Genomic DNA, 57671 nt, shown 5'->3' with positions numbered 1-57671 from the left:
TTAATCGTAAGTCGTACAGTCGAGGGTATTTCACGTCAACCAGAATTACGTGGTGCTCTACAAACAACAATGTTCATCGGTGTAGCCCTAGTAGAAGCGGTACCGATCATTGCCGTAGTTATTGCATTCATGGTTATGTAATAAACCCTTATTACATGACAGCGACATAATGGCGAAGTGACATTAGAAGCTTCGCCATTCCTTTATGTTAGATTGAAACAAGATGTCTAAAAGGAAACCGAACTTTCGCTTAATTGGCGGTTGTAGTCGATTTTCCTTTTAAGCCTTAAATGAATGATTAGGCGAAAGGAGTGAAGGCTGTGCTAGACCCACGTTTGTTTATTTTAAACGCTGAAATGGGATTTAATGCTGGTAGTATGATTATCCAGTTAATCATGTTCATCATTCTTTTAGCATTGATCACGAAGTTTGCTTGGCGCCCACTTATGAACGTCATGCAAGAACGTGAAGAACATGTTGCGAATGAAATTGATACAGCAGAAAAGAACAGACAAGAAGCTGAGCGTCTCATGCAAGAAGCGCAAGACGAATTGCAAGGCACTCGTCAAAACGCGCAAAAGATCATTGAAGATGCGAAAGAAACAGCGAAGTCTGAACAAAATACGATGATTGCTGAAGCGAAAGAAGAAGCACAACGTATTAAAGACAATGCACGCCAAGAAATCGAACAAGAGAAAGAGCGTGCTGTCCAAGCACTTCAAGAACAAGTTGGGACTTTATCTGTTCAAATTGCAAGCAAGGTAATTGAGAAAGAATTAACGGTGGATGAACAAGAAAAGCTGATTAACGAATACTTAGAAGAAGTAGGGAAGAGCAAATGAGTCAATCAGCAGTAGCGAACCGTTATGCCATTGCATTGTTTGAACTCGGAACAGAACAGTCTAACTTACCTCAACTAGAAGAAGAATTAACAGCAGTGCGTCAGGTGTTTGACCAAGACGACACATTATTAGCTTTTTTTGATAATCCACGCGTATCAAAAGACGACCAAAAACAGTTTGTGCGAGACGTCTTTAAAGATACGACACAAACTGTGACAAACTTATTATTCGTGTTAATCGACAACGGTCGCATTAACGATTTAGATAACATTGTGACGTCTTTTGTGGACATGAAAAATGAAGCAAGAGGCATTGCAGAGGCTGTTGTTTATTCTGTTCATGCACTTTCAGATGAAGATAAAGAGCGAATCCGAGACACATTTGCGAAAAAGTTAAACAAAAACACCCTTCGCATTGAAAACATTGTCGATGAAAGCATTATTGGTGGATTAAAAGTACGCGTCGGAAACCAAATTTACGACGGTACAGTCGCTCGTAAACTTCAACGCATTGAACAGAGCGTTGTGTCTGCAAACAAGTAAAGATAGGGGTGAAATGGATGAGCATCAAAGCTGAAGAAATCAGTGCGCTGATTAAGCAGCAAATCGAAAACTATGATTCAGATATAGAAGTCAATGATGTCGGTACAGTTATCGAAATTGGTGACGGTATCGCACGTGTACACGGTCTTGACAACGTTATGTCTGGTGAGCTCGTTGAATTCTCAAACGGTGTCATGGGTATGGCCCAAAACCTAGAAGAAGACAACGTCGGTATCGTCATCCTCGGTCCATTCACAGAAATTCGTGAAGGTGATGAGGTTCGTCGTACAGGCCGTATTATGCAAGTTCCAGTAGGTGAAGATTTAATCGGACGCGTCGTCAACGCATTAGGTCAACCAGTAGACGGTAATGGCCCAATCGAAACGACAAAAACGCGCCCGATCGAAGCAAAAGCACCTGGCGTTATGGACCGTCAATCCGTTGAAGAACCACTTCAAACAGGTATTAAAGTTATCGACTCCATGGTACCGATCGGTCGTGGTCAGCGTGAATTAGTAATCGGTGACCGTCAAACAGGTAAAACATCTGTTGCGGTTGACACGATCCTTAACCAAAAAGAAGAAGACGTTATTTGTATTTACGTCGCAATCGGTCAAAAAGACTCAACGGTTAGCGGTGTTGTTGAAACGTTCCGCCAACACGGAGCACTTGACTATACAATCGTTGTGAATGCCGGTGCATCTGAACCAGCACCATTATTATACCTAGCACCATATGCAGGTGTATCAATGGGTGAAGAGTTCATGTATAACGGTAAACACGTCTTAATCGTTTATGATGACTTAACGAAGCAAGCAGCGGCTTACCGTGAGCTTTCACTTCTATTACGTCGCCCACCAGGACGTGAAGCATTCCCAGGTGACGTATTCTTCCTACACTCTCGTTTACTAGAGCGTGCAGCGAAGTTAAGTGACGAAAAAGGTGGCGGTTCGATTACAGCCCTACCATTCGTTGAAACACAAGCAGGTGACATCGGGGCATACATCCCGACAAACGTTATCTCCATTACAGACGGACAAATTTTCTTACAGTCTGACTTATTCCACTCCGGTGTACGTCCAGCGATCAACCCTGGTCTATCCGTATCCCGTGTCGGTGGTTCAGCACAGATCAAAGCAATGAAGAAAGTTGCCGGAACATTGCGTTTAGATTTAGCGTCATTCCGTGAGCTAGAATCATTCGCACAATTCGGTTCTGACTTAGATAAAGCAACACAAGCTAAGCTAGACCGTGGTCAACGTACAGTCGAAATCCTAAAACAAGGCCTAAACAAGCCGCAACGTGTTGAATACCAAGTGGCGATTATTTATGCACTTGTTAATGGTTTCTTAGACGACATCCCGGTTGAAGATGTTGTTCGTTTCGAAGAAGAACTACATGCTTACCTAAAACAACACGGTGATGAAGTACTTAGCCATATCCGTGAAACAGGTCAATTACCTGACAAAGAAGCGTTTGATAAAGTCATTAGCGACTTCAAAAACACATTTGTCGTATCGCAATAATAAGGAGCTAGTCTCTAAATAAAGGTGGTGAGACGTTGTGGCATCGTTACGCGAAATAAAAACACGCATAGGCTCGACCAAAAAGACGAAGCAGATCACGCAAGCGATGGAAATGGTATCAACTTCAAAGCTGAAAAAAGCTGAAGAAAACGCCAAAAATTTCGTTCCGTACATGGAAAAAATTCAAGATGTCGTTTCAAGTATTGCATCAGGCAATATTGAAGTTGATCATCCAATGTTAACTTCCCGTCCGATTAAAAAGACAGGTTACATTGTCATCGCATCAGATCGTGGTTTAGCTGGACCTTATAATACGAACGTATTGCGTAAGATGAATGAAGCGATCCAAAGTCGCCATCAATCAAAAGACGAATACACGATTATTCCAATTGGTAAAGTTGCGCGTGATTTTTGCCGAAAACTTGATCTACCAATCGCACATGAAATCACTGGTTTACCAGACCAACCAACGTTCGCCGAGATTAAAGAAATCGCGAACTATGCAGTCAACCTTTTCGCAGAAGAAGAGATCGATGAATTAAACTTAATTTACAATCACTTCATTAGTGCGATTAGTCAAGAAGTAACCGAAACGAAAGTGTTGCCGTTGACTGATATTGAAGCTGGTGAAACACAGACGAGCATGTACGAGTACGAACCCGATCAAGAGCAAATTTTAGAAGTGTTATTGCCACAATATGCTGAAAGCCTTGTGTATGGCGCCTTATTAGATGGTAAGGCAAGTGAGCACGCGTCTCGTATGACGGCAATGCGTAACGCAACGGATAATGCGGAAGACATTATTGATGAATTAACGTTATCGTATAACCGTGCACGTCAAGCAGCCATCACACAAGAGATCTCAGAAATTGTTAGTGGTGCAGCAGCACAAGAATAGATCGTTTTTGTATATGAGCAGTTAGGAGGGAAAAGGATGAGTAACGGACGTATAACACAGGTATTAGGTCCGGTCGTCGACGTTAAGTTCGATAACGGCGAATTACCTGAAATTTATAACGCCCTAGTCGTCAAAGGTGAAGGCGACAGAAATCTAACGTTAGAAGTTGCTCTACACCTTGGTGATGATGCAGTTCGTACCATCGCGATGGACTCAACAGATGGTTTAGTCCGTGGTATGACTGTTGAAAACACAGGCGCACCGATTAGTGTACCTGTAGGTGAAGCGACACTAGGCCGTGTGTTCAACGTAACAGGTGAACACATTGACTTAGAAGAGCCAGTTTCAAAAGATAACCGTCACGATTCGATCCACCGTCAAGCACCGAAGTTTGACGAGTTAGCGACCGAAACAGAAATCCTTGAAACAGGTATTAAAGTTGTTGACTTGCTTGCTCCTTATATTAAAGGTGGTAAAGTTGGTCTGTTCGGTGGTGCCGGTGTAGGTAAAACCGTTCTAATCCAGGAGCTTATTAACAACATCGCTCAAGAGCACAGCGGTATTTCCGTATTCGCCGGTGTTGGTGAGCGTACACGTGAAGGTAACGACCTTTACTACGAAATGAGCGATTCTGGCGTTATTAAACAGACTGCAATGGTGTTCGGTCAAATGAACGAACCACCAGGTGCACGTATGCGTGTTGCTTTAACTGGTTTAACTATGGCTGAATATTTCCGTGATGAACAAGGACAAGACGTTCTTTTATTCATCGACAACATTTTCCGTTTCACACAGGCTGGTACGGAAGTGTCTGCCTTACTCGGACGTATGCCATCAGCCGTTGGTTATCAGCCAACACTTTCAACAGAAATGGGTCAGTTGCAAGAACGTATCACATCAACGAAGACTGGTTCGATCACGTCGATCCAAGCCGTTTACGTTCCTGCCGACGACTATACAGACCCAGCGCCAGCAACGACATTCGCACACTTAGACGCGACAACAAACTTGGAGCGTAAGTTGACAGAGCAAGGTATCTACCCAGCGGTGGACCCATTATCGTCAACATCTCGTGCGCTTGACCCGAATATTGTTGGTGAAGAGCATTATAATGTAGCGCGTGAAGTGCAAAAGACACTACAGCGTTATAAAGAACTTCAAGACATTATCGCTATCCTTGGTATGGATGAGCTTTCTGATGAAGATAAACAAGTCGTCGCTCGTGCACGTCGTATTCAGTTCTTCTTATCACAGAACTTCCACGTTGCGGAGCAGTTTACAGGACAACCAGGTTCTTATGTATCGGTTGAAGAAACAGTTAAAGGTTTCCAAGAAATTTTAGCTGGTAAATATGACGACTTACCAGAAGATGCGTTCCGTTTAGTTGGACGTATTGAAGACGTTGTCGAAAAAGCAAACAACATGGAACAATAATGGGACTTTAAGCGGCAATTAAAGTTGCCGCTTAATTCGAGCCCAAGGAGGGGTAAGATTGAAAACACTAACTGTGAGTGTTGTCACTCCTGACGGCCCTGTACTAGAAGAATCATATGATATGGTAAGTGTAAGAGCAGAAAGTGGCGAGCTTGGTATTCTACCAGGACACATTCCATTAGTTGCTCCTCTCACCATTAGTGCAGTTCGACTTAAAAAAGAAGGCAATACTGACCTTGTAGCAGTAAGTGGTGGCTTTTTAGAAGTGCGTCCTGATAAAGTGACGATCTTAGCACAAGCGGCTGAACGGCCTTCAGAAGTTGATACAGAACGCGCTGAAGAAGCGAAACAACGCGCTGAAGAACGTTTGAATCAAACCAAATCTGAAGACATCGACTTCAAACGTGCCCGTCTCGCATTAGATCGTGCCATCAACCGTTTAGACGTCGCAAAATAGTTAAGATCTGGCCCGAACGGTCAGGTCTTTTTCTATTCTCACTTAACTTATTAAATAATTGCAGTGATTTATTAGATAACTGCTCTAACTTATTAGATAATTGCAGTGATTTATTAGATAACTGCGCTTACTTATGAGATAACTGCACTTACTTATGAAATAACTTCGACAAGTTATTTCATAAGTAAGGTAAGTTATTTCAAAAATTGATGTGATTATGAGATAAGTAAGAGGATGTCTTGAAAATAGAGGGAAGAGTATCATGATATAACGTGCGGATCTGCGGATTCTTGTCGTCATTTCCCGGGAAATGCATCAAACTGTCATAAAATACATGCGTGTGATCACGAAAGAGGTGTTATAATGTTAATGCAACAAGGTGTCGATGCATTAATCGGCATTACATCGCATATTATTTTTATTATTTTAGCTTGGAAAGGCCTCGATGCCATTAATATTCAAGCACTATTTAAGAAAAATAAAGAAATCGAAAGCAAATTATTATGGATTTTACTATCAATCGCTTTAGGCGTCACCGTTAGCAATTTCTTTTTAGACTTTGTCAATTGGTCACAAAAATTATCCTATTTATTATAAATACCCGACTGATCGTTTAAAAATGAAACGCATGGACCATCCTTATATTAAAAGGGGATGTTATTCATGCGATTAAAACTATTAATCTTAATCAGTGTATGTCTATTAAGTTCATTTGAACACGTTTCACCGGCAGCATCAGGTATTCATACCGACATTACAGAACTATCAAACTATGTATCTACGATGAATTCCGATGACATTACTTTTGACCTAAAAATGAAAGTAACCCTTCAAACAAATGAACTAATTTCTTATAAAGAAGCATTGGATAAACAAATCAAGGGTAATGACCTACATAAACGAGATAGCATCGACGAATCGTTATCAATGGTGCAATTAAATGAAGACCGCGGTCAACTTATATATCAGATTCGAATAACATCATGGAACGATTCTATGACAAAACACATCAAATTATTGCTTAATTCACGAGATTTGGCACCTTTTTTCGAAAATGGGACAGTATTCACTTGTTTTCAAGCAAAATTTGATGGTAAAATCGATAGTAATTTGTTTTTAGAAAATCTAATACAAGATTTCCAAATTGAGTTAAATAGCCACCTAGAAGATGATCTATTAACGGTCGTAAGTGGCTACACTGACAAACTAACTCAAGCTATACCACATCAAACGAATAAAATGAATATTCAATTAGCTATCCGCGATGAGGACGACCGAGGAAATACAGTAACAATCGGAACACCTATCCTCATAATTGAATATTAAATACTATACGGACTATCGACACGGAGGGAAATAAAGTGGATAAAATCATCGTAAATGGAGGTAATCGACTGACGGGTACTGTTAAAGTCGAAGGTGCCAAAAACGCCGTATTACCTGTAATAACAGCAAGTATCATGGCAAGCAAAGGGCAGACAACATTGCACGATGTTCCGACGCTTGCAGATGTAGATACTATTAGTGAAGTATTACGCTTTATGAATGTTGATGCTGAACGTGACGGACGTCATTTATATATTAATGCAGAATACGATTTAAAAACGGTTACCCCGTTTGAATATGTTAGAAAAATGCGAGCTTCAGTTCTTGTACTCGGACCGCTACTTGCTCGTTATGGTCATGCAAAAGTCGCTATGCCTGGTGGGTGTGCGATCGGATCACGTCCGATTGATCAACATCTGAAAGGTCTTGAAGCGATGGGCGCTAAAGTAGAAGTCGGCAATGGTTATGTCGAAGCATTCACGACTAACCGTCTACAAGGCGCGCGGATCTATTTAGATTTTCCAAGCGTCGGCGCCACCGAAAACTTAATGATGGCAGCTGCGCTTGCTGACGGCACGACGATTATTGAAAACTGTGCACGCGAACCGGAAATAGTCGACTTAGCTAACTTTATTAATAAAATGGGCGGTAAAGTGATCGGTGCAGGGACAGAAACGATTAAGATTGAAGGTGTCGACGAATTAACAGGCGTCACGCATCGAATCATTCCTGACCGTATCGAAGCTGGCACATTTATGGTTGCTGGTGCGATTACGAATGGCGATATCACCGTTGAAGGCGCGATTCCAGCGCATTTGCGTTCATTAATTGCAAAGATGAAAGAAATGGGCGTGCAAATCGAAGAATTCGACGAAAGCGTGCGCGTGATTGGAACAGATTTATTAAAACCAATTGATATTAAAACAATGCCGTACCCAGGTTTTCCGACCGATTTACAAGCACAGCTTATGACGTTGACGATGCGTGCGCATGGTACGAGTGTGATTACAGAGACGGTATTTGAAAATCGTTTCATGCATGTCGAAGAATTTCGCCGCATGAGTGGTAAAGCGAAAATCGAAGGTCGAAGCGCAATCGTTAAAGGACCGACGCAATTACAAGGTGCTGAAGTGTCAGCAACGGACTTACGCGCTGCGGCATCGCTGATTATCGCTGGACTCATTGCGGACGGACATACGACAGTAACAGAACTCAATCACCTTGATCGTGGTTACGTCGAGTTTGTTGAAAAATTACAAGGACTAGGCGCAGATATTGAGCGTATTAACGATACAACCGTTGTTGATCCAATGGTGCAGTCGAACTAATATCATATATGATCGACCGAAAAAGAAGGGCTGATAGCAGTAAGTAGTTCCGATACTGTGGAGAAAATCTAAAATAGCAAATGAAATGTCATACTAAAACACACTACTTTTAGCACCACAAACAACAGGATAAATAGTAAACAAAAACGCTTGGGTAAAAATAACCCAAGCGTTCTCTTTTTTAGATTGTCTTGTTCAACTAAAGCATCCGTTAATTCAATAAATATTATTAAGAATTTTTTACCCTCTTCAATATAAAATCAATAATTAGTCCAACTACAAACCAATAGAATATGTTAATAAAATAAACTGCAAAATATAAATCATGAATAGCATAAAATTTAATGGGTTGATATATTGACTCTGTTAAATGAAGAAGTAGGTTTGGAAGACTAATTAAATAAAGTAATATATTTTTATCGTCATACCCAAACCAATTATATAAACATACTCCTAAGCTGATTATTGATAACCAAAATTTAAACGACTTAATAATTCTGATAAGATTACCCCCTTACGATTAAATCGCTTATACAGATATTACTTCTTGTATTAAACTGCTACGTTAGTTTAAGTACATTCTTTCACAAAATATACATTTATTTCAACATAAATTAACAATTTCCTGTTTGGATTTGAACATTAACATAACAAATAACATACCAATTCGCATGGGGAAAATCACATTGACAACAGCTGTTGACATCATGCTATTCAGGGTGCGATTTTGTATGCTGACTCATGCGTTAAAAACTAATAATCGTTGATATATAGGGAAAAAGAAAAGACCAAATCACTATGCGATTTGGTCTGCTAATTGATATGCTATTTCGTATGTTTCTCCACCGAAACGGAAATACTATGATAGCAGTCCTTCTTTTTTTGTTCTAGTAAACGGATCAAATGAATAGACTTATGATAGAACCCGTCATTCAAGGAGGTTGTATCTATGCAAAAACAAAATATGATTCTAGCCATGATCTTACTTTCAGTGATGATTGTCTTACCGACGATGATCGTTTTACCGTTTCACGACACCCCAACACAAGCAGCCCCACCTACCCAAGACGTGCCGACAACACAAGATGATACCGAAAGCAATGTCGTCGTCAAAGTCAAACGAACACAAACAGATACGATTGACAGACTACCACTAGAAGATTACGTCACCCAAGTCGTCGCGTCAGAAATACCAGCCGAATTCGAACCCGAAGCATTAAAAGCTCAAGCGCTCGCTGCACGCACGTATATTTTGAACACAATCGCTCACACAGAACAAGACGCGGCATTTCACGTAAAAGATACGGTCGATGATCAAGTGTTTCACTCAGAAGAAGAGTTGCGTGATATGTGGGGGGTCAAATACTCCGATTATATGAACAAAATCGAAACAGCTGTCAAAGCGACTGAAGGTGAAGTGATCACCTATGACGGGGAGCCGATCACAGCCGCATTCTTTTCAACGAGTAATGGGTATACCGAAAATGCGGAAGATTATTGGCAAAACGAGATTCCTTATTTAAAAAGTGTCTCAAGCCCGTGGGATCAAGCATCCCCTGCCTTTACCGATCAAGAAATTTTCACGTATGACGACATTTCAAATCTGTTAAATTTGGACAGTTCGTTGTTTAAGGTAGAGGATATAAGTCGAACGGAAAGCGGGCGCGTAGCCTCGATTACGATTAATCATCAATCGTACACAGGCCGTGAGATTCGTGAACAATTAGGTTTAAGATCCAATGACTTTACGATTGAAACGACAGGTGAACATGTCATTTTTACGACCAACGGCTATGGTCACGGTGTTGGTATGAGCCAGTACGGCGCAAACGGTATGGCGAAGGAAGGCTATACGTATAGCGATATCATTAACCATTATTATCAAAATGTTACGATCGAGCCGCTAACACAGGTTGAAACGGTTAGTTAGAAAATTTTTCATTTAACAGGTATATTCATCACCTTTTCCGGTCAGAATGGTTGCTGAGGTGATGAAAATGAAGGAAAGAAACATGTTCCGAGAGTCGAAGTGGAAAAAGCTCACGCGTCAACGTTGGTTTTTCCCGACGTTATATGTGACGCTAGTCGCTGTCGTGTTGGCTGGTGTTCTGTCGTTTCAATTACTTGGCGGCGATGAAGCTGAACCGAATGATTCCTACGATTGGGAAGTTGAGCAAGGGGATCTCGAGAATCAAAGCCAAGACAATGATGAAGCAGCCGAACCCGTTGTTGCTGAAGCAGAAGATCTCGTCATGCCTGTGTTATTAGGTGATGATGCAGACGTGATGACACCGTTTTACGATACAGAAGCTTCAGCCGATGAGCAAGAAGACGCGCTTATTTTTTACAATAATCAGTACTACCAAAGCAAAGGGGTCGACATCACATCACAAGATAACGAACCATTCCCAGTCATTGCATCTTTAAGCGGCACGGTCACATCGGTTGAAGACGACGAACTCCTCGGCCAAACGATCGAAATCGAACACGACGGCGAACGTTCGACATTTTACGCGAGCTTATCCGAAGTCGCCGTCAGTGAAGGCGATGACGTCACACAAGGTGATGAAATCGGTACTTCCGGAACAAACGTCTACTCTGACGAAGACGTCATGAAAGTCCACTTCCGACTCTTAGAAAACGGTGAACCTGTTAATCCGCAATTTGAATAATCATGGAGGAAAGAGCCTTACTTATGATGGTAGGGCTCTTTTTTTTGGGTTAATTCAAGAGTTGCCGAGTTTGAATCAACCTTCTCCAAAAGTGAATCAAACCACATTCAGGTTGAATCAAGCCCTCGCACCCTCGCAAGTTTGCATCAACCCTCAACCAAATCAACACCATCCCCACCATATCTAGCTAGCATAAACGCTAAATTGTCCGAATAAACTGTACCATCAACACCTTAAGCGTCAACATCTCAGGAGGCGAGTGATGTGCATGATTACATCAAAGAGCGAACGATCAAGATCGCTGAGCACCTATTGGAAACCCGTCAAACGGTCCGCGTCATCGCGAAGTCATTTGGCGTATCCAAAAGCACTGTCCATAAAGATTTGACCGAACGATTACCAACTATCAATCCAGCCTTAGCTAAAGAAGTCGAGCATGTTTTGCATTATCATAAGTCGATCCGCCATTTGCGTGGTGGTGAGGCGACCAAGAAAAAATACAGCGCGAAAACGAGTGTTTAGACGAGACTCATTCAACCTGCCTGTGTGAGACAAGGTGGGTTATTTTTTTGTCGTATGATAAAATTGAAATATAAAAATTTTCTGACAAAGTAAGGGGTGGGTTCATGACTATTGCAAAAAATTTTTATCAAGACGATCCGGTTTTAGCTGAGTTACTGCGAGAGTATTTGCCAAATGCGTTTTTTCACTATGCACACGAGGCTTTAACCGATTTCGGCGAGCGTGTGGCGACAGATATTGATGAACGTGCGGTGCATACCGACCGGGCGGGGCAACCCCAATTAATCAAGTACGACAAAATGGGGAATGATGTGAGTTGGATTTGGGTAAATGAAGGGTACCAGAAGACGGTCGATGAAACGTACCGGACAGGCATCGTTGGCTATGTGCATAAACCGATTCCCGAACTCGGTCACACAGGCAATTATACGTACTCGTTTGCGCAAGGGTATTTGTTATCGCAAGCGGAGCCCGGCTTTTACTGTCCTGTTACGTTAACACAAGCAACAGCGTATTTATTGGATCACTATGCGGATGCAGAACTGCGCGATCGTTTCCTGCCCCATGTCATTGCGACAGATGACACGACGCTTTATGAGGGCGCGACGTTTTTAACCGAACGGCAAGGCGGATCAGATGTCGGTGCGAATGTCGTTGAAGCGGTGCGAGAGGGCGATCATTATAAGATTACCGGTGAAAAATATTTTGCGAGTAACGCTGGGATGTGCGGTGTGGCGATGGTGCTTGCTCGAATCGAAGGTGCTGCATCTGGGACAAAGGGGTTAAGTTTGTTTTGTGTGCCATGGGAAGACAATCGTGAAGCGGGGCGTCTGTCGATTCGGCGGTTAAAAGACAAGCTCGGCGTGCGCGCGGTCCCGTCGGCAGAGGTCGAGTTCGACGGGGCGACGGCTTATCTCGTCGGTGACGCATCAGAAGGCTTTAAATATATGATGGAAGCACTCAATCTGTCGCGCGTGTGTAATACGATGGCGTCACTCGGCATTATGCGCCGCGCTTACCGTGAGGCGCGAGACTATGCGTTTTCGCGCGAGGCGTTCGGTGGTCTATTAGTCGATTACCCGATGGTGCAAGAGACGCTTGTGAATTTAGCGGTAAAATGGGAAGTCGAGATGCGCGCATCGTTTGAGATGATTCAGCTGTTTGATCGCGTGATGCCAAAAGGGGCTGAGCCGAGCGAACACGACCAAGCGATGCTGCGTCTTTATATCGCGCTTTTGAAAAAAGAAACTGCTGACCAGTCGATTGCATTCGCGCACGAAGCGATCGAGATGCACGGCGGTAACGGTTTTATCGAGGACTTTGTCACACCGCGATTGCTCCGCGATGCCCAGGTGTTGACGGTTTGGGAAGGAACCGCGAACATTCTCGGCTTAGAAGTGTTAAGGCTTATGAACAAATATCGCGTGCACGAGCAATTTTTAAGTGACATGGCCGCGCGACTCGACGCGTTAGATGACGACGCACGTCTGTTAGCGGATCCCGTTTGGCATTCTCTAGACTGGTTAAAACATAAATTATCGACGATCGAATCAGGCGACGAAAACTTAATGCTCAAATACCCGAAGCACATCGCCCGCGACATGACGCTGATCTATGAAGCGGTCGTCGCACTTGAATCAGTAACCGACGCGCGCTCCCGAGCCGTTGCGGAAATATTTGTGCACAACGCGTTTCAAAGCGACGACGTGACGGATCTACACACCCACCATTTCGAGCTGATTGTTGGAAAAAAGTAGGTGAATCCCAAGCTTATACGGCGAAATAGTGCGATGATACAGCGAAATTTCTTGCGGATACGGCGAAATTTTTCAGACATACGGCGAAATCGCGATCATATACGGCGAAATCACCCACGAATACGGCGAAATCGCCTCCTGCATCACTTTCTTAATGAAGCGCTTGCCCCGGCAAGCGCTTTCCTTCTATCCACCTTGTCGAAACAATGGATAATAAGGAAAAAAGGCATGACATTGCAGGAAAAAAGTGATAAAATTAAGACTAGGATTATGTATACTAGAGCGTAATATGCAGGATGAAAGCAGGGGGAGCGAGGTCACATGTTTGCAAGAGATATCGGAATTGACTTAGGAACAGCGAACGTTTTGATCCACGTGAAAGGAAAAGGCATTGTGTTAGATGAACCGTCCGTTGTGGCGATGGATAAAAACACAGGTAAAGTGCTTGAAGTAGGTGACGAAGCGCGTCGCATGGTGGGACGTACGCCAGGCAATATCGAAGCGATTCGTCCGCTTAAAGACGGCGTCATTGCTGATTTTGATGTAACCGAAGCGATGTTACGTCACTTTATTGAAAAAATTAACGTCCGTGGCATGTTTTCGAAACCGCGCATTTTAGTTTGCTGCCCGACGAATATTACGAAAGTCGAGCAAAAAGCAATTAAAGAAGCGGCGGAAAAATCAGGCGGTAAAAAAGTGTACTTAGAAGAAGAGCCGAAAGTCGCAGCAGTTGGCGCTGGCATGGATATTTTCCAACCGAGCGGTAACATGGTCGTCGATATCGGTGGTGGTACGACGGATATTGCGGTGCTTTCAATGGGTGATATCGTCACATCACAATCGATTAAAATGGCCGGTGACAAATTCGACCAAGAAATTTTGCAATACATTAAGCGTAAATATAAATTACTTATCGGAGATCGTACAGCTGAAGACATTAAAATTAATGTCGCGACCGTGTGCGAAGGCAATCGTAATGAATCGATGGACATTCGTGGACGTGACCTCGTGTCTGGCCTGCCGCGTACCATCACAGTAGAGTCACAAGAAATTGAAGAGGCACTCCGTGAATCGGCTGCGATGATCGTTCAAGCGACGAAAACGGTCCTTGAATCAACACCACCTGAATTGTCGGCAGATATCATCGACCGTGGTATCATCATTACCGGCGGTGGCGGTCTGATCGACGGAATCGATCAATTGCTCGCTGAAGAATTGAAAGTTCCTGTTTTCATCGCAGAAGAACCGATGAATTGTGTCGCACAAGGAACAGGCATCATGCTCGAAAACATCGATAAATTACCGAAAGATAAAATTGTTTAATACTATATAAGAGAGTCTTAGAGGAGGCTACGCCATGCTTAGAGGGTTTAACACAGCCGGAGCTGGTATGATGGCGAATCAACGCTATCAAGATTCACTCAGTAACAATATGTCAAATGCGTTAACACCAGGGTTCAAACAAGATCGCTCGACGTTTCGCGCGTTTCCGGAAATGTTGATTCAAAACGTTGAATCACGTAATATCCCGACCGAAAATGGCTTGCAATTGCCATTTCGAAACAATGTCGGCACGATTAATTCCGGAACGTATTTACAAGAAGATGTGCCGTTGTTTACGCAAGGCGATATACGCGAAACTGATTTATCAACGGATATGGCGATCCAAAATGGGGACCTACCTGATGAAAATGGCTTCCTTTTCTTCGAGGTGCAAAATGAAGAAGGTGACGTTCGCTATACCCGAAATGGTAACTTTACTGTTGATGGCGAAGGATTTTTGACGACGAACCAAGGTCATTACGTGCTTGATGAAGATGGCAACCCGATCGAAACAGGTACGGAAAATTTTGAGGTACAACAAAACGGACAAGTCACTTCGCCTTTTGATAACGCGTTACTCGGCATCGCATATCACGAAAATGCGAATGATTTTGTTAAAGAAGGCGATAACTTGTTTGCGAACGAAGGTGACGTCGCAGTTGAAGACGCCCGTGCTGTTGACGGTGTCGGTTTTCAAATTCAGCAAAATCATTTAGAGGAATCAAATGTGTCACCAGAACAGGTGATGGCTGATATGACTCGTGCCCACCGAATGTTTGATATGAACCAACAAGTTGTGAAGACGTTTGACAAAAGTATGGAATTAGCCGCGAACCAAGTCGGTCGCTTGCAATAATCATGAGTAGAGGAGGCGTTTTGAACTATGCGTAATATGTACAATGCTGCGTCAACGATGGCGGAGTTACAACAGCGTATTAATTTGACATCGAATAATTTGTCGAACCAAAATACTCATGGTTATAAAGCACGACAATCTGAATTTTCATCGCTATTGCATCAACAAGTCGATAATGTTTTAGACTATGACCAAGGTTCACCTCGATTAACGCCTGATGGCATCCGTGTGGGTTCAGGCGCTCGAATGGGTAACATCAACATGAACATGGAAACTGGATCAATCCAAGAGAGTGGCCGTGCGCTTGACGTTGCGATTCAAGACGATAACCGCTTTTTCGTCATTAATGGCCCAGCGGAAAACGGCGAATTAGAAGAACGTTACACACGTGCAGGTAATTTTTATTTGTCGGAACAAGAAAACGGCGATATGATGCTTACGACGAATGAAGGATTCCCAGCAATAGGTGAAGACGGTGCGGTCGTGCTTGACGGTGATTTTGACGACGTGTCGATTAATCAAAACGGTGAAGTCGAAGTGACACGTGGCGGCGAAACAGCCGTTGAAGATACACTCGAGCTTGTCGACATTCCAAACTCACGCATTTTAGAACCCGTCGATGCGAATTCATTTGCGATTAATGCAGACGAGCTAGGCCAGCCGATTGAAGATGTGCTCGCAGACGTCGCACCTGAAGACGCGAATCTTTACACGAAAGCCTTAGAAACGTCGAACGTCGATATGGGCCGCGAGATGACACAAATGTTAGAAGCTCAACGCGCGTACCAGTTTAATGCACGTTCGTTAACGATTGGTGACCAAATGTTGAGTTCCATTAGTAATATGAGATAGGTTAAGAATTGAGGTTAACGTATGGCTTCAGAAGAACAAGATCAACAACAGTCCAAACGAATAAAAGGGACTAAAAAATATAAACCGAATCAATCGAAAGATGCTGACAAACAAAACGATAATTCCAAAGCGGAACCAAACGACGACAAATCCCAACGCAAAGCCGCTAAAGAAGCGAAGAAAGAAGAAAAGAAAAAGCGTAAAGGACGCGTCCGTTATCTACCTGTCTGGTTACGCTTTTTACTCGTCATTGTCTTAAGTGCTGCAGCATTAGTATTAGGTCTTATGGTTGGTTACGGTATCGTCGGTGAAGGCGATGACCCAAGTGGAGCTTTAGACCCTGATATGTGGCAACGCATGTACGATTATATTCGCGGTAAATAATAGGAGGCTATTATGTTAGACATTGAACAAATTCAACGCATTATTCCCCACCGTTACCCGTTTTTATTAGTCGATCGCGTGACCGAATTGTCGGACGGTGAGCGCGCTGTCGGCTACAAAAACGTCACAGCGAATGAGCCATTTTTCCAAGGCCATTTCCCGAATTATAAAGTGATGCCAGGCGTCCTCGTCGTCGAAGCACTCGCCCAAGTCGGCGCCGTCGCAATTTTAAACTTAGAACAAAACCACGGCAAACTCGGCATGTTCACAGGCATCGACAAATGCCGATTTAAACGCCAAGTCAAACCAGGCGACACACTAAAACTCGATGTCGAAATGGTAAAACTAAAAGGCCCTGTCGGTAAAGGCAAAGCCGTTGCGACTGTAGATGGCGAAGTTGCATGTGAAGCAGAAATCATGTTCGCGATAGTCGACCCGGAAGAAAACGAATAAACCATGACCCAAACCCTGCATAATTGTAGGGTTTTTATTTTGTTTGAACGTTGAGGATGATTCCCGCACTTTTGCTGAGGATTCCTGCAATTTTGAGGATGATTCTTGCACTTTCGCGAAGGATTCCCGCACATTCGCGAGGGATTCCCGCAGTTTCGCGGGAGATTCCCGCACATTCGCGAGGGATTCCCGCAGTTTAGAGGATGATTCACGCACTTTCGTGAGGGATTCACGCAGTTTCGTGGGAGATTCCCGCAGTTTCGTGGGAGATTCCCGCACATTCGCGAGGGATTCCTGCACATTCGCGAGGGATTCCCGCAGTTTCGCGGGAGATTCCCGCAGTTTCGTGGGAGATTCCCGCACATTCGCGAGGGATTCCTGCACATTCGCGAAGGATTCCCGCAGTTTCAGCGAATGATTCTTTCATTTTTGCGCAGGCTAGTCGTAAGGAGGTTTGTTTATGAAATGGTTACCCCTGTTATTAACGGTGATGCTGTTAACGGCTTGTGCAACGTCAAACGACGAGCAAGATGATTCAGGCACAGATGCACCCGAGAATGAGTCGGAGATGCAACAAGATGGCGAAAATGACGACGAAAATCGTGACGAAAACAAGCCTGATGATGAAGAAAAACAAGAAGAATCTGACCAAATGCAAGATGAGCTCGATAAAGAAGAAGAATGAAAAAAGTCCGGCGTTTAGCACCGGACTTTTTTCATCTTGCTTAGCCTTTTAAGTCAACGTTGTGACCAAGGCTTGGGTGAGATGGGACTTGGCTTGATTCAACAAGCTTGTTAAACGCATCGCCTTGCTGTTCCATTTGTTGCTTAACCTCATTCGCCATTCCCATACTAAACTGTTGTTTAGCTTGCATCGTGCTCATCGCAATTGACGCTCCTGCTACATCCATAAACTCACCTCACCTTCCTTATCATTTATATCGACAATTTTATTATAACATAAAGGCTTGGCTAAAAATGTTTTCTTTTAGCTTTATTTGTCGAAAATCATCCAAAGACTTCAGACCTAGTATATAATAATGATGTTTGACCATTGTTATCGACATCACTCATCGTATCGACAAAATAATATAGAAGGGAAAACATGAGACATGCAAGATATTAAAAAATTGAATAACTATATCATTAATGGCGACACAATGGTTATTAAACACTATGAGGAATCGGTTTATCGAAGTTGGATTTTAGAACGTGAGACTGCATATTTGTGTATCCAAACACCAGAACAAATCCTTGATGAATCTTGCAAACGAAAAGGTCTAAGTACCTATGCCGGACGTAAAAAGGCGGTCGCAGATTTGCTCGAAAAAAAGACCCGACTCCCCGTTCCGATCGAGATCGATTTAGAGAGCATTTTTCTTCCGACGACGTTGAAAAAACGTGAGCGCTCCGATTGGATAGCTTATAAATATATCAAGGAGATTAAACCGAGTCCAAATGGTGACTTTTTTAACAGAGTGGTATTAACGAATAATCAAGAAGTAGACCTAGAAATAAGCTTCACAACGTTCAACAAACAAATGATGTATGCAGGTTATTTAGTTGGTTACTTTTTTAGAAAAGATGATATTTGTTAATGTAGGACAATGATACAGGGATGAGTGACGAGATGACACAAAACACGCGACGGTGCATGGTGAGCCGCGCGTGTTTTTGCATTTATTGGCGTCTGTTAAAAATGAGCGACTCTATATGATGATTGAGCGCATAGCTTTATAAAAGAGCGACTTTTGCAGGAAAAGAGCGGCATCACCCCAAAAAGAGCGCCTCACGCAGGAAAAGAGCGACCCCATCCAAAAAAAGAGCGCCATCCCCCGTAAAAGAGCGACCTTCCGCAGATTAGAGCGCTTCCCCAATTGTGATGATTTCGCCAAACGTTATAACTTGTAACGCACCTATCCATTTGATACAGTATAGAAGTGACTGACTGGTCATTCTATGTGACAAAAGGATGATGTTGATGCAAGCAAAAAAACAATCTTTAATCGAAGCGAGTATTGAATTATTCGCAGAGCGCGGGTTTCATGCGACGTCGGTGCAACAAATTGTCGACGAAGCGCAGGTCGCGAAGGGCTCATTTTATAATTATTTTACATCCAAAAATGATTTGCTGCGGGCGATCTACGATTATTACTATTCGCAGATTGAACAGGCGATGGTAAATGAAACGAAGCAAGCGTCGACAGCGAGTGAATCATTCGTGTATCAGTTAGATGTCGTGTTCAAGTTTTTATTAAATCATAAAGCACTGATTCAAATGGTGCTAAAAGAACAAGTGCCGATCGACCGTGATATCGAACGGTTTATGACTGAGATGAAACAGCAACATTACCGCTGGCTTGAGTCGAACATCATCTCGATGCAAGGTGACGCTGTCAAACCGTACTTATACGATATCGTCGTCATGGTCGATGGCGTGATTCAAAGTTATATGAATTGGTTACTCATTGATGAAGACGCGATTGATTTGAGCGTGTTACCACATTATATAACGAAACGAATTGATAAATTATGCGACGATGTGATCCAAGAAGCAGAAATGACGCCGATTCGCCGGACACCGAGTGCGCTCTCAGACGATTCGCTTCTGATCACAACGGTCAGACAGACGATTCTTCGGTTAGAACCGGATGAACGGGAACAAGCGCTCGATGTGTTAGGCGCGATCGAAAACGAATTAACAAAATCAAAACCTGAATCGGTCGTGCTCGATTCATTACTCATGAATTTGGAGCAATACGACGCGATTCAAGCAGATATAAAACAATTACGCGAACAACAGAAAAGGCAGAGGTGAAGAGAATGAAAAAATGGATGTTTATGATCGTGGCAGCCTTAATGGTGCTAGCCGCTTGTAATGGTGACAGTAGCGAAGAAGACGACGACAATGTCGAAACGGAAACCCCCATCGAAACAGTGGACGTCGTACAAAAAGATTTTACCGAAACACGCTCGTTTACAGCACGACTGACGCCAAATGAACAGTCGCCTGTTATGGCTGAGATGCCGGGTGAAGTAGAAGACGTATTTTTTGAGCGCGGTGAAACGGTTGAAGAAGGCGACGTGTTAATGGATTATCAAACACAACGCGGTATGCTCGAATTAGAAGCGCCAATTGATGGCATGTTGCAAAATTTTGATTTTGAAGAAGGTGACATGGTAACAGCGGAAGAACCAGCTGGGATGGTCATCAATCAAGATCCGATCGTCTTTAATTTTCAAGTGACGCAAGCTGATCGGAATTTAGTGTCAGAAGGCGATACAGTCAATTACAACGTGTCACAAGCTGAAGCAACAGGTGAAGCGGAGGTGACGTATGTTGCTAGCACAACAGGCGAAACGGGCATGTTTAGTGTTGAAGCGCGTGCTGATCAACCAGACGACACGATTCCAACAGGGTTAACGGGTCAAATCGAAATCGATAACGTCATTGCCGAAGGAGCGCTCGTCGTGCCAACTGAAGCGGTCATTGAGCGTAGCGGCGAAACGTTTGTCTTTGTCGCTCAAGACGGCGAAGCGAAGCAAGTGAATGTGTCGATTGTCGAACAACATTCAGCTGAAACAGCGATTGAAGCTAGTGGGGACAATGAACTCGAAGCGGGTGACGCCGTGATTTCGGTCGGCCAATTAACGTTAGAAGATGGCGCAAGTATCCGCATCGTCGAGGGGGAATAACATATGCGTTTAGTCAATACATCAATTAAACGACCGGTCGGCGTCATTATGATCGTGCTGGCGATTTTGGCGATGGGTTTTATCTCATTCCGTAGTTTGCCAGTCGATTTATATCCAGATATTGATTTGCCAATCGCGGTCGTCGCAACACAGTACGATGATGCCGCACCGCAAGAAGTCGAAGAACTCGTCACGAAGCAAGTTGAAGATTCTGTCGGCACGATTGAAGGGGTCGACTCGATTCAGTCCCAATCGCAACCAGGTTCATCGCTCGTTATGATTATGTTTTCGATGGATACCGATTTGGACCAAGCGATGTTAGATGTGCGCGAGTCGGTTGACCAAGTGAAAGGCTTTTTACCAGACAGTGCGAGTGACCCAAGTGTGCTGCGCTTTGACCCGCAACAATTACCGGTTATGTGGATTGGCTTAACAGGCGCAGACCAATCAACGCTGCAAAATTTAGCCGAAAATGAAGTCGAGCCGTTATTTAGCCGTCAATCAGGTGTCGGTTCTGTCGATATCGAAGGTGGCCAGTCAGAAGAAGTCCAAGTCGTCTTAGATGATGAGCGACTCAGTCAATACGGCTTAACGACACAAGACGTGATGGATAGCGTCCGAGCGGCGAACCAATCAGCCTCGCTCGGCGTGATCGACCGCGGTACGCAAGAATTACAACTGCGGATGCCTGGCAAATATGAATCACTCGATGAAATTCGCGATACCCATATTCAGACGGGAGAAGGCGATTTTCTCCGTCTAGCCGATGTGGCAACTGTCGAACGAACGACTACCGATCAAAACCAACAGACGCTCGTTAACGGTGAGCAAGCTGTTGTCACGAGTATTTTAAAACAAACTGATGCGAATACGGTGTCCGTATCGGATGAAATTATCGCATCGCTCGACGACGTACGCACGAATTTACCAGAAGAAGTAAGCATTGACGTCGTCTTTGATACAGCCGAATTTATTCGAATGTCGATCGATTCGGTGTTTCAAAACATTTTAATCGGGGCAGCTTTTGCCGTGCTCATTCTGTTATTGTTCTTGAAAAGTTTCCGAGCAACACTCGTTATCGGCTTGTCGATCCCGATTGCGGTCATTACCGCGTTCTCACTCATGTATTTCGCCGGGGAAACGGTGAACATCTTGACGATGGGTGGACTCGCGCTCGGTATCGGGATGATGGTCGACTCCTCGATTGTCATACTCGAGCATATTTACACGTACCGAGAACGGGGTTATTCGATTAAAGAAGCGGCACGACTCGGCGCGTCCGAAATCGCACCAGCCGTTATTGCATCGACAACGACGACATTGGTTGTTTTCTTGCCGATCGTGTTCGTTGAAGGCATTGCGTCGGAAATTTTCACACCGCTCGCACTCACAGTTGCCTTCGCGCTGATTGCATCGCTCGCAGCGTCCGTGACGTTAATTCCGATGCTCTCGTCCAAACTATTAACGAAAGCAGTCGATCAAGGCGGCCGCCGTTACTGGTTTGACCGATTCCTAGACCGCGTCATTAACGTTTACCAAAAAGCGCTGCGCGGCGTGTTACGATTTAGAAAAACGACCATTTTAACGACACTTGTCTTAATTGTAGCGAGTGTGTTTATGATTCCGCAGCTCGGGGCAGCGTTTATCCCTGAAGCGGACCAAGGTCAAATCGAAATCTCCGTCGAAACACCGAGCGGAACGAATTTTGACACGACACGCGATGTAACCGACCGCGTCAACACGATTTTAGAAGACGATGAAGACGTCATCGAATCGAACTTCGTTACAGTTGGTGGTGGCGGTGCTGCAGGAGGCGGCATGGCTGCAGGCGGTGGCTCAAGCAACACCGCATCGTACATGGTCCAGCTCGTCCCTGAAGGCGAACGCGACCGCACGACAGATGAAGTGATGCAAGACTGGAACGATCAAACCGAAGATATCGCAGGCGCAGATATTACCGTCAGTGCGATGGGAGCTAGTATTAGCGGCGGTTCACCTGTCCAAATCCAAATTACAGGCGATGACTACGACACGCTACAACAACTAGGCGACCAATTCGTCCAGATTATTTCTGAAGTTGACGGCGTGCATAACCCGACAACGTCAGCCGAAGAAAGCCGTCCAGAAATGCAGATCACACTCGACCGTGACGTCGCCAGCGAATACGGCCTCACGCAACAACAAGTGATGGGCCAATTACAAATGAACATGATGGGGCAAGTCGCGACACAGTTCAGAAACGACGGCGAAGAACTCAACGTCCGCGTCATGACACCAGAAGACAGCCGTGACACGATCGAAGACATTCGCAACATGAACGTGCAAGCTCCAACTGGCGCGATGTTAACATTAAAAGACATCGCCGAGCTCGAACAAGTCGAAGGCCCGACGACATTAACGCGCCAAAACCAAGAGCGCCAAATCAATGTCACAAGCGACGTGCTAGACCGCGACTTAGGTAGCGTCACAACCGATATCGAAGAAGCCCTCTCAGGCCTCGATATGCCAGACGGTTACGACTATTCCATGGGAGGCGAGGCGCAAGACATGCAAAACGCGTTCCAAGACTTAGCGATCGCGCTCGTCTTCTCGATCTTCCTAGTGTACGCGGTCATGGCGGTTCAGTTTGAGAACTTCTTACATCCATTTACGATCATGTTCTCATTACCAGCCACGATCGTCGGTATCGTATTCGGCCTATTCGTCACCGGCTTACCGTTTAGCATCCCCGCCTTTATCGGGGTCATCATGCTCGCCGGTATCGTTGTCAACAACGCCATCGTGCTCGTCGACTACATTAATATACTAAGGGAAAAAGGCAAAGAACGTTATGAAGCAGTCCTAGAAGCAGGCGGCAACCGCTTACGCCCAATCCTTATGACAACACTCACCACCGTCCTCGGTATGATTCCGTTGTCAATCGGATTAGGCCAAGGCGCCGAAGCTCAACAGCCACTCGCTGTCGTCATCATCTTCGGCCTCACCGTCTCCATGCTCTTTACGTTACTCCTCATCCCCGTCGTCTACACCATATTCGACGACCTATCCGCGAAATTTACCAAGCGGAAAGAATAAATTAGAAGGAAAGGATTGCGCTGCACGCGCAATCCTTTTAATAATGTCGAAAAGTGCAGGAATCCTTCTCTGAAGTGCCGGAATCCCACTCGAAAGTGCGTGAATCTTTTCTCGAAGTGCGTGAATACCTCGCGAAAGTGCGAGAATCTTTTCCTGAAGTGCGGGAATCCCACTCGAAAGTGCGAGAATCTTTTCCTGAAGTGCGAGAATCCCCCACGAAAGTGCCGGAATCCCCCGCAAAAGTGCAAGAATCCTTCACGAAAGTGCAAGAATCCCCGCGGGCAACCAAAAATCAATTTCCCATAAAAATGTATTATTTAGCTAAATGTCATCATTTTCAATCGATATTTGGCCCGTAATCGTTATAAATCCGTTCAAAATGCGCATTTGCTTATTGGACATAAATCACCCCTCTTCACTACAATAAAGTTTGGAGGTGGTTTTGTGGTTATTTTGCCACTACAAAAAACATGGGAGCACGAACAATTAGAAGCTATTATCCCTCGTTATAAACGACAGGACCAGACGTATCGCGACATGTTAAACCATTTACGCCGTGAACAAGCTGGTTATCTAGGCGAACAATCGCTCCAATATTTTCAACAGTTATTACCGCATAAAATAGCAGCCTTATATGGTTTGCGTGCGCTAGGCAACCAACACTATTTCCAAATTGACTTACTTCTTGTACTCGAAAAATTCTTGCTGATCATTGAAGCCAAACACTTTCAGGGAACCATCGAATTAAATCACTTCGGCCAAATCGTCCAAACAATCAATGGTCAACGTCATGTGTATCAGAACCCGCTTGAACAAGCCGAAGTTCAAAAATATCAACTGCAATCCCTTCTCGAGCGGCATCACATAAAATCCCCGCCGATACACACGTGCGCAGTTTTTACACACGAAGATGTTTTGTTAAAAATCGACAATCCCCCGGCCAATTTATTAACCTATCGACAATTATTTCAGTTTTTTCAACACCTTTATCAAAACAGCTCCCCGCAAATCACTCACGCTGAAGCAACAAAACTATCCCATTTCTTGAAAGCCCAGCATACCCCTAAAAATCGCCATATATTTGCCATTTATAACGTTAAATCTGATCTGATAAAAGGCGGGATTTATTGTGATGACTGTGAGCGAAGCAAGATGTACTATCGACGTGCCAAATGGATATGTAAACAATGTCAGAAAACTGACCGATATGCGCTGATTCGAGGGTTAAAAGAATATGCACTGATTTTTCGTAAAACGACGATAAGCAATGGAGAAGCACGTGACTTTTTCGGATTCCCATCTTCAGACACTTGCAATCGAAGGCTATCATTTTTAAGAAAAACAGGCGTCACCAAAAACACGGTTTATCACATAGAAGATCTGTTCAAAAAATGATTGAATCCTCTATTAAAGTGCAGGAATCCCTTCCCGAAGTGCGTGAATCGCCCGCAAAAGTGCGTGAATCCCTCCCCGAATTGCGTGAATCGCCCGCAAAAGTGCGTGAATCCATCCCCAAAGTGCGTGAATCGCCCGCAAAAGTGCAGGAATCCTCTCCCGAATTGCCGGAATCCGTCTCAAAAGTGCGTGAATCCATCCCCAAAGTGCGGGAATCGCCCGCAAAAGTGCGTGAATCCTCCCCCCAAAGTGCGTGAATCTCCTCCCAAAGTGCAGGAATCCCCACCCCAACCATCAAAAAAAGCAGCCAACTCGTTTGGCTGCTTTCCCACTTACGATTCGTCTTCATTTTGATCATCTTCATTCGCCGCGGTTTCGACATTCGCGTCAGTTTTACTTAAAAAATCTTTCAATTTCTGTGTGTTTTCGTCGAAGTCAACTTCTAGCGCTAGGCCGGCGTGGTCGTAGTATTCGTTTTGATAACTGCCATCGACCGGGACGCGCATGGTTTGGATTTGGCTTGGGGTGTTGCGGAAGTAATCGGTCATGGTTGAAATGATTGTCCCTGTTTCCATGTTTGTATTTACATAAGGTTCTAATGTTCCAACAGCGCGTGGTAGTTTCGAGACGCCTGTAAATGACATCATCTGGTCTTTGATAGCTGAAATCACTTGTTGCTGGCGGCGTACGCGTCCGAAGTCATTTTCGTTATCGGCACGGAAACGGGCATATTCTAACACTTTATCGCCGCTTAATTTCTGCTCGCCTGCATTTAAATTAATATTCACGAGGCCATCGTTACTTTGGTAATGCATATCTTTTTCGACATCAATTTCTAACCCACCTGGCGCTATTGTATCGACAATGCTTTCAAATCCTTTGAAATCGACCATCGCGTAATAATCAATGTTGATGTCAAAATTTTCCTTAATCGTCTTGCGTAACAACTCAGGACCACCATAAGCAAAGGCGGCATTAATTTTATTGTTTTCGTGTCCCGGAATTTCTACGTACATATCTCGCATAATGGATACGAGTTTCGCTGTTTCTTTTTCGGGATCGTATTGGCCAATCATAATCGTATCGGTATTATTGGATTGACCACCACTTGAATCTTTACCGACGAGTAAGACATTCGTGGCGCCGTCCCCCGATTCATCACCTTGGAATTCTTCACGAAATTCTTCATTCTGTTCTTGTTCTTCTTCAGTTTGAAATTCGTCCATTTCCTCTTCGGCTGCTTTCTTGCCAGCTGTATATTCATAATAACTATAGCTAATACCTACGATGACGCCGACAGCGATCACTGACATGATAATCACAAGGCGGCGGATCATGCGTTTCCGGCGTCTTGCTTTTCGTGCTTCAATTCTTCGCATATTATAAACCGTCCTATCTAAAATTCAAACTCATTATTATTAGACGTACATATCTTAATCATATGACATTTTTGTTTAAATTTCTACCTAATAGATTATACGCGTCAAAAGGTGATTTGTATATGTATGTCGAGAAATTTAATAAAAATGTCAAATAGAAAAGTCGTCGAAATCCAGTCGCGCAAAACTGAGTCGCTTGACCGTTTGTTCCATGTTAATCCTGTGGTATACTATGTAAAGGTATGACATGTATGGAATGAAATTTTGCATAGAAAGAAGTGTTTAGACATGACGAAAATTTGTGTCATTGGATTAGGATATATTGGACTACCGACATCAGCATTATTCGCAAACGAAGGCTATGATGTCGTCGGCGTGGATATTAATGAACACGTCGTTGAACAAGTGAATCAAGGAAGTATTCATATAGAAGAACCAGGATTAGATGACATGGTGGCGCAAGCGGTGAAAAGTGGACGGTTATCGGCGTCAACTAAGCCGGTCGCAGCGGATTATTTCATTATCGCGGTGCCAACACCTGTGCACGACGATCATTCAGCTAATACGGATTTCGTCGTCAAAGCCACGGAGAGCATCGCACCAGTTCTGCAAAAAGGCAATACCGTTATTGTCGAATCAACCATCCCGCCACGGACGATTAGCGATATCGTCGCGCCGGCCCTTAAGTCAGCTGGTTTTGATGCTGCGACAAACGACGTCTATTTGGCGCATTGCCCAGAGCGTGTGATTCCAGGTAATATTGTACACGAACTAAAATATAATCATCGAATCGTCGGCGGGTTTACGCCAGAAGCAATGGAAAAAGCAGCTGCCATTTATAAACAATCCGTCGAAGGAGACGTCCGTGAAACAGAAGCGGTCGTCGCTGAAATGTCCAAGCTCATGGAAAACACATTCCGCGACGTAAATATCGCCCTCGCGAACGAATTGTCGAAAGTGGCTGATCATTTAAATATCGACGCGTCTGATGTGATCGACATGGCGAACATGCACCCGCGCGTGAATATTTTACAACCAGGCCCAGGCGTTGGCGGTCACTGCATCCCGGTCGATCCGTATTTCATTATCGAAAAAGCCAAGGACACGACGCCGCTCATGCAAACAGCGCGTGACATCAATGACTCGATGCCAAGCTATGTGCTCGATAAAATGAAAGCGATGATAGGAGACGTCCAAAACCCGACCGTCGCACTGCTCGGTTTAACGTATAAAGGAAACACATCTGACATGCGCGAAAGCCCAGCCTTGCAATTGATCGAACGCATGCAAGCTGACGCACCGAACATGACGTTCAAGTGCCACGATCCATTCGTTGCAGCTGAAACTGACGCGTTTCCGCACGACCTTTACTCTTTAGACGACGCATTAAACGGAGCCGACTTAGCCGTCGTGTTAGCCGATCACCAATCGTTTAAAGATTTAACAGGTGATACGTTTACGTCACAAATGCAAAGCCCAGTCGTATTTGATACGCGCAATATTTACAAACAACTCGACGGCGTGACGGTCCATTCACTCACGAACTTAGTCGACACTCATAAACAAGGGGTTCAGTAATATGATTCGTTGGGCAAACGAAGACGATATCACCCCACTTAATCACTTATTCAAAACGGTTTTTGACAAAAAACGTGATGCAAAAACTGTGCAATGGAAATATTTCGAGCACCCAGTGGCTGATAACCCATGGGTGCTTGTTTTTGAAGACGGCTATCACATTCTCGGCTCAATCAGTTTGTGGGTAAACGACGCTTATGTCGAAGGTTTGGAACGGAAAATCGCGCTTCGTTGCGATACGATGGTCCACCCAGACTCACGCGGGAGAGGCATATACCGCCAGTTAAACGAACGGATGCTACAAGAAGCAGAAGCGCGCAACATCGACCTGTTGTATGGTTTCCCGTCTGATAAAGCAAAAGGCCCGCTTATCGCGCAAACAAATGCCCAAGATCTCGGCGGTGTCCAGCGCTATATTTGGTTACAAAAACCTATCACACTGCTAGCGGACAAATTCAAACCGTTCAAATTCCTTAAACCGTACGAGGCCATGTATCAAAAACGTAAACGTCGGCAGCTTGAAGCGTCACCTAACCATATCCGTGAGATCAACGCGTTTGATGAACGTGCCGACCGCCTAATGGATCAAGTGAAAAAAATTAAACCAGTCGTGACCAAGCGGACAGCGAACTATCTCAATTGGCGCTACGCCGATCACCCGACGAACAACTATCGCAAGTTCGTTTATGAACGAAACGGTGAGTGGCTAGGCTACGTCGTTGTGAGCGAGCGCTCAATCGTCGACATCATCGCCACTGACGAACCAGCCATTTGGGATGCACTCATCAATCAAACCTTGCTGTCACTACACGACGCTCCGTTCATTCAAACGTGGACGATGCCAGACAACCCGTTGGAAGCAGCTTTGAAACGGGCGAACTTCACGAAAAAAGACGAACCAATGCCGTTTGTCGTCAATCAATTCGACGACACCAATCAAATACAGCGCGAAGACGTTTACCTTGTGCAAGGTGATGTTGATTCGTTTTAATTAAAATGCCCCGCCGCATGCCGCGACGGGGATTATTTTTATCGTTTATTATTTCATTTTCGCCACTTTTACTAGTTCATTAAATCCTTCGCGGTACACAACATAAAGCGCTGCAATATATGTTGCGACCCCAATCGGGACGAGAATTAAGATTTGCCATAATGAATAAAGCGAATCAACAGGCGTCAAGAATTGAATCGTTACAATCGGCACTGCCATGATGAGAGCAGGGACGAGCACACGAGCAAACAGTCCTAACAAACGCCATAGCTCCGCTTTCGGATACCCTTTGTAAAGCGCAATCGTCGCTGCCGTTGCATAGTACGTCGAGACAATCGACGTCGACATAGCTAACGCTGGATAGCTGAAACGTTCGACTAACACAGAATTTAACGCGATATTTAAGATGATCGTCACCGAGCTAATCATCAGAATGCGCTTTGTCCAGCCTTTCGCATACATCCCTTTAACCGCAATCATGACAAGACCTTGCGTCAAAATCGCTGGTGTATACCATTTCAAAGCGTCAAACGTATTCGCTGTATCCTCAGCTGTAAAAGCACCACGCTCGTAAATGAACGCAATCAACTCTTCACCGAGTAACAACGTACCAACCGCGATCGGAACCAGTGCCATCATGCCAATTTGATAACCATTAAACACCGTTTCCTTAAACTGATACGCATCATCCGCACGCTCAGACATTAATGTAAAGACAATCGCAAGCACCGTCGTAATAAAAATCGTCGACGGAATACTCATTAGTAGCGCCGCATTATTTAAATACGTTACACCGCCACTCACGGTATCTGTCGCAAATAAACGGTTAATAAACACGTTAATATGGCCAACAGATGAATGAAGGAGAGCAGGCGCTAATAAAATGAAAAAGGTCTTTTTGAACTCAGGGTCCATCGACAACGTCGGCTGCCAATTAAATTTAGCTTTTAATAAATAATAAAACTGAATGAGCACCCCACAGAATGTTCCGAAGATAAAGCCATAAGCGACGGCATGAATCCCCCAAACGTCCGAAAATAATAAGATAAACACAACCGCCATGAGTGTTCCCATTAATTTATTGATCTGCGTCGGCACAAATATTCGGCGCGACTGTAAATAAGACTCAAGCATTCCACTCAGTGCAATTATGACCATAAACATAAAGAAAAATCGCGTGATTTCAACCGCTATCTCCTCAGTTGTCGAGTGCATATTGCCAAAAATGAGTGGTACAATTTGCGGTGCAAAAAAATACATAATGACAGACAACCCCGCAAAAAATAACGATACAAGGTTCATAACCCCAGAAGCATCACGATCAGCTGACTCAGGCCGCTCTTTTCGCGCACTCACATAATGCGGCAAAAACGCCGAATTAAACCCATTCGCAATAATCGCTAAGATCAACGTCACAAATGTAAACGACAGCAAAAACCCATCCGTATATTCATTAGCCCCGAACTCGCGGGCAATCAAACTCTCCCGCACGAAGCCGATTAACTTTAACACAATCGATAACAGCGTCGTCCAAATCGCTGCCTTCTTTAACGTAGACATCCTCATCAGTCACTTTCTTATGTAACATTCAAGCCTATATTATAGTATACTATCACGAAAAGATAAATCGCGAGCAACAATCAACTAATTATTGTGCGTTTGGAATTACCATTGGCGCTTGTTGACTCATTTTGCGTAATCCTTGCATCACAATTACAGAGCGTTGATTCAAACTCCACGAGGCTTGAATCAATCCTACAAACGCGCCGACTTCCTACCTATAGGTTTGTGGAGAGTTGCATCACAATTGGCGCTGATTGATTCAAAGTTGAGAGGGCTTGATTCAAACTCAGAACCTCTTGATTCAACCTGAGGAATACTTGCGTCAAACGCATGAATTCTTGCGTCAAACTACGATCAATCCCTCTTCTTAAACGGTGTTGCATCAAATTTTATTTGGCTTGATTCAAACGCTCAAGCGCTTGACTCAAATTCCGAGCCACTTGATTCACATGTTTGCTCGCTTGACCCAAATCCACACTCATCCGTTCTTCCGTTTAAATCTATTCCCAATACGCTCGCTTTTTGATATACTTAATACTTGTTACGTACGGATTTGAATAGATGTAAAAAGAGGGTTACTCCATGCAATATGATACGTATTTAGGCGTTCGCGTGTCGCCTTTAACATACGACGATATACTGAACCAAGTCAATGAGATGATCGCGACGAATGACCAGGCGACGATTTTTGCCGTTAATCCGGAAAAAATTATGACCGCGCGCCAAGACGACGAGTTGCGTCATTTGTTGAACAACGCGACATTCCAAATCCCGGATGGCGTCGGTGTCTTGTTGGCTTCGAAATTATATAATGGACGCGTCAAGGAACGTGTGACGGGTGTTGATTTATCCGAGCGATTGCTAGGGCTCGCCAACGACAAAGGGTATCGCGTCTTTTTTTACGGTGCCAAAGAAGCAGTTGGTCAAAAAATGCAAGCGCGTTTACAAGAGCGTTTCCCGAACTTGACAATCGCAGGTTATCAAAATGGCTATGACGACGATCCCGATGCATTAGTCGATCGTATCAATGAATCGGGCGCTGATATGCTATTTGTTGCACTCGGATCACCGAAGCAAGAGCGTTGGATTAACGATTACCGCGAACGACTCAATGTATCAGTGATTCAAGGAGTTGGCGGTACTTTTGACGTTTTAGCGGGTGAAGTAAAACGAGCGCCTAAAATCACGCAAAAACTGGGCATCGAATGGTTGTACCGTTTATTAAGCGACCCGAAGCGATGGAGACGCCAAATCGCTCTGCCGAAATTTTTACTCACATTGTTGTTCAACCGCAAACAATCGAAGTAGGGGGGACGACTGATGAAACGACAACTTATGCGCTTAACACAACCGCTGATTCGACCAATGACGGCCCAAATCTTAACAACATATTACCGTGATACTAGGCCAACGACAGAGCCGACAGAAAATCGTGTGCTCATTCTAGCCCCGCACGTCGACGACGAAACGATTGGCCTTGGCGGGACGATCATGCGTTATAAAAATCGCACGAATCCCGCACAAGTTCACGTATGTTACTTAACCGATGGTGCTGGCAGTGTGTCAGATGCCGGGCGAGAGGACTTGATCCAAGCACGGAAACAAGAAGCAAAAGCGGTGGAAAAGCTATTTGATCTGGATTCCGTGACGTTTTTGGACAAACCTGATGGCCAATTAATAGCTGATGCGGAAACGGTCTCGACTGTGCGACAAATGATTGACGACATGGAACCAGATATCGTTTACGTCACACCGCATGTCGATTGTCACCCTGATCATGTGGCAGCAGGTAACGTGCTAGCTGAAGCGCTAATCAATAGCACATGCCAACCTGACGTGCGAACATATGAAATCAACACGACGATTCCGAAAAATTATATCAATACCGTTGTCGATATTACGCCTCATTTTAAGACAAAAGATATGGCAACGACGATCTTTCAGTCACAAGCGATCGATTTCGATGGACTGATGAAACGCAATCAATATCAAGCGCATCTCGTGAGCGATTCAAACGTCAAACATGCAGAAGTCTTCCGGACATACTCTGCGTTTGAATGGGTTGAAACGATCAGACAGGCAAAAAATTTTTCATTCGTCGATTTTCAAAACGAGCTAAAACAAATGAATAAAGAACTTACGATGCTATTAGCTCATAAAAAAGGGTACAAATTTAAAACGGGAGTGTACGATGAAACGGTTAAAAGGCGGGAGCAAGAATGAAAATCATGCACGTCATCTCCGGCGGGGAAACCGGCGGGTCGAAAAACCATATTATTAGTTTGCTAAAGCAATTCAATGTCGATGATGTCTTGCTCGTCGTCATGCAAGAAGGGTTGCTGAGCCGTGAAGCGAAGGCGGCCGGTGTTCCGACGATTGTCCTTGGACAAACGAGCCGTTATGATTTAAAAGCGCGGAAAAAATTAAAACGATTAGCCGAAGTCCAACAAGCAGACGTCATTCATTCACACGGTGCTCGCGCGAACCTATACGTCGCAACGATTATCGACCGCCTCGATGCGAAGTGGGTGACGACGGTCCACAGCGATCCAATTCACGATTTTATGACAGACGGTTTAAAAGGCAAGTTGTTTACAAAAATTAATCTATGGACGTACAGCAAAGTCGACCATTTCTTTGCCGTGAGCGAGCGGTTTAAAGATAATTTAGTCGAACTCGGTGTATCAGCTGATCGGATTACGACGATTTTAAATGGAATTGAGTTTGATGTGGTGGATGCGCATACGACAACGCGTGACGATTTAGGGATTGCGGACGATGCGTTTGTCGTGACGATGGTCGCACGCTTGCATCCGATTAAAGGGCATCATGAATTAATTGAAGCGGTGAAGCAGGTCGTCGAACGCGTGCTGGATCAACGGATAGAACTCGTATTAGTCGGCGACGGTGACGAACGCCCGTCGATTGAAGAAGCCGTTCGAGAACAAGGGTTAGTCGACCACGTTCACTTTTTAGGATTTAGAGATGATATTCCAGCTTTATACCGCTTGTCAGACGTCGCCATTCTAACGTCACATAGCGAAAGCTTCCCGTTAGCGTTGCTTGAAGCGGCACGCGAGAAAACACCACTCATCGCAACAGACGTCGGTGGCATCCGTCAATTAGTTGAAGACTATGGTTGGTTGATTGAGCCTCAGAGTGTCTCTGCGATCGAAAAATCGATTATGGAAGCGGTGGAAGCTAAGAAGGACGGCAGACTCGAGCCGATCGGCATGAAACAATATGAACACGCTCAAGCAAGCTTCTCGCTCGAACAACTCGCCAACCAAACAAAAGAAACCTATATGAAGGAAGTCAGCCCCAGCTGACTTCCTTTTTTAAATAGGATTGATGCAAGAATGGGGGAGATTGGTTCAAGTGTTGCGGAGTATGAATCAAGGGCATATCAAGATGAATCAATAATTCACAAATGTGGTTCAACGTACTATAAAAACTAAAGGAAGGAAGTCGGCGCGGCCGACTTCCATCACTCCCCCGTAAAATGGTGCAAGAATGGGGGAGATTGGCTCAAGCCTCGAGGAGTTTGAATCAAGCGCTCACTAAAATGAATCAACGCACCGCAAATGTGGTGCAAGGATCGCGCAAATGTGAATCAACCCGCCCGATATGTGAATCAACGCATCGCATCAGAGCATCAAACGCCAAAAGGAAGGAAGTCGGCTGCGCCGACTTCCATCACTCCCCCGTAAAATGGTGCAAGAATGAGGGGGATTGGCTCAAGCCTCGAGGAGTTTGAATCAAGCGCTCACTAAATTGAATCAACGCACCGCAAATGTGGTGCAAGGATCGCGCAAATGTGAATCAACCCGCCCGATATGTGAATCAACGCGCCGCAAATGTGGTTCAACAAACCCCACATCCCCAATAAAAAAAGCCGGCCTAAGCCGGCTTCACCTTACTTCACGTCAATCATTCAAAAACTCTTGCAACGCTTCACGATTTTGCTCCATATTCAACTCAAGCACAGCGCCAACACCGCTATAGCGTGCATTGCGGAACCCGCCTTCAACGGGGATACGCATCGTCTGAATTTCATCAGGCGTGTTCATCATAAATCGTCCTAACGCGCTCGCCATCCCGAACGTCGACATGTCGGTATTGACGTAAGGTTCGAAAGCTCCTGCAGCACGAGGCAAGCGCATCACTCCAGCAAAAGACAACACTTCATCTTTCAACTCACTCATCACTTGTTGCTGGCGGCGAACGCGTCCGAAATCGGCTTCAGCGTCTGATCTGAATCTGGCATAATCCAACAATGACGCTCCGTCCAACGAGTGTTCGCCGGCTTCTAAATCAATATCGACACGTCCGTCATTGCTCGCGTATTCCATATTTTTCTCAACATTAATTGTTACACCGCCTGGCGCGACCGTATCGACAATGTTTTCAAACCCTTTCAAATTGATCATCGCATAATGCTCAACGTCGACATCAAAATTTTCCTTCAACGTCTGACGCAATAATTCTGGCCCGCCGATTGCGAACGCAGCATTGATCTTTTGTTGGCCGTGGCCTGGAATCGTCACGAGGGAATCGCGCATGATCGAGACGAGTTTCGCCTCATTGTTACTTGGATCAAACTGCCCGATCATGATCGTATCCGTCCGCGCAGCCGAACCATCATCACTGTCTGTACCAACCAACAGCACGTTCATCGGCCCATCAGAATCAGCCCCTTGAAAATCGTCACTAAACTGCTCGAGTTTCTCACTATCCGTAAAAGAACCCATCTCATCTTCCGCAGCCGATTTCCCTGCAAAATATTGAAACACACTATAACCTATGATTAAAACGATTAAAATCACAATCGCCCATAACACTCGGCGAATCGGTTTCTTCAATCGGCGTTTGCCGTATCGTTCTTTGCGACTTTCCATAGATTTTGTCCGTCCTTTCAATGTCACTCATAAACGAAATTTGTCAAAAGTCATAATCTATTTTACTTGTTTCGAGCGAATTTGTACACGTACAACCTAACTTATTTAAAAGTTTCCATTATCCTACTATGGTCGTCTTGTAGGGGTGTGCTATGATTGATAGAATAATAGTAACAACTTTGACTCGCAGAAAACTATTTTTTGGAGGTGGCGCATGGTACGTCGACGTATTTTGCCGATGGTGACGATATTATCGATTGCAAGTGTCGTCGGATTTTCGACTCACGCATCAGCTGAAACGGACGATTCATATTTCAAAGTAAAAAAAGACTATCCAACTAACGTAACCGTCTATAAACAAAGTGATGACGGGTTAACGCCGATTGGTTGGTTGCATGAAAGTGAAATCTATCAGTACGAGCGCGATTTCAGTGCCAACCATATCCAGATCGAATTCAATGGTATGGAAGGGTATGTTTACAAACCCGCGATTGAAAAAATCAATGCCGATCAAGCCGGCGATGTCGACAATTGGTCCCCTGATGAAAACCACGTCAGAACAGGTGTCGCAGATGATCATTTAACGATTTATGAAAGCGAAGATGACGGATCGCTCGTTCCAATGGCCCGTCTTTACAAAGGTGAAACATTCCGCTTTATTGAGCAAGCTTTTGGCGACTGGATTCGTGTCCAAGTCGGTGAACGTGAAGGGTACATATATTCGCCAGCCGTGGCCAAAGATTTCGAACAGTCAGATGACTATTTCAAAGTTGAAAAAGACGGTCTACCTGTCAATGTCCGCGATGACAATGGTGACTTACAATCGGTCGCAACATTAGATGAAGGCGCGACATTTGAACGGGTGCAAGATTACGGCAACTGGCACGAAATTCGCTACCAAGGTGAGCAGGCTTTCGTTTGGAAAGAAAGCACGTCAGCTGTGTTAAACCCAAATGACGCTGCATTCACTGATCAAACCGACACGCCGTACGAAGCCGAAGCACAAACGAATGTGACGGTTTACGATCAACAATCAAGTGAGGTAGTCGGAACAATTGAAGCAGGTGAAACATTTGGTTTTCGCGAATTAACGTCAGATAATGGCCTTGCTTTCACACTCGCAGGTCGTGACGTTTATGTCACAGGCGAAAATGTAGAGCGCGACTTTGTACCAGGTGATCAATATTTCGAAGTAACGCATGATTATGTCACCGTTTATTCGGACACAGGAGACGGTGAAGTGCTCGGCCAATTAAACCAAGGCGAAACATTTGAACGCCAAGGCGGTTCAGGTGGCTGGCACGAAATCACATTTGGTGATGAGACAGGTTATATTTGGGGTGATGGAACGACGACACCATCGTACCACGGCAACTTAACCAACCCTGTCACATCAGATGGCCCTACGTATGAAGCGGAAATCACGAGCAAAACTGAGCTGAAAACGGCCCCTAACGCAAACGCCGAGTCATTCGGTTCGGTTGAAGCGGGCGATAAATTCCCAGGTATTAACGATGGTGAATGGTTAAAAGTATCAGTCGCAGGCAACGTAGCTTATATTGACCAAGATGACGTCGCAAGCGCGGAATCACGCGTTTACGTTGAATATGATCAATCATTATCAAGTGTCGTATCAACACAAATGGCAAAATCAACACCGCCGCAAACGGACGCCTTTAACAGCGAGCCAGCATACGTCCAGGCATCCGCCATCGATCATTACGACGGCCCAGTCATTGACGGCGATCACGTCGCCTTGCGTACAGATGCTAACGATGACTCGAGCGACAGCATTTATGAACGCGTCTCAAACGGCACAGCGATTGAGATTGTTGAACGCGACATTGAGGGATTTGAGTACAACGACAGCACCGAATGGTATCGCGTCGCTTATGATGACCGTGACGATCTATACGTCCACAGTGAACTTGTAAGCGAAACAAATGATGCCTTAACAGTTGAAAACTCTTCCGCTCCAGTCTATGCTGAAATGAGTACGAATAGTCACGTGTACGGCCGTATGTCGAGCGGACAAGATTACGAGATCGTCGATGAACACGGCGATTGGTACGAAATTGATTACCGCAACTGGCGTAATGCCAAGCGTTCACAAGTCGTTGAACATGCCGATCCATCAAAACATAGCGACATGCAGCACTTACTGTTATCCGAAAGTGTTAAAGTGTCAGCTAATGAATTGAACACCATTTTAGCTGGTCACGGCGTTTTAGAAGGTCAAGCCGAACAATTCATCGACGCTGGTCGTGAGTACGGCATTAACGAAATCTACCTCATGTCTCACGCGATGCTCGAAACAGGTAACGGCACATCAGAGCTTGCAACAGGAGTTGAAGTCGGCCGAGACGATGACGGTGACCTGCAGCTTGTCAATGATCGTAACCGCGATGAATTATCTAACATTCGCACCACGTATAATATTTTCGGAATTGGTGCATACGATCGAACAGCACTTGAATCAGGCGCAACACGTGCATATGAAGAAGGCTGGTTCACGGTAGAAGAAGCCATTGTCGGCGGCGCGAAATGGATTGGCGAGCGTTATATCAACCACCTAGACCAACAAAATACACTGTTCAAAATGCGTTGGAACCCTGACAACACAGGTGTTCACCAATACGCAACAGATATTGGCTGGGCGGTTAAACAGTCTGAGTACATCGAAGAACTTTATAACGAATTAACAAACCCTGTTATGACATACGAAATTCCGGTATATCAATAAAAGAGAAGGCACCAGAGAACATCACTTGGAGGTAGAACATGAAGCTTGATCACGAATCATTAATCAAATATTTATGGATCTTTATTTTGATCCAACCCGTCATCGATTTGATGACTTCACTCATGGTTCAATTCACTGATACAGTCGTGACGGTCGGGGCGCTCGTCCGCGTCCTGTTCGTCGCGCTCTTTTTTGTCGTTATCGTTTATATCAGCTGGACGATGCCAAAACACCGCAAAATTTTATACTACGTCGGAGCACTCGCACTCGTGCTCATCGCTAGTTTAGTCGTGACGATTTTATTCAAAGACCCTTACAGCTTAGTGGCAGAGCTACAATTTTTATTCAAAATTGTCTACTTTAACTTAGCGCTGATTGCCCTGTATTTAATGTTCAAAGAAATCGTAACCGACAAACAACAACTATTGAACATCGTGTTTAAAGCGTTCTTTTTCGTAGCCGTTGCAGTCGGCGCTAGTATCCTGATCGCCGTCTTAACCCAAACGAGTTTAGAAAGCTATTCACACACCAAAGTCGGCTATAAAGGCTGGTTCTTCTCAGGAAATGAAATCAGTGCCGTGCTCGCGATTACGTATCCAATGGCAGCCTATTACATCGTGTCACAACCGAGCGGCCGAGCAAAAGGCTGGATGATCGTCGCCCTTACGATTTCAGCAATCGGCTTCGGCTTAATGGGCACCAAAGTAGCACTAGGCGGTATTTTACTCACCACTTTAACAGTTGGCTATCACATTATCGTGAACCGATTTGGAAACGGCGTGAAAGGTTGGCAAAAATTCAACACTACTTTATTTATTGCGCTGATCGTCGTCGTGACAGCACACGCGTCGTCATCATTTCTTGAAAATATCGCGAACCAAATATACCAATACGAAAACGTCGTGTCGCAACCAACAGAAGAAGAACAAGAACAAATCGACCCTGACGCGTATATCAAAGACAACTTTCACGCATCATCACGCTTCTTAAACTTAATCTTAAGTAGCCGTGACATTTACGTCAAAATTCACCATAGTTACTTCGTCGACGCCCCAGTCGCCCAAAAACTATTCGGCATGGGCTACGCCAGTAACTATTCAGAAGATCCAAAAACCGTCGAGATCGATGCCTTTGACCTATTCTATTCAATCGGCATCATCGGCTTTATTGTCTACGTCATTCCGATCGTGTATATGCTCTACCGCATCATCCGCGCCTTCTTTGACAAAGGCATTAAAGCCACATTCAAAGACTCAACATCGATCTTCATACTTGTTAGCTTGGCGATTGCATGCGGCATTTCAACCCTAGCAGGACACGTCATCACCGCACCCGCCGTCAGCATCTACCTAGCACTCGTCATGTGCCTAACACTCATCACATTACAAAGACAATAAACTAACCCCCATCGCCCCTCGGTGCGATGGGGGTCTTTTGTGTGAGGGAACCCACTAAATAAAGTGGTGTAGCGCGTTGACTCACATTTCCGGATTCTTGATTCAAATTAAATTGCGCTTGATTCAATCTCCCGCACCTTTGCATCAAACTCAAGCCCCGAATATATTCATCAATCTTGATTCAAACTCCCGCATCCTTGAATCATTCACCATCAAACGAAGGAAGTCGGCCGCAGCCGACTTCCGACCATTTAAAAACATCGTTGATCCACTTGAGCAGAGTGTTGATTCAAATTCCCCCAACCTTGCACCAAGTCAAAATCTACTTGACTCAACCACCCACACCTTTGACCCAAACACCGCTCTCATTCCCTACAACCCCCATGACTCTTACACCATATTCTCCAAAATCTATTGCAAAAAATGTCACATTACGTAACACTTGTTAATTAAAAGGGGGGCGCGCGACATGAAAAAGGTTACTAGCTTCATAATATTAATCACGTTACTAGCTGTCACGCACACACTACACGCGGAAGACCATTCACTCTACCAAACCCAAGAAAACATCGAACTTTCAGAAGGCATCACAATCCAAGCAGGGACCAGACTTTACGGAACCGAGACACCAAATGGAATCGAGATTCAATTCGAAAACACCACAAAAGCGTTGAAACTCGATAACCTAACACGAGTAGAAGAAGGGGAGGCGCCTGAATTCACAGAATGGCGCAAAACATCACAACAAACCACTTCTGCAACTTTCGAAAACGATCACGGCGCTATCACGACAAAAAAATCTACATATCCTATAACGGAAGAACAATCTATCATCTTAGGAAACACCATGTTTCATCAAGTAAACCAAGATGAATCCGAAACTCAAAATCAATCAACCCAAACGAGCGCTCAATCAACACAATCTGTCCCAACCAACGACGATCGCTATTTTACACCAACGCAAAATAAAATCACGGTTTACGATAATCGCAGTGGCTCACTCGAACCGGTCGCCACACTTCAAAAAGGCCAGTCGTACCCAATCGATCAAGTTATGGACAACTGGATTCGCGTTCAATTCGCCAACTACGACGGTTATGTTTATAAACCAGGAACGACAACATATACAAACAAACCGACCAATTTGAACAACCAAAATCTATCAAGCAAAACGCCGATCGACATCACACAAGATACAACCGTCTATGAACGCCTAAGTGGCTCTGGCAATTGGCATACGATTCAATTCGGCTCAGATCAAGCTTATATTTACAAACCAGCAACCGATCCAGCGAGCAACCATGAATCAAACGCTGACGACGGATCAAACGGTCGCACGATCGAAATGACCCAAGATATCACCGTCTACGACAACAGCACAGGTGAACTCGTGCCTTACGCGCGCTTTTTCGAAGGAACCGGGCTTAACATCATGCGCGATTACGGCAATTGGTGGCAAGTGAATATCGCTGGTCAAATCGGCTATGTATGGAAAAAAGGCACGACCATCGATTTTCAAACAACCGATCGTTTCTATCAAACAAAATCGCGAACGCCCGTATATGAGCGTCAAAACGGAGGGCTAGTAGAAGTCGCAAAACTCCACGCCGATGAAACGTACGCACGCATTCGCGACTACGGCAACTGGCACGAAATTCAATACGCTAATGATGAAGCTTATATTTATAAACCAGCAACAAAACTAGCATTGAGCCAAAACTACCAAAATCCGATTCAGAGCGAGCGCTCAATCGGCACAGCCACACCAACACAAAACACGACCGTCTACGATAACACCGGCGACGGTCTCGATCCCTTCGCCACATTGCAAGAAGGCGAGACCTATCCGATTGTCGGCGACCTAGGCAGCTGGTATGAAGTGAATATCTCCGGCCGATACGGCTATGTCCGCGCGGGCCACGTTGAAGCTGATATGATGCGCGCAACAGATATCGTTAAACCGCATCAAGTTTATTCATACAACCAAATGCAGTCAGACATCGATCAACTCGATCAACAGTACGGCTCCCTAATCACGGTCGAAACCATAGGCAAATCCGTTCACAATCGTGACATCCCCGTTGTGAAAATCGGAACTGGCGACATCGATATTTTAATTAATGCGTCACATCACGCACGCGAATGGGTGACAACGAATTTAGTCATGGAACAACTCGATCAATATAGCCAAGCTTATGCACGCGACGAAGCACTAGATGGCTATGACGTTCGCCATTTACTCGACCAAGTCACGCTCCATTACGTGCCCATGGTCAACCCAGACGGCGTCACACTAGTTCAACAAGGCCCAGACGGATTCGATAACCGCGACGAACTCATTGACATGAACGATGGCAACACCGACTTCTCCAGCTGGAAAGCCAACGCACGCGCCGTCGATTTAAACAGACAATACCCAGCCGACTGGGACGACATACGCAACGTCGAATCAGAACCGGGCCCAGAATGATACAAAGGCACAAGCCCGTTAACCGAACCCGAAGTCAAATCACTCTAAGATTACACGAACCAACACGACTTCAAAACATCACTCGCCTACCACTCATCAGGCGAAATCTTGTACTGGGACTATTACTTAGAAGGCGAACTCAAAAACACAACCCGAGACCTAGCCGACCAAATCAGCGCCAAAACCGGCTAAGGCCTCATGATGACCGACAACCCAAGCGGAGGCGGCTACAAAGACTGGGTACTCGACTCACTCCAATACCCAAGCTTCACACCCGAAGTCTCACCATACGTCGGCCCACGCCCAGTCCCCCTAAGCAACTTCAACCGCAACTGGACCCAAAACAACTCAATCGCCCTCTTACTCGCCCAAGAAGCCCTAGACAGATAGAAGTCAGCCGCCGCTGACTTCTTTTTGTGCGTGGTTGATTGATTCAAAACACGAGGCGCTTGATGCAAATTCGTAGGACGTTGATTCAATCTTCCGCGATCTTGATTCAACCTCAAATTCACCATATCTTGATCCAACCTTCATTACTAAAAAAAGAAGTCGGCCGCAGCCGACTTCTTACACTCAAAATATGTTGTTGCCCCACATTAACGATATGTTGATTCACATTTAAAAGTCCTTGCACCAATCTCCTGCACGCTTGAGTCAAATCCGCATTCCCTTGATTCAAACGTCCGAATCCTTGACCCAAATCTGAAACCCCGCTCACTCCCCATACCCTTGATTCACATTTCGTCAATCTTGTACCAAATCCTCAAACACTTGCACCAACCTTTCAAACGCATGAATCAACCCCACACACTCTTGCACCAAATCCCAAACTGCTTGAATCAACCTCAACCAAGCTTGACTCAAACTCCCATTCCCTTGCACCAAACTCCGCTCACCTTGATTCACTCGCACCAACCCCAACTCACCCTACCGAAACAACCCCTCCAAACAATACCGCGCCGTACTCCGCTCACCCTCCATCGGCAACGACGCCAACAACCGCTGACACGTCGACCGCGAACGAATCCCTAAAAACGCCCGTGCCTGCTTATTCGTCACCCACATCGTCCGAAAAATCACCGCAAATGCCCGCAGCCCACGCCAATGCGCCTCAGCCTCAACACACCCACACGCCCCACAAATCCATTTCGTATAGTGATACCGCATCATACCACCGTCACAGCACTCACACGGCACACCTTGCGCAAGCCACTCCGCCCGAACCCCAAAATCCGCCATCACATCGCAATCCAACGGCGTATGCTGATCTTTCAAGAAAACCGCAAGCTTCGTCACCTCAGCCCGGCTCAATTGCGCACGATTCGATCGATACAACATCTGATAATACTCAAACAACCGCTGACTAGTCATTAAATTATGAGGAGGGTCGGGAATATTGAGAATTGCCTTATCATGCGTAAACGCCGCACACGTATAAATCGGCGGATGATCAAACCCATGCCGCTGCAACAACTTCTCCAACTGATACCGCTGAATCTCCGCCTGCACAAGCGGATTCCCATACACCTCCGTCACACCATCCACCCGCTGCAACAACTGCCCACTCTCATTAATCGACAGCTCACCCTTTAAATGCTTCGCCTCAACAATCAACATAAAACGCGCCGTCACAACCAACAAATCCGTCTGAAAATACCCACTCACCCCACGCGCCCTCAGCCCAAATAGCCCCAAAACCTCATCCCGAGGCCAAAGATTCACATAATAATACAACGACTTCTCACCTAAATACCCCGCCAACTGCCGACCATACGCCTCATCCAACCGCCGCCACAAACCATCACGCCGATTATAACGCGCCACAATCGTCTCCAACTGCTGCAACTCCCACGTCTTCTCAAGTGGTAAAACAATCATCAAAAACCACCTCCTGAAAAGATTATAGCCACTTCATTCAAACCCGTCTATCCGCCAAAAAAGAGCACATTTTCACCTTAAACAACGTTCACCCACGATTAATGTTAAAACTTAACCAAAATCAAAACTTAATCCACTTATCTTCGAGTAAAAATTTTTTTAATAAAATATCTATTTCGACCAAAAAACCCTAATCCTTGAATCAAAATTGATCAACCTTGATCCAATCTCAAAACACCTTGAATCAACCCAAACTCAACTTGATTCAAAATCGCAAAAACTTGACTCAACCCTGAGTCTTAACACACCTACCAATCGTTGACTCAAAATCTGCCATACTTGAATCAAACGCATTATCCCTTGATTCAACCTCAAAATCGCTTGAATCAAAAACTCGAAGCCTTGATCCAATCGCTGGACGTTCATCCACCTAAATCTCCTTCGGACATTATCGCTCCGCCCCCCAAACCTTGCACCAAATTTCGAAATCTTTGCACCAACTCCAATCCCGCTTGACTCAACCTCTCAATCCCTTGCACCAACCTCACTCAACCTTGATTCAAACTCCGCATCTCTTGCACCAAACTACACAAAAAAAGCAATCCACCGCGGTGGATTGCTTCCATCTCCATATCATTTTCTAAACAAAGCAACAGCGTCTCGCGCTGTTGCAACAGCTTGCTCTCGGTATGTACTCACATCGATCGCGTCATCTCCATAGACACCTAACGCCTCTAACAAAGCATCAGCATCCCAATCGCGCCGCTCAACATGACCGACAACACGCTCGCCGGCAAACGCGTCAATCTTCGGGTCATACGATAACGCGACAAACGGTGTCTCAAGCACAGCGGCAAAAATCAACGCATGCAGTCGCATACCAATTAACGACCGCGCACCCGCAATTATTTGCAGCCTCTCATCAATCGAACTCTCCGCATCCATAATGTGCACGCGCCGTTCAGACGTCCGCGTCATCTGTTTCCGCACCGCAAACGAGGCGTCATAATCCGTATCACCTTGCATCGGGACGAACACGATATCCGCGTCAATCTGATCTAACGCCTCAGCTAACACGTTCTGATACCGCGAATCTTCAGCCCACGGGCGCACGCTCACAGCGACATAATCGCCACGTTCCAACGTAAAATCATCAATATTCATCCCGAACACCGCATCAGCCGTGACATCGATCTCGCGCGTCACACCAATCTCACGCAACAATGCAAGTGACAGATGATCCCTAACTGACACAGCATCCACATCCCGAAACGTCCGCGCTAACAACCGCCGACCTAACGAGCGTTCAATCGGGCCGACCCCTTGCGCATACGCAAATACGGGCACACGATAACGCTTCGCTAATCCAATCACCGCGCAATAATACGGAATCGACTTCCATCCCGTGACATCTTGCATTAAACTGCCGCCACCGCTAATCAGTCCGTCAGCGCCACGCAACACACGCCGAATCTTCAAAAAATCAAACCGATGAATCGCTGTAACGCCGTGCCGCGCTTCCGTATCACGCGGATCTCCGGATAAAACGACAATCTCCACATCAGGTTCCTCTACCCGCAATCGCTGCACAATTGAACGCAAAATCGCTTCATCTCCTATATTGTAAAAACCATAATAGCCTGAAATGACGACCTTCATGTTAGTCTAGTCCTCCGTCTAATTCCGTCGAAATGGTAGTTGGTCAAGCCGAATTACGCCCCATAGCAAACATAGCCCTGCATAAATAGCGCCACCGAAACCAACCATGACCATAGTATATAGAAGGGCAGACCCTCTTGTCCAATCGTCACCCGACACAAATTGACCTAAAATCACAATCGCCACACCCATCAAAACCGCTGCCATCAACAATTGCGCATTTCTCTTATTCCAAAAAGGCGGCCCATTAAAACGTCTGAGAATCAACACATGATTCCATACCATCAAAACAAAAAACACAACAACCGTCGACCAAGCCGCCCCAACTAATCCAAACGCAGAGACTAAACCGATATTTAACAACGCTTTCAAACCTAAACACACAACGACAACGCCAGCAGCCAACTTCGCACGCTCGAGTCCTTGAAGCATCCCAACCGACACTACCGCAAACGCCGTCACACCCGTGCTCACATTCAGCCAAAACACGACGTCACTGCCAGAAGCATTCGTAAATAACGCCACATTGACAGGCACCGTCAACACGACCAAACCAATCATCACAGGCCACGCCACAAGATGAATCAATTCATAAGCGCGTGCCATCACACGCCGTAAATCACGATCACGCCCGTCAGCTAACAGTTCAGCCATCCGTGGTACCAACGGCAATACAAGCGATGTCGCAGCAACCGTCGCCACTTGAATCAACGCTTGTCCGCGGCCATACAATCCGTACGTTTCATACACATCGCCCACACCAAAAGCACCCAAGCTAAATGGCACCGTCAACGAATCGACCACATTCACCGCTGCTAACGTCACCGTACCAACCGCAATCGGAATCGACCTTGACAAAATACGCTTCGACCAATAAACAAACGCACCCCACGTCAATCCGCCAAAACCAAATCGAACCAACTGCGTACGCCGAAACTTAACCATTAAATAAATCAACGACCCAACTGCGCCAATAATCGAACCACTCATAACACCAGCCGCAACTCTCGCATCGCTCATACCCATATCAACTAAAACAACCGCCGCAACTAACATCACGACAACCCGTATTAATTGTTCAATCACTTGCGACACAGCCGTCTGCGTCATATCTTGAAACCCTTGGAAAAAGCCACGATAAACCGCCATAAAAGGTACAACCAACAACGCTGAACTCACGACAATGAGGGCCCATTCCGTCTCACGCCCGCCGAGCAACACCGCAATCGGCTCCGACAATACCCAAATCACGATAAAACTCCCAATACCAAATAAGACCCCGAGCGTACTCGCGGTCTGATAAATCGTCTTAATCTGGTTGTCGTCACCTTGAGCCCGAGCCTCTGCAATTAATTGCGATATCGCAAGCGGAATACCCGCAACCGCTAACGTCATCGTCACCATATAAACCGGGTACACTAAACTGAAGATACCGAGTACATCGTCACCCGCAATGTTTTGAAGCGGCACACGAAAAATACTTCCCAAAACCTTCGAGATCAAAGCCGCTAACGACAAAATTAATGTCCCACGTAGTAAACTCATGACTTAAACCTCTTTTTCAACACGGTTCCAATAAACTGTGGTAACACAAATGCCCGGCGCCAACGTGATGGCTGATGTAAAAAACGATACAACCATTCCAAATTCAACCGTCGCCACGTCTCCGGCGCACGCTTCACATAGCCCCCGAGCACATCAATACTACCACCAACACCGATAAATACACCTTGATCAAACTTATCAAAATGAGCATCGATCCACTGCTCCTGCCGGGGTACACCGAGACCGACCAACACCAAGTTCGGCTGAAACGCCTTGATCGCATCAATTACCGACTCATCATTAAAATCAAAATACCCGTGATGATAATCGACCGCGTCTAACCCAGGATAACGAGAAGACACACGACCAGCTGCCTCTTGAACAACATCTTCACGTCCGCCGAGTAAAAACACCCGATAACCATGCTCATTCCCACGTTCAAGCAAACCAATCATCGAGTCATAGCCCGTCACACGCTCAGGTAAATAATCACCAACAAGACGAACACCTTTCACGATACCAATCCCGTCAGCTGTCACGTGCGTTGCGCGATGTAACACATTCATAAAATGCTGATCGCGCTGACCAATCATCGCCGACTCCGGATTCACCGTCACGACAAACGTCTTGTCCTTATCTTCAATACGCTGAGCCATCAAATTAATGAACTCAGCCTGATCTATGTATAAAAAGGGGATCCCTAAAAACTTAACTACCTTCATGACTTTGACTCCCTTCGTTAGTCATATTATATCAAAAACATGCAATAACTAACATCATTCATAAAGAAGTTCATGAAATTTCTTACCATAAAGTTCTAACCATTAACCAAAAGTCATAGCTAATCAATCTATTAAAATTAAAAACACACCAAAGGTACCTTTACCAGATTCAACTAATTATATGAAAATAGTCACAATTTCATATTTCTCATTTGCAAACTGTTGACTTTTTCTATAAAAATACTAAGATAGTATTTAGGCTAATACATAATACCAAATATTACACAGACAGAATTGTGAAAAAATTAATATTTTGTTTAGGAAAAATATTGATTTCTTTTTTTGTTGGTGTTATATTTTGGTGTATGAGTTACCTGAAAATCTCTTATTCAATTAGGTAATGAGAAAACTATAAATACATAGAAATCGTGTCAATTTATAGTTTTCTAATAATAGAGCCAAGGAGGAGAAACATTTTATGAGTAACTTTCGTAAAAACAATGCACGTAAAGTTATGACGACGTCAGCAGCAGCTGCGTTAGCGGCGACAGCAATTGCGCCAGCAGTAGCTTCAGCTGATGATCACACGTTCTCAGACGTGCAAACAGACCACCCTTATTTCGATCAAATTGAAACTCTAGCAGCGGCTGGTGTTGTTCAAGGTGACGAAAACGGTAACTTCAATCCAGAGGACTATATGTCCCGTGCTTCAGCTGCAGAAATGTTAGCTAAAGCATTAGATTTACAACCAGAAGGTGAAAACCCATTCCCGGATGTATCTGACGAACATTGGGCTGCAGATTCAATCACAGCGCTTTATGAAGCTGGTGTTGTTCAAGGTGATGAAGATGGACATTTCAACCCATCAAATGATTTAAGCCGTGCAGCTATCGCTGAAATGGTCGTTAAAGGTTACGGTTTAGAATTAGATGAAGCTAGTGAAGTAACATTCGACGATGTTGATGAAGGCGAATGGTATGCTAACAACGTACACATCTTAGCTTCACATGGACTAGTAACAGGTAATGGTGAAGGACAATACTTCCCAGAAAACGACATGCAACGTCAACACTTTGCTAAATTAGTAGCAACAGCTATGGACCAATACGGTGAAGAGGAAGAACTAGCAGTTGAATCAGTAAGTTCTATCAATCACCAACAAGTTCGTGTTGTATTCAACCAAGAATTAACAGAAGGTGTTGATGCGTCTGACTTTGATATCGACAATGGTATTACAGTCCGTGATGCTGAAGTAGATTCAAGTAATCCAAACATCGTTTACTTGACTACAACATCACAAACGACTGGTTATGAATACACAGTCAGTTATGAAGGTGCTGAAGTAGGTAGCTATATCCTACAAGGTAACACTGGTTCATATAATGATGATATCGAAATCCAAGAAACTGACTCAGTACTAAAACAAATCAGCACTGCTGAATCTTCAGATGACGACAACATCGATCGTGGCAAACGTCAATATACAGTGAATGTCTCAGGACTAACTGGTCAAGTAGACATTGCGTTAGTACCTGCTTCTTACATCACACAAAACGAAGATGGTCAACCAGTGTTCATCAATGACTCTGATGACAACCTTCGCGTTCACTTAAAACAATTTGAAAACGCTGAACTTCAATCAACTATTGAAGAAGTGAATGGTGTAGACCACTTCAACAGTTATGCAGACGGCATTGACGTTCCAAGTGATGACGAACTAACATTTACAGTAGACAATCAAGATCAAGCTGAGACTGTCGTTCCAGTAGTATTCCAAGATGCTAACTCAGACGACCATTTATCAGTTGATCGCGACGGCGTTCCGACTGAAGCAGTTGGTATTGGCGGAGCGTTAGCATTCTACTCAGAAGAAGCTGATTTCGGTAATTATGAAGATGTTCAAACATTACAGGGCTACACAGCAACACATTTCCCTGAACATAATGCATTTATCGATACAGAAGGACGCTTATTCTCATATGACTCTGAAGATGAATACCAATTAGAAGGTATTGGAATTTCAGAAGATGAATTCCATTCATTATTAACACCTAGCGATGTATTAGATGTTAGCTACCGTGAAGACGGCGTATCAACATTTAACTTTATTGAGGAATACGGTTCAGAAGCACCAACTGCAGTTGAAGCACTTGTAGCTGATAATAACGTGCACCTAGAATGGAATAATGGTAATATCAATAATGAAGGCTCAAGCTATATTGTAGAACGTGCTCCTTCAGTAGGCCCAGACGGCATTGGTAATACATCTGATGATGTCACATCAGACTTCCAATGGGAAGAAGTTGGAACAACAAACCTAACATGGTTCACAGATGAAAATGTAGCAGACGGACAGTATGTTTACCGTATCAAAGTAGAAAATGAAGTAACAAATGATGTAGATGTAAGTGGTGAAGACCTGAGCGATAGCGGTGTTGCTGGTCATGTACAAGTACCACAAGAAACTACGAATGAAACACCAGTAGTAGAACAATTTACAGCAATTGACCAAGGTTTAACAGGTGAAGTTGATACCGGCGACACTTGGAACATCCTATTCTCTGAAAATATGGACCTACAAGATGGAGACTTAATTCGTGCAAGCGAATTAAACGATGGTGCAGAATATAGCAATATCGTATTAGGTGAAGGTAACACGTTCGAAACAACAGAAGACCCAACTGGTCGTACATTGTTAACAATCGAATTCACTGAAACACCAAATATTGACGGCTATAACAATTACATCGGTACAGATGAGCCACAACGAAATGAAATTTTAGAATATGAAGAATTAGCAATCACTAATTCAGATGGAGTTGAATCAGCGGCTGGATTAACATTAGCTGCAACATTAAACTCACCATCATCATTTAGTCATAACCTACACGGCGACGCGCCTGCTGTAAGTAACATTACAACAAATGCTAACAAGCAGTTTACTATCACTTTTGACCAAGCAGTCGATTTAGAATCCGCAGGCAATGCAGATAATTACCTTGTAACAACAGACGGTGATACAAACGAAGTTACTCGCGTAGACGTAACTAGTTGGAATACAGTAGATGTTTACACACTAAATGATCTTGGTACAAACTCTACTTTAGACCAAACAGTTGCTGACGTAGACGGTGTTGAAGCGGACGAAACAACTCCAATTACAGGTGACGGCTCTACTGGTGGAGACAATGGTGATGGAGACGATAATGGTGAAACACAAACATTTGAAATCACATCAGCTGACGGTTCATATGCAAATGACTTAGCAGCTAGCCTTGGTGTTGGTACTTTAACACTAGAGGGTACGGTCGCTGATGAGGACGTTGATACTATCGATTCAGTTGATGTTCTTCTAACTGGCGAAGGCTTAGAAGCAGATCAAGAACTAGCAGAAACTGTGAATGTATCAGAAGGTGAATTCTCTGAAGACGTTCCTGGCTATAATGATGAGATTCATGAGACAGTAAAAGTTTCATATACAAATGAAGCAGGTGAAGAAGTCATTACTGAAACTACAATTAACTTTGTAGAATAATATGTATCAATTTTGTAATACAGGTTTAGCAATTGAGCTAAACCTGTATTACAATAAACAAAATGGAGGTATCGACATGAATAACAAGACTAAAATTGCAAGTATTGCAGCGTTATCTGCAACAGCAACAGCTTTTGTAGCGTCTCCAGTTGCTGCGAACGCTGAACTAGAAGGTATTTATGATATTGAAAATGGCACTTTCATGTCATTAGAGGCATTTCAAGAACTTTCACCAAATGAAAAAGTAGAGCATTTATTAGATGAAAACAATCATATGGTTTCAGGTGATTCTGTATATAAAATGACAGACATCATCACTAAGAGTGAAGAAGATTTACTAAATAGTGCTGAAACTGTAGAAGACTTTGAAACAGAAAATGAAGTTAGCCTTTCAGAAATCAAAGACTCTTCAGATGTAACAGATGAACTAACTGTTGAATCTGTAAGTGCGATTAATGCTACAAAAGTTGAAGTTACATTCGCAAACGGTACTACTGAAACGATCACTCTAGATTCTGCTCTAGAAGATGGTGCGACTACAGTATCATTCGAATATAATGGACAAACATTCACAGATGTTGCTTTAGACGAAGCATTTGTTGCTCCAACTGAGGCTAGTGTTGATTCAGTAACAGCTACTGTAAATGATGATCAAACAGTGACTGTATCTGGTGATGTTAGCTTAGCTGATAAAGTAGAAGTTACAATTGATGGAACTACTACTGAAGCAACCCTAACTGATGGTAGTTATACATTCACTTCTTCTGCTTTATCTGATGGGTTATATACTGTAACTGTTACTGCTTATGATGCAGATGGTAAAGTTGATACAGCTTCTGAAAGTGTATCAGTAGTAGAGCAAACTGGTGAAACTGGTATTGCAGGTTATGTTGTAGGAAGTGACTTGAACGGAACACCAGTAGAAGGCCTTGAATTAAATATCAGTGGTACGACAGTTACTACAGATGCAGATGGGTACTTTGAAGCTTCAACAAGCACAGGTAGTAAACGAGTTGAATTAAGCTATGATGGCTATGTAGATAATGAAAACTATACTTCTGGTGATAGTAGAATCTCAGTTAAAGATGGAAAACTAACTGGTATGGTACTTGACTTATCTCAAGACATGACAAAGATTCAGCCAGAAGTTACTGCTTCAACAAATACTGAAATTAAGATTCCACTAAATGATAACGAAGGTAATCCTTTAACGACTAGTGATGTAACTATCTCAATGCAAAAATGGGATACTCAAGAAGAAATGTGGATTACAGTTGCAAGTGATATTAGCTCTGCAGTAGGTTCTGCTGGGGTTGCTACAATTGATGAAAATACCGGTACTCCAGCTATTGGTGATTTAACGATTGGTGAACAATACCGATTCACAGTTACTGGAGCATCTTACAGCAACGCTGTAACTAGAGAGCTAACAATTTCCGAAGAAAACCTTGATGCTGGCGAAGGCGACCTTTACACATTAGATAATGTTGTAATGGAAAATGCTGAATCAGTAGAAGCAATGACATTATCTGGTCAAATCTTTAATAATGCTATTGAAGATAATGACCAAGCTGCGACTGCTAATGCTGTAGAAATTGTAGATGGTTCAGGTACTAATTTTGATATTGATATGGGCGCTGTTAATGGTGCTATGGGGAATGTAACTATTGAATTTAATGCAAGTTCTGGAGCTTCAGAAGGCGCTGTAATGTCAGGCGACACAATAACAGTTACACTAGATAGCGATACTGCAAATCATAGTGCTTCAGAATTAGAAACCCTTTTACAAGGCGTAACAGGTACACCTTCAACGTTTGATGCAACAGCAATTTCTGTTACAGATGCTGGTGCTTCAACTCAAGCAAATACAATTGTAGCGGCAAACACTTTAAATTCAGTTACTGTTTCTAACGGTTCTGGTACAACTAGAAACCTTAGCGAAAATGATATTGACTTAGAGTTAGTTAAATCTAATGATTCTTCAGTAGAAGCATTAACTGATTTCAGTGCTAATGCTGATGGAACATTTACATTTAGCGCACATAACCTTGTTTCAGGCACTTATTATCTTAAAGTGAAAGATGATACTAGTCTTGATTTCGCTCAAAAAGTTATTCCTGTAGAAATCACTGAAGGCCAAGATAAAGATATTAAAGTTGTCCTTGATACTGACTTAGGTGACATCAATTCCTTATCTGGTGATGTATTATCTTCAGTTGATGGTCAAACTCTAAAAACTGGTTCAAATGACACTTATACAGTTGAATTGAAACAACATGGAGTTACTTTATTAACGAAGAAAAACCAAGACAGCCCGGATGGTGATAGCGAAGGCTTTGCAGCAGACGAATTATCATTTGGTTACAACTTTGCAAATATTGCTGATGGTGACTATCAGGCTGTAGTTTCTGGTGACTATAACGTTACTAAAACTGAAAACATTAATGTAACAGAAGATGTTGCAGAAGACTTAGAAATTACACAAGCTGGTATCGTAAAGATTGACGATATTAGAACTAGCAGTGAATATTCTGAAAATGCAGTAACTGTACTTCTTACTGATGAGAATGGAAATCCAATTTTAGGAGATTCTGCTGACTTTACTGGACTTGCTGATAATAGTGGTGACGATGCCGTACTACCTGAATTCAAAGCAGTACCTCAAGGTGCTAAAAAGGTTAAAGTACTTTCAAAAGATCACTTTGTTGGTTATCTCGATACTGATGCAAGCAGTTCAGTAGATGAAATCCCTAATTTCGATTTCTCTGATAATGCTAGCGGTTATGACATCACTTTGAGTGCTGATCCAGAAATCACGTTAACTCCAAACGATAAACTTGATTTCTCAAGTTTTGTGAAGATGAATGGTTTACCAGTAGATAGTGCTGATGTTGAATTTGGTTCCACTAGTACTACAACTGCTGCAAATGGAGGTTTTTCTGTTACTGATAAAACACCAGGTTCTTACGAAGTAGTAATTACTGATAGTGACGGTGCAACAAATGGTCTATTTGCTACAACTACACTAACAGTTGATTTAGTAAATCAAGATGTAACAAGACCTTCAATTGATGTTGAAGAAGTTGACCCAAGCTCACTTGAATTCACATCAAATGTTGAATTAGCTTCTATTACAGCTGTAAATGAACATGGTTATGCTTACACTGGTACAGTATTACAAAATAATACTGATGCATTACTAGAAGAATTACCTGCTGGAGATTATACTATTACAGCAACACCAGCTACAGGTACTAAGTACGCTCCATATACGTTTACTAAGACAATCTCTGAAGGTTCAGATGTTGTTGTAGATAACACATTCGAACAATCTTATGCAGCTACGGTATCATTTACTAAGTTAGATGGTGGTGCGACTACTAACGAAGCTCGTGTTGTAATTTATGATTCCGAAGGTAATGAAGTATCTTATGGTAAGTCTTCTGGAAACTCTTACAAGTTTGATGTAAGCGAAGGCTTAACTGCTGGTGACTATACTGCAAAAGTATTTGTTAGCCAAGATGCTGGCGGTACTGATGCTGGTAAAGATGAAGCAGCAGTTGGTTCTAAAGACTTTACAATTACAGACCAAAGTGTAACTGTAAATATCAACTTAGAACAATATTAATTCTTTGCTTTATAAGTTCATATTTTAATATATGAATGAAGTAAATAGAAAAGACCTCATGGACTCCCTTCATGGGGTCTTTTTTTATGGCTCTACAATATTTGTTGGGGTAGTGGCGCAATTTAGGGTGAATTGAGGGATGGTAGCCGTTGGTGTCAGGTGATCGCTTACGGTGGATGCTTGCACCCATAGGGCACAAGTGCAACATCTGCTCAATCTCACTACGTTCGTTTTTTCGCAGTGTTTTCTATGCAGGGGCACGGCTCGAGCCTCCTGTATTTTCGCATTCCGGAAAACCACATATACGCATGACGAAAAAACTGGGGGAGCTCATCATGGCTTCTCCGTATTTTTTATGTTTAATAAAATACGGATAATTACCAATATTCAGACATATATGGTTATAAATAATGAAATCATTCATTTTAAAAAAAATAGGATGAGTGGTAGGTGAATGACATATTATCTTTAATTCTAAATAAAATTGACCTCCTTATACTTTAATAAGTTAAAATCATCCATTTTCATTGAAGATTTTCTTCGAATTTGGATATGAGCTTTTCTTTTGTGATCTTTCCCTTTATTTTGGAAAAAACATTCTTCAAGGAGTCAGCCACCATCTCATTACTTCCTTTGAGGTAGGATTGCAGAAATGTCATGAACTCCTTTGTTTCTCCATCAAAATATTTCCTGTATGTTTTCTGGATTACATAAGGGAGTTGATGATATAAAAGGCTATGTACAAATCCTCCAGGCTTTTTGATGAACAGGTCCGTATGGTGAAGTAATGATAGAGAATGCTCATCTACACCTGTTAATCGAGTATGAGTAGCGATCACGTCGCCTTTATAAATACATTTGATATGAATATCTGTGTAATGAATATCCACCTTCTTCCCGACATATTGAGTTGGCACAGAGTAAAGGTTATTTTGAAACTGGATCATAGAACTTTTATTCACAACTCTTTTGTCTTTTTCTACATACATAAAATCACTTTGTAAGGGTCGCAGCACCTTTTGTTCTTCCTTAAATCGTTGAATACATGTCTTCCGGTTATACAGACATTCCTTATGATTCAGCTTCATAAGCTCCTCCATTAGGTAGTGATTGGCTTCCTCTAATGAAGAAAATGAGCTTCTATTTGAAAAGATAGTATCTTCTATTACACCGATAGTCTTCTCGACATGTCCCTTTTCATTCCCCTTTCGTACATTACAAAAGCGATAATTAAAATTGTGGTGTTTGGACAATGCTTTCAGAATTCTAGAAGGTTTCTTCTTTCCATTTTTGGAGCGTTGATGATTCACGGCAAGACTCATATTATCGTACACAACCGTTTGATAAACGCCCTCGCAATGGTTAAAAAATGCATTATGGATATCAACAAATGATTTCCGGTTTTCCGATTCATACAAGCAGGCATACCGATAGTTACTGTATGCACTGGCGAACACACCAGCTTTTAATATACGAGGGTGCCCATTTATATATAAAGGAATGCTTCCCCAGTCAAACTCACAATATTCCCCTGGTCGGTAAGCACATTTAATAAAGGCTTCTAACTTCTTCTCTTCTAACTCATTAATGAGTCTACAGGTGGTACTGTAATGAATATCGAATCCATGTTTTATGACTTCGTTGTGGATCTGAAGTTTATTCTTCTTCAGTTTAGATTGACGCTTTTTGACTTTCTCTTTGTTCTCTTGGATATAATGCTCAATCAATTCGGTCAAAACCGGTGTCACTTTGTATCTCTTTCTCACACGTGGTTTTGTGATTGATGCTTTTATGAGGTTTGCCGAAAGGATCTTCTCATACTCGGGATCTTTGTCGCGCCTTTGTAGAAAATCCTTTTGTAAACCAAGACACCGTATGACGGCTTTAATGCTCGTGTCAGCCGCAATGGCTATTTCCTCGATATCCATATGGTATAAATTATCGATTTCTGGATTGTTCGCTAAGTTATGAATATATGTTTCCTGTGTTTTTGATAACGTCATGATATACTCCCCTTTATAAAAAACTATGTTATTTATCGGTAGGAAAGGGAGTTTCATTAAATATGATGCAAGGGGGTATAAATTGAAATACTTTCTACAAGGAGTTAGCCACCCTCTCATTACTTCCTTTGAGATAGGATTGAAGAAATGCCATGAACTCCTTTGTTTCTCCATCAAAATATCATCTAACTTAAAGACAATCCTGAAATAAATCAATGTTGAAACATATATTATATTCATGATTTAATCGGGAGTGTCAATAATTTTGTGTAAATGACCCTAGTCTAGTAGAAACGTTAGCTTGTTATCTAAGATTAGCTGTAGCTTATGAGATGCTCCAAGCC

Annotated in this window: 45 protein-coding genes (1 of these 45 running past the window's edge); 36 read left to right on the top strand and 9 right to left on the bottom strand. The window is 43.8% G+C overall.

The window, feature by feature from the left end; genetic code table 11:
* From atpE to ABID56_RS11650, 20 genes are all read left to right on the top strand, one after another.
* A protein-coding gene (gene atpE / locus ABID56_RS11745) for a F0F1 ATP synthase subunit C (RefSeq protein WP_354221441.1) crosses the window boundary here: on the top strand, nucleotides 1-141 show its 3' portion. The gene continues 66 nt to the left of window position 1, outside the view; only the last 141 of its 207 coding nucleotides appear in the window; its start codon lies beyond the left edge, outside the window; its stop codon occupies nucleotides 139-141.
* A gap of 215 nt (nucleotides 142-356) precedes the next feature.
* Entirely contained in the window at nucleotides 357-842 is a 486-nt protein-coding gene (atpF, locus tag ABID56_RS11740; RefSeq protein ID WP_354221453.1) for a F0F1 ATP synthase subunit B, read from the top strand.
* The gene (locus tag ABID56_RS11735; protein ID WP_354221439.1) at nucleotides 839-1384 is read left to right on the top strand and encodes a F0F1 ATP synthase subunit delta; all 546 of its coding nucleotides are present in this window, start codon (nucleotides 839-841) and stop codon (nucleotides 1382-1384) included. The genes atpF and ABID56_RS11735 overlap by 4 nt, the downstream gene beginning before the upstream one ends.
* A 17-nt stretch (nucleotides 1385-1401) precedes the next feature.
* The gene (gene atpA, locus ABID56_RS11730; protein WP_354221437.1) at nucleotides 1402-2910 is read left to right on the top strand and encodes a F0F1 ATP synthase subunit alpha; all 1509 of its coding nucleotides are present in this window, start codon (nucleotides 1402-1404) and stop codon (nucleotides 2908-2910) included.
* A 37-nt stretch (nucleotides 2911-2947) separates the two neighbouring features.
* A complete protein-coding gene (gene atpG, locus ABID56_RS11725; RefSeq protein ID WP_354221435.1) occupies nucleotides 2948-3808 on the top strand; it encodes an ATP synthase F1 subunit gamma in 861 nt (286 codons plus the stop codon).
* Between the two features lie 36 nt (nucleotides 3809-3844).
* Nucleotides 3845-5242, top strand: a complete 1398-nt coding sequence (gene atpD, locus ABID56_RS11720) for a F0F1 ATP synthase subunit beta (protein ID WP_354221433.1) — start codon at nucleotides 3845-3847, stop codon at nucleotides 5240-5242.
* Nucleotides 5243-5300: 58 nt separating this feature from the next.
* Nucleotides 5301-5699, top strand: coding sequence for a F0F1 ATP synthase subunit epsilon (locus tag ABID56_RS11715; RefSeq protein WP_354221431.1), 399 nt, complete (start codon nucleotides 5301-5303; stop codon nucleotides 5697-5699).
* A gap of 363 nt (nucleotides 5700-6062) precedes the next feature.
* Complete coding sequence (locus ABID56_RS11710) at nucleotides 6063-6296, top strand: DUF1146 family protein (RefSeq protein ID WP_354221429.1); 234 nt, start codon at nucleotides 6063-6065, stop codon at nucleotides 6294-6296.
* A 66-nt stretch (nucleotides 6297-6362) separates the two neighbouring features.
* Complete coding sequence (locus ABID56_RS11705; RefSeq protein ID WP_354221427.1) at nucleotides 6363-7025, top strand: YwmB family TATA-box binding protein; 663 nt, start codon at nucleotides 6363-6365, stop codon at nucleotides 7023-7025.
* A gap of 35 nt (nucleotides 7026-7060) precedes the next feature.
* Nucleotides 7061-8353 (top strand): UDP-N-acetylglucosamine 1-carboxyvinyltransferase, encoded by a 1293-nt coding sequence (gene murA, locus ABID56_RS11700; RefSeq protein WP_354221425.1) that lies wholly within the window; start codon nucleotides 7061-7063, stop codon nucleotides 8351-8353.
* 949 nt (nucleotides 8354-9302) lie between these two features.
* Nucleotides 9303-10283, top strand: coding sequence for a stage II sporulation protein D (spoIID, locus tag ABID56_RS11695; protein WP_354221423.1), 981 nt, complete (start codon nucleotides 9303-9305; stop codon nucleotides 10281-10283).
* 67 nt (nucleotides 10284-10350) lie between these two features.
* Entirely contained in the window at nucleotides 10351-11025 is a 675-nt protein-coding gene (locus ABID56_RS11690; protein WP_354221421.1) for a peptidoglycan DD-metalloendopeptidase family protein, read from the top strand.
* A gap of 264 nt (nucleotides 11026-11289) precedes the next feature.
* A complete protein-coding gene (spoIIID, locus tag ABID56_RS11685) occupies nucleotides 11290-11547 on the top strand; it encodes a sporulation transcriptional regulator SpoIIID (protein WP_354221419.1) in 258 nt (85 codons plus the stop codon).
* Nucleotides 11548-11651: 104 nt separating this feature from the next.
* Nucleotides 11652-13304, top strand: coding sequence for an acyl-CoA dehydrogenase family protein (locus ABID56_RS11680; protein WP_354221417.1), 1653 nt, complete (start codon nucleotides 11652-11654; stop codon nucleotides 13302-13304).
* Between the two features lie 321 nt (nucleotides 13305-13625).
* The gene (mreB, locus tag ABID56_RS11675) at nucleotides 13626-14627 is read left to right on the top strand and encodes a rod shape-determining protein MreB (protein ID WP_354221415.1); all 1002 of its coding nucleotides are present in this window, start codon (nucleotides 13626-13628) and stop codon (nucleotides 14625-14627) included.
* A 34-nt stretch (nucleotides 14628-14661) separates the two neighbouring features.
* Entirely contained in the window at nucleotides 14662-15483 is an 822-nt protein-coding gene (locus ABID56_RS11670) for a flagellar hook-basal body protein (protein ID WP_354221413.1), read from the top strand.
* A gap of 27 nt (nucleotides 15484-15510) precedes the next feature.
* Nucleotides 15511-16335 carry a flagellar hook-basal body protein gene (locus ABID56_RS11665; protein WP_354221411.1) on the top strand — a complete coding sequence of 275 codons (825 nt, stop codon included), beginning with the start codon at nucleotides 15511-15513 and terminating at the stop codon, nucleotides 16333-16335.
* A gap of 21 nt (nucleotides 16336-16356) precedes the next feature.
* Nucleotides 16357-16719 carry a DNA-directed RNA polymerase subunit beta gene (locus tag ABID56_RS11660; protein ID WP_354221409.1) on the top strand — a complete coding sequence of 121 codons (363 nt, stop codon included), beginning with the start codon at nucleotides 16357-16359 and terminating at the stop codon, nucleotides 16717-16719.
* 12 nt (nucleotides 16720-16731) lie between these two features.
* The gene (gene fabZ, locus ABID56_RS11655; protein WP_354221407.1) at nucleotides 16732-17172 is read left to right on the top strand and encodes a 3-hydroxyacyl-ACP dehydratase FabZ; all 441 of its coding nucleotides are present in this window, start codon (nucleotides 16732-16734) and stop codon (nucleotides 17170-17172) included.
* Nucleotides 17173-17632: 460 nt separating this feature from the next.
* On the top strand, nucleotides 17633-17857 hold the full coding sequence (locus ABID56_RS11650; protein ID WP_354221405.1) for a hypothetical protein: 225 nt from the start codon (nucleotides 17633-17635) through the stop codon (nucleotides 17855-17857).
* 40 nt (nucleotides 17858-17897) lie between these two features.
* On the opposite strand, the gene ABID56_RS11645 is transcribed toward ABID56_RS11650, so the two are convergent.
* Nucleotides 17898-18083 (bottom strand): putative motility protein, encoded by a 186-nt coding sequence (locus ABID56_RS11645; RefSeq protein WP_354221403.1) that lies wholly within the window; start codon nucleotides 18081-18083, stop codon nucleotides 17898-17900.
* Between the two features lie 201 nt (nucleotides 18084-18284).
* Here ABID56_RS11645 and ABID56_RS11640 point away from each other — a divergent pair, with 201 nt between their 5' ends.
* The 6 genes from ABID56_RS11640 to ABID56_RS11615 all read left to right on the top strand — a co-directional run bounded on the left by ABID56_RS11640 (nucleotide 18285) and on the right by ABID56_RS11615 (nucleotide 25595).
* Nucleotides 18285-18770 carry a competence protein ComK gene (locus ABID56_RS11640; RefSeq protein WP_354221401.1) on the top strand — a complete coding sequence of 162 codons (486 nt, stop codon included), beginning with the start codon at nucleotides 18285-18287 and terminating at the stop codon, nucleotides 18768-18770.
* 383 nt (nucleotides 18771-19153) lie between these two features.
* The gene (locus tag ABID56_RS11635) at nucleotides 19154-19990 is read left to right on the top strand and encodes a TetR/AcrR family transcriptional regulator (protein ID WP_354221399.1); all 837 of its coding nucleotides are present in this window, start codon (nucleotides 19154-19156) and stop codon (nucleotides 19988-19990) included.
* A gap of 5 nt (nucleotides 19991-19995) precedes the next feature.
* Complete coding sequence (locus tag ABID56_RS11630; RefSeq protein WP_354221397.1) at nucleotides 19996-20868, top strand: efflux RND transporter periplasmic adaptor subunit; 873 nt, start codon at nucleotides 19996-19998, stop codon at nucleotides 20866-20868.
* A gap of 3 nt (nucleotides 20869-20871) precedes the next feature.
* Nucleotides 20872-23943, top strand: coding sequence for an efflux RND transporter permease subunit (locus tag ABID56_RS11625; RefSeq protein ID WP_354221395.1), 3072 nt, complete (start codon nucleotides 20872-20874; stop codon nucleotides 23941-23943).
* 444 nt (nucleotides 23944-24387) lie between these two features.
* Complete coding sequence (locus tag ABID56_RS11620; protein ID WP_354221393.1) at nucleotides 24388-25338, top strand: nuclease-related domain-containing protein; 951 nt, start codon at nucleotides 24388-24390, stop codon at nucleotides 25336-25338.
* Nucleotides 25335-25595 carry a hypothetical protein gene (locus ABID56_RS11615; protein ID WP_354221391.1) on the top strand — a complete coding sequence of 87 codons (261 nt, stop codon included), beginning with the start codon at nucleotides 25335-25337 and terminating at the stop codon, nucleotides 25593-25595. Before ABID56_RS11620 ends, ABID56_RS11615 begins: the two co-directional genes overlap by 4 nt.
* A gap of 75 nt (nucleotides 25596-25670) precedes the next feature.
* Here the strand turns inward: ABID56_RS11615 and ABID56_RS11610 are convergent, their stop codons facing one another.
* On the bottom strand, nucleotides 25671-26717 hold the full coding sequence (locus ABID56_RS11610) for an LCP family protein (RefSeq protein ID WP_354221389.1): 1047 nt from the start codon (nucleotides 26715-26717) through the stop codon (nucleotides 25671-25673).
* 288 nt (nucleotides 26718-27005) lie between these two features.
* Between ABID56_RS11610 and ABID56_RS11605 the strand changes: the two genes are divergently transcribed.
* Both ABID56_RS11605 and ABID56_RS11600 read left to right on the top strand, forming a co-directional pair.
* Nucleotides 27006-28295, top strand: a complete 1290-nt coding sequence (locus ABID56_RS11605; protein ID WP_354221387.1) for a nucleotide sugar dehydrogenase — start codon at nucleotides 27006-27008, stop codon at nucleotides 28293-28295.
* Nucleotide 28296: 1 nt separating this feature from the next.
* Nucleotides 28297-29286 carry a GNAT family N-acetyltransferase gene (locus ABID56_RS11600; protein ID WP_354221385.1) on the top strand — a complete coding sequence of 330 codons (990 nt, stop codon included), beginning with the start codon at nucleotides 28297-28299 and terminating at the stop codon, nucleotides 29284-29286.
* A 48-nt stretch (nucleotides 29287-29334) separates the two neighbouring features.
* Here ABID56_RS11600 and murJ read toward each other — a convergent pair whose 3' ends face one another.
* Nucleotides 29335-30846: a murein biosynthesis integral membrane protein MurJ gene (gene murJ, locus ABID56_RS11595; protein WP_354221383.1), complete on the bottom strand. Its 1512-nt coding sequence runs from the start codon at nucleotides 30844-30846 to the stop codon at nucleotides 29335-29337.
* Nucleotides 30847-31431: 585 nt separating this feature from the next.
* Between murJ and ABID56_RS11590 the strand changes: the two genes are divergently transcribed.
* From ABID56_RS11590 to ABID56_RS11580, 3 genes are read left to right on the top strand one after another with little or no spacing between them, the layout of a single operon-like run.
* Entirely contained in the window at nucleotides 31432-32157 is a 726-nt protein-coding gene (locus ABID56_RS11590) for a WecB/TagA/CpsF family glycosyltransferase (protein ID WP_354221381.1), read from the top strand.
* A 12-nt stretch (nucleotides 32158-32169) separates the two neighbouring features.
* Complete coding sequence (locus ABID56_RS11585; RefSeq protein WP_354221379.1) at nucleotides 32170-33072, top strand: PIG-L deacetylase family protein; 903 nt, start codon at nucleotides 32170-32172, stop codon at nucleotides 33070-33072.
* Entirely contained in the window at nucleotides 33069-34178 is a 1110-nt protein-coding gene (locus ABID56_RS11580) for a glycosyltransferase (protein WP_354221377.1), read from the top strand. Before ABID56_RS11585 ends, ABID56_RS11580 begins: the two co-directional genes overlap by 4 nt.
* Nucleotides 34179-34775: 597 nt before the next feature.
* On the opposite strand, the gene ABID56_RS11575 is transcribed toward ABID56_RS11580, so the two are convergent.
* Nucleotides 34776-35747 (bottom strand): LCP family protein, encoded by a 972-nt coding sequence (locus ABID56_RS11575; RefSeq protein WP_354221375.1) that lies wholly within the window; start codon nucleotides 35745-35747, stop codon nucleotides 34776-34778.
* A gap of 214 nt (nucleotides 35748-35961) precedes the next feature.
* On the opposite strand from ABID56_RS11575, the gene ABID56_RS11570 reads away from it, so the two are divergent.
* The 3 genes from ABID56_RS11570 (at nucleotide 35962) to ABID56_RS11560 (ending at nucleotide 42357) form a co-directional block, all read left to right on the top strand.
* On the top strand, nucleotides 35962-38490 hold the full coding sequence (locus ABID56_RS11570; protein ID WP_354221373.1) for a glucosaminidase domain-containing protein: 2529 nt from the start codon (nucleotides 35962-35964) through the stop codon (nucleotides 38488-38490).
* A 38-nt stretch (nucleotides 38491-38528) separates the two neighbouring features.
* Nucleotides 38529-39887, top strand: a complete 1359-nt coding sequence (locus tag ABID56_RS11565) for an O-antigen ligase family protein (RefSeq protein WP_354221371.1) — start codon at nucleotides 38529-38531, stop codon at nucleotides 39885-39887.
* 469 nt (nucleotides 39888-40356) lie between these two features.
* Complete coding sequence (locus ABID56_RS11560; protein WP_354221369.1) at nucleotides 40357-42357, top strand: M14 family zinc carboxypeptidase; 2001 nt, start codon at nucleotides 40357-40359, stop codon at nucleotides 42355-42357.
* Between the two features lie 927 nt (nucleotides 42358-43284).
* On the opposite strand, the gene ABID56_RS11555 is transcribed toward ABID56_RS11560, so the two are convergent.
* The 4 genes from ABID56_RS11555 to ABID56_RS11540 all read right to left on the bottom strand — a co-directional run bounded on the left by ABID56_RS11555 (nucleotide 43285) and on the right by ABID56_RS11540 (nucleotide 48161).
* The gene (locus ABID56_RS11555) at nucleotides 43285-44235 is read right to left on the bottom strand and encodes a nuclease-related domain-containing protein (RefSeq protein WP_354221367.1); all 951 of its coding nucleotides are present in this window, start codon (nucleotides 44233-44235) and stop codon (nucleotides 43285-43287) included.
* A 633-nt stretch (nucleotides 44236-44868) separates the two neighbouring features.
* Complete coding sequence (gene csaB, locus ABID56_RS11550; protein ID WP_354221365.1) at nucleotides 44869-45894, bottom strand: polysaccharide pyruvyl transferase CsaB; 1026 nt, start codon at nucleotides 45892-45894, stop codon at nucleotides 44869-44871.
* 18 nt (nucleotides 45895-45912) lie between these two features.
* Nucleotides 45913-47439, bottom strand: a complete 1527-nt coding sequence (locus ABID56_RS11545; protein WP_354221363.1) for a putative polysaccharide biosynthesis protein — start codon at nucleotides 47437-47439, stop codon at nucleotides 45913-45915.
* Nucleotides 47436-48161, bottom strand: a complete 726-nt coding sequence (locus ABID56_RS11540; protein WP_354221361.1) for a WecB/TagA/CpsF family glycosyltransferase — start codon at nucleotides 48159-48161, stop codon at nucleotides 47436-47438. Before ABID56_RS11540 ends, ABID56_RS11545 begins: the two co-directional genes overlap by 4 nt.
* A 478-nt stretch (nucleotides 48162-48639) precedes the next feature.
* Here ABID56_RS11540 and ABID56_RS11535 point away from each other — a divergent pair, with 478 nt between their 5' ends.
* Together ABID56_RS11535 and ABID56_RS11530 are read left to right on the top strand one after the other, a co-directional pair.
* Nucleotides 48640-51696 carry an S-layer homology domain-containing protein gene (locus tag ABID56_RS11535; protein ID WP_354221359.1) on the top strand — a complete coding sequence of 1019 codons (3057 nt, stop codon included), beginning with the start codon at nucleotides 48640-48642 and terminating at the stop codon, nucleotides 51694-51696.
* Nucleotides 51697-51772: 76 nt separating this feature from the next.
* On the top strand, nucleotides 51773-55324 hold the full coding sequence (locus ABID56_RS11530; protein WP_354221357.1) for a hypothetical protein: 3552 nt from the start codon (nucleotides 51773-51775) through the stop codon (nucleotides 55322-55324).
* A 524-nt stretch (nucleotides 55325-55848) separates the two neighbouring features.
* Here ABID56_RS11530 and istA read toward each other — a convergent pair.
* The gene (gene istA, locus ABID56_RS11525; RefSeq protein ID WP_354221355.1) at nucleotides 55849-57327 is read right to left on the bottom strand and encodes an IS21 family transposase; all 1479 of its coding nucleotides are present in this window, start codon (nucleotides 57325-57327) and stop codon (nucleotides 55849-55851) included.
* Between the last annotated feature and the right edge of the window lie 344 nt (nucleotides 57328-57671).

Origin of the sequence: Alkalibacillus flavidus (assembly GCF_040545925.1) — a bacterium.
Taxonomy (GTDB): domain Bacteria; phylum Bacillota; class Bacilli; order Bacillales; family Alkalibacillaceae; genus Alkalibacillus; species Alkalibacillus flavidus.
The sequence above is the reverse complement of the archived record's forward strand: the minus strand, read 5'-3'. Positions and strand labels throughout refer to the sequence as shown.

Bases quoted from the DNA above. Each gene is read 5' to 3' on its own strand.
- csaB (WP_354221365.1), bottom strand. From the start codon at position 45,894: ATGAAGGTCGTCATTTCAGGCTATTATGGTTTTTACAATATAGGAGAT.
- ABID56_RS11710 (WP_354221429.1), top strand. From the start codon at position 6,063: ATGTTAATGCAACAAGGTGTCGATGCATTAATCGGCATTACATCGCAT.
- ABID56_RS11565 (WP_354221371.1), top strand. From the start codon at position 38,529: ATGAAGCTTGATCACGAATCATTAATCAAATATTTATGGATCTTTATT.
- ABID56_RS11610 (WP_354221389.1), bottom strand. From the start codon at position 26,717: ATGCGAAGAATTGAAGCACGAAAAGCAAGACGCCGGAAACGCATGATC.
- istA (WP_354221355.1), bottom strand. From the start codon at position 57,327: ATGACGTTATCAAAAACACAGGAAACATATATTCATAACTTAGCGAAC.
- ABID56_RS11585 (WP_354221379.1), top strand. From the start codon at position 32,170: ATGAAACGACAACTTATGCGCTTAACACAACCGCTGATTCGACCAATG.
- ABID56_RS11605 (WP_354221387.1), top strand. From the start codon at position 27,006: ATGACGAAAATTTGTGTCATTGGATTAGGATATATTGGACTACCGACA.
- ABID56_RS11570 (WP_354221373.1), top strand. From the start codon at position 35,962: ATGGTACGTCGACGTATTTTGCCGATGGTGACGATATTATCGATTGCA.
- ABID56_RS11590 (WP_354221381.1), top strand. From the start codon at position 31,432: ATGCAATATGATACGTATTTAGGCGTTCGCGTGTCGCCTTTAACATAC.
- atpA (WP_354221437.1), top strand. From the start codon at position 1,402: ATGAGCATCAAAGCTGAAGAAATCAGTGCGCTGATTAAGCAGCAAATC.
- ABID56_RS11705 (WP_354221427.1), top strand. From the start codon at position 6,363: ATGCGATTAAAACTATTAATCTTAATCAGTGTATGTCTATTAAGTTCA.
- ABID56_RS11660 (WP_354221409.1), top strand. From the start codon at position 16,357: ATGGCTTCAGAAGAACAAGATCAACAACAGTCCAAACGAATAAAAGGG.
- ABID56_RS11560 (WP_354221369.1), top strand. From the start codon at position 40,357: ATGAAAAAGGTTACTAGCTTCATAATATTAATCACGTTACTAGCTGTC.
- ABID56_RS11650 (WP_354221405.1), top strand. From the start codon at position 17,633: ATGAAATGGTTACCCCTGTTATTAACGGTGATGCTGTTAACGGCTTGT.
- ABID56_RS11580 (WP_354221377.1), top strand. From the start codon at position 33,069: ATGAAAATCATGCACGTCATCTCCGGCGGGGAAACCGGCGGGTCGAAA.
- ABID56_RS11540 (WP_354221361.1), bottom strand. From the start codon at position 48,161: ATGAAGGTAGTTAAGTTTTTAGGGATCCCCTTTTTATACATAGATCAG.
- fabZ (WP_354221407.1), top strand. From the start codon at position 16,732: ATGTTAGACATTGAACAAATTCAACGCATTATTCCCCACCGTTACCCG.
- ABID56_RS11665 (WP_354221411.1), top strand. From the start codon at position 15,511: ATGCGTAATATGTACAATGCTGCGTCAACGATGGCGGAGTTACAACAG.
- ABID56_RS11545 (WP_354221363.1), bottom strand. From the start codon at position 47,439: ATGAGTTTACTACGTGGGACATTAATTTTGTCGTTAGCGGCTTTGATC.
- ABID56_RS11535 (WP_354221359.1), top strand. From the start codon at position 48,640: ATGAGTAACTTTCGTAAAAACAATGCACGTAAAGTTATGACGACGTCA.
- mreB (WP_354221415.1), top strand. From the start codon at position 13,626: ATGTTTGCAAGAGATATCGGAATTGACTTAGGAACAGCGAACGTTTTG.
- ABID56_RS11645 (WP_354221403.1), bottom strand. From the start codon at position 18,083: ATGGATGTAGCAGGAGCGTCAATTGCGATGAGCACGATGCAAGCTAAA.
- spoIID (WP_354221423.1), top strand. From the start codon at position 9,303: ATGCAAAAACAAAATATGATTCTAGCCATGATCTTACTTTCAGTGATG.
- ABID56_RS11670 (WP_354221413.1), top strand. From the start codon at position 14,662: ATGCTTAGAGGGTTTAACACAGCCGGAGCTGGTATGATGGCGAATCAA.
- ABID56_RS11635 (WP_354221399.1), top strand. From the start codon at position 19,154: ATGCAAGCAAAAAAACAATCTTTAATCGAAGCGAGTATTGAATTATTC.
- ABID56_RS11680 (WP_354221417.1), top strand. From the start codon at position 11,652: ATGACTATTGCAAAAAATTTTTATCAAGACGATCCGGTTTTAGCTGAG.
- ABID56_RS11640 (WP_354221401.1), top strand. From the start codon at position 18,285: ATGCAAGATATTAAAAAATTGAATAACTATATCATTAATGGCGACACA.
- ABID56_RS11575 (WP_354221375.1), bottom strand. From the start codon at position 35,747: ATGGAAAGTCGCAAAGAACGATACGGCAAACGCCGATTGAAGAAACCG.
- ABID56_RS11615 (WP_354221391.1), top strand. From the start codon at position 25,335: ATGATTGAATCCTCTATTAAAGTGCAGGAATCCCTTCCCGAAGTGCGT.
- atpF (WP_354221453.1), top strand. From the start codon at position 357: ATGGGATTTAATGCTGGTAGTATGATTATCCAGTTAATCATGTTCATC.
- murJ (WP_354221383.1), bottom strand. From the start codon at position 30,846: ATGTCTACGTTAAAGAAGGCAGCGATTTGGACGACGCTGTTATCGATT.
- ABID56_RS11555 (WP_354221367.1), bottom strand. From the start codon at position 44,235: ATGATTGTTTTACCACTTGAGAAGACGTGGGAGTTGCAGCAGTTGGAG.
- ABID56_RS11630 (WP_354221397.1), top strand. From the start codon at position 19,996: ATGAAAAAATGGATGTTTATGATCGTGGCAGCCTTAATGGTGCTAGCC.
- ABID56_RS11690 (WP_354221421.1), top strand. From the start codon at position 10,351: ATGAAGGAAAGAAACATGTTCCGAGAGTCGAAGTGGAAAAAGCTCACG.
- ABID56_RS11625 (WP_354221395.1), top strand. From the start codon at position 20,872: ATGCGTTTAGTCAATACATCAATTAAACGACCGGTCGGCGTCATTATG.
- ABID56_RS11600 (WP_354221385.1), top strand. From the start codon at position 28,297: ATGATTCGTTGGGCAAACGAAGACGATATCACCCCACTTAATCACTTA.
- atpD (WP_354221433.1), top strand. From the start codon at position 3,845: ATGAGTAACGGACGTATAACACAGGTATTAGGTCCGGTCGTCGACGTT.
- ABID56_RS11530 (WP_354221357.1), top strand. From the start codon at position 51,773: ATGAATAACAAGACTAAAATTGCAAGTATTGCAGCGTTATCTGCAACA.
- ABID56_RS11735 (WP_354221439.1), top strand. From the start codon at position 839: ATGAGTCAATCAGCAGTAGCGAACCGTTATGCCATTGCATTGTTTGAA.